This is a genomic window from Arcobacter lacus, assembly GCF_003063295.1.
In the GTDB taxonomy this organism is placed as follows: Bacteria; Campylobacterota; Campylobacteria; order Campylobacterales; family Arcobacteraceae; genus Aliarcobacter; species Aliarcobacter lacus.
The window spans coordinates 1-55,343 of the sequence record NZ_MUXF01000001.1; the positions used below are offsets into that span (position 1 = coordinate 1).

Here is a 55,343-nt window from a genome sequence, read left to right on the forward strand (position 1 = left end):
GGAACTGGAATAACTGCTTTACCTGATAATTTATCTGTTGGTGGAAATTTATACCTTAGTGGAACTGGAATAACTGCTTTACCTGATAATTTATCTGTTGGTGGATATTTAGACCTTGAGGGAACTGGAATAACTACTTTACCTGATAATTTATCTGTTGGTGGAAGTTTAGACCTTAGAGGAACTGGAATAACTAACTATCCTTTAGTACATAATTGTGGTGTAGAAAGAAGAACTATTTATTTAGATTATAACGATAAAAATATTATTTGTTTAGGTTGTTTTAGAGGCACACAAGACCAAGCAATACAAGCAATAAGTGAAAAATATAAATACAACCATGATGAAAGAGATAAGTACATTCAAAATGTAAAAAATTGTTTTGATTTATGGGAAGAAATAAAAGGAGCAAAAGATGAAAATTAGAGTCTATCTTGATAGTGGTCGGTTTATGCTATTAAATATAACTAAGTTTGAAATGCTCAAAGATTTAGCAGATAAATATAATCGATGGGAGTATTGCTAATGGAAAATATATTAATTGGTGCAGTTATGTTGATTGTAGCCTATGGTTATATATTTTTTAGAACAGTAAGGAGTAAAAGAAATGAGTAAAAATGAAAGTCTTGATATTGACCTCTTAAAGAAAGAGGAACAAGAAAAATTTACAAAAGAAGATGAAGATAATCTTGATGAGTTTGTCGGAATGTTACAAGATGCTCTTCATTTTGGTAATAAAAATCTTGATGAAGAATTAGTGTATATCTCAATTGAAAAAGTATTTAAAGAATATTTTGATGGTGTAGATATAGAGATAAAAAGAAACTATATAAAAAGACTTTTAAAGGTTGAATAATGAGTAGTCCAAGAGATGTTATTGATGTTGAAATCCCCTCTTTTAAACCAAAAATCAAAGAGGGAATATTCTTTGATATGCCAAATAAAGAATATCACGAGATAGATGGATTAAGTTCTACACAATTTCAAGATTTAGATTTAAGTGTAGCTATTTATGACAATAGACATTTGTTCAAATATGATTGTGAAGCTTTTAAAATAGGAACTTTAAATCATACTGCTTTATTAGAACCACATTTATTAGATGAATATATTGAAACTACAACTAAAACATTAGAAAGTGTAGCAACAGAAAAAATCAAAAAAGATAATCCTAATAAAGAAGTTGTTCCACTTGGAAGTATAGCTTTAGCAAAAGAGAGAGCATATAAAGTTAATTTGGTTTATGGACCATATATTGAACAAAGTCTAAAAGAAGTTAGCTTTATTGTATTTGATGAAGCTTTAGGACTTTATAGAAAATGTAGGGCTGATATTTGGTTGCCAAAACTTGGATTAGTTTTAGATTATAAAACATCAAAAGAACATAGACCAGAGTTATTTAGAAGAAATAGTATAAGTCAATATAACTATGATATTCAAAGTGCTTGGTACATAGATACTATAAATATGGTGATTGATAAATTTAATTTGCCATATCCAAAAGTTAGAAATTTTGGTTGGATTGTAAGTCCAAATTATGAACCTTATAAACCTTTTGGTGGTATTGCAATGCCTGATATTGTAGAAAAAGGTCGAGCAAAATATACAGCTTTAGTTGATAAATATATTTCTGTTAAGTTTGAAAATGGAGAAGATGAACTTTTTAAAGCTTGGTTTACAGATGAATATTTAAGAAATATGAATAATTAAAAGGAAAAATATGAGTGCAAATGAATTAGTATCTTTAGAAAAAGAAGAAAAACTTTTAGAACTAGAAGTTAAAAGATTTGAGTTAGAACAAAGACGGGCAACTGCCTTAAGTAAAAGTGCATTTTTCCCAAATGCTTTAAAAAATGATGTTGCAAGTGCAGTTATTATTTATGACTTGGCAAATAGAATGAATATATCTGTTATGGAAGTTGCCCAAAGTATATTTATTATTTACAATAAGCCAAGCTTTGAAACTAAATTTTTAGTTGCAAGATTGAATGACAGTGGAAAAATAAAAGGTAGTTTAAGAACTGTTATAGGTGATGATAAAAAAAGTGCTTATTGTGAAGCAACTTGTAGTGTAACAAATGAAATATTAAAAGGTATGACTTATACTTTAGATATTGCAAAAGCAGAAGGATTAATTGATAAACAAGGTAGCAAATGGAAAACAATGCCTGAACTTATGCTTAGATATAGAGCACAATCAAATTTTATAAATGAGTTTTTTCCTGAAATAAAATTTGGTTGCAAAACTAAAGAAGAGATTGAAGATGTGGAAACATTAGATAATTCTAAAATGTCTAATGAAAATAAAATAAACATCAACGATATTAATGCTTTAGCACTTACTCCAAAAGAAGAAAACAAAGATATAACAGTTGATATTGCTCCTATCAATTCACAACCACCAAAAGAACTTTTAAGACAAGAGTTATTAAATCGTGGTGCAACAGATGAAGAAGCAGGAAAGTGGCTTTACAATAAATCAGATGATGTTTACTTACAATATCTAAATGACCCAGCAAGTATTGATAATATTTTGATTGATATGAAAGGGTTTTAATGGAATATGTTTATTGTTTAGGAATATTAGCAGGTAGTTTTTTTATTATAAGATCTGCAAAAGATAAAAAAATAGATTTAGGTGGCATTCTGTTAGTTGGAATTAGTTTGTATTTTTTATTTTAAAAAAGCAAAATATTAATTTTATTAACTATCGGGTGCATAAGCTAAGCCCGATATATTCCTTTAGATTTTAGTTGCTTAAATTAGCTTATATATCTAAAAAAATCTTAGTAGCTTTAGAGCCTTTAGATATTAGTTTAGCAAGATTTGTAAAGTATTCTTTAGCCGATTTGAATATCTTAATAATATCAATGTTAAACAACCAACCAAAAGCCCTTAATTGGGCTTTTTTTATTTTTATAAAGTTCACTAAGTGGATTTTTAGAGATAATTAAATCAAACAACAGAAAGAGAAATATAATGATTTATTCACAAAAGAAAAATTCTCAAGGCAAAAAAAAGGTAATAGTTAATAATAAGTTGCAGTGTAGCTACTGTAAATATTTGCTAGATATAAGTAATTTTCACAGAGATAAAAATTCTGCAACAGGCTATAAAAGCGATTGTAAAGTTTGTGCAAAAAGGCATAAAAGAGAAAAACTAAAGAAAGCTAATACATCTGGAATTGTAGGTATATTTTTAGAGAAATGTGCTTATAAAAGTTGTCAAAAAGATTTCACTACAAAAACTCCTACTAAAGCTTATTGCTCAGCGAAATGTAGAAAAAGAGATTGGTATGAAAAGAATGAACAGCATAAGTGGAAGACAAGATATAAAACAACAATAAGAGAGGGATAAAAAATGAAAGCAGTAATTGAACAACTTAACGATAAAAGTGGCTATATAGTTACTTGTATTGATGTAGAGAGTTTATAGTTAAAAATATTGATGAAGCGATTAAGAAAAAATAGGAGAAGAAAATGAAAACTTGTGAAAATTGTGGATGTAAAGTTTACGGTGGATATTGTGTTAATTGTAATGAGGAACATTTTATAGAAGAGCAATATATAGAGATGCATATGGAAGTACCAGAGTCTATTTATAATAAAAGCAGAAAAGACGATAAAGAAGCTCGTAAAAGGTTAAAAAAATGGACAGAAGCTTAAAAGCATTAGACTTATTAAAAGAGCAATACAATATCTTAAATAATGGCATAGATGGAATTTGGATTAATCCGAAAAAGTTAGATGAAGCAATTAAAGAGTTAGAAGATTTAGAAAATAGAAGTTGTAATAATTGTTTATATTTTTCTAATTCAGGACATGGTTTTGGTTTATGTAATAAAGGAGTTTCAAGCGATTTTAAAATAGGAACTTTTTATTGTAATAAATGGGAGGTTAAAAATGAGTGCAGTTAATTTTGATGTCCTGGACCTACTTCCTAAAATGTTTGAAAAAATGGAAGAAATGCAAACTGAATTAACCGAATTAAGACAGCAGCTAAAACCTAAATTTGATTTAACTAAAAGGGCAGGAGTAAAAGCATTTTTAGATATTTCAGATGGCACACTAAATAACATGATGAAAGATGGAAGATTTAAAGAAAATATACATTATACAAAACAAATTAAGGGTAAAAAGATTATGATTTCATTTGTAGAAAATGGAATTTTAGCCTATAAGAAAGGATTAAAATGACATTTTATAACCGTAACGGTATGCTATACGCACGAATTAATGGGAAAAGAGTATCAACTAAACTAGAATACTCAAAAGAAAATATAAAGCTTTTTAAAAGCTATGCAAAAAATGAAGAGTTCTTTAAAAAATTTGATGTTATGAAGAAGATACCAACTGTGGTAGATTTGTGTAAAGAAGTTCTCGAAGATAAAAAAGATACACTAAAAAGAACTTCTTATACAAATTACTTATCTATGTTGAACAGTAGAATTATACCTTTTTTTAATAAAAGAAAAGTAACTGAAATTAAGCCTTTGGATATTTTAGAATTCTATAAAACATTTACAGATAGAAGTGCATTGGTAATTTGTGAAGCTATTTTAAGACCATCATTTGAAAAAGCTGTTTTAGGTGAAATTATAAATCAAACACCTATGAGAATAAGTAAACCAAAGTTTAAAGATACTGGATATGAAATAAATCCATTTACTAAAGATGAATTACAAAAGATACTAGACTATAATGATGATAGATTATGTAATTTTATAGCCATTTCTTGTTTTACTGGATTGAGAACTGGTGAAATGTTAGGATTAAGATGGTGTGATGTTGATTTAAATAATATGACTATTTCAGTAAAACAACAATTTACTAGATGCTTTTTACAAACTCCAAAAACTAAAAAATCAATGAGTACAATTGAGTTACCTATTGAAGCTTTACCATTCTTTGAAAGACAAAGATATAAAACTGGTTTAAGAGAATATGTTTTTTATTCACCAAAAAATAAAGAACCATGGAAGAGTAGTTATTACATAAATACATTATTCAAAGAAATGCTTAGAAAGTTAGATATTCCAGAAAGAACAATATATCAAACTAGACATACATTTGCTTCAATTAGATTAACTATGGGTGAAAAGTTGGAATGGGTATCATATATGATGAGACATGAGAATACTAGTATAACATTAAAAAAATATTTTAAATACATAAAAGAACTAGATGTAAAAAGAGTAGATTTAAATTTCGATTTGACACAAAAACGACACACTTGCTAAGTGTAAGCCGATTTTATAGTATTGCTTGATTAATTTCTACTTAATTTCTAAAAAACCTACATCCGTGCTTTTAAATAATCTTGGAGTATAAACTGCTTGATTATTCTCTATTTTTGTTGGAATTAAAGATGAATTACCATTAGAAAACAGGTAGTTTATTCCAACTAAAGTTGAATAATCAACCCACTCAAAAGTTATATTTCCACCCATTGTTGCTATTTCATCTTTTAATTTTGAGTCAACATCACCAATAGAATTTGCGATAACAAGATTTTGTCTATCTCTTTCTTGAGTTAATATCATAAGCATTGGATCAAATAAAATTTGAGTTGCTAAAATAGTGCTTGGGCTAATATCATAAACTGTCATTTGAGATAAAATCAAAGAACTTTTAACTAAATCTGTATTTAAAAAAAGTGATGAATTTCTCAATCTTGAATCATTTACTATATTTTTAAAATTTGTTTCATTATTTTTAATCTCTTTTCTTAAAGTAGAATATCCAACAATAAAATCATAACTATTCTTTAATTTAGTTCCTAAGTATGTTTCTTGATAAAATGTAGTGTTTTTTCCATTTGAATAATAACTTAATTTTTTAAGTTGATCATCATAAGAGATAGAACCAAAAATTAAACTATCATTATTTTCTAAACTATCTTTTTTTTCAATCAATGGCAAATAAACTTTAAAATCATCTGTAACAATTTTATTTAAATTATTTAAAGCATTTGGAGTAAATAAAGCTATAACATCCGTAACTCCTTCTTCTTTTAACTTAGAAAAAGCATTATTTATATTCTCATAACTCTCATTTTTACTATCAACTATAACTAAATTATAGTTTGCTTGTTTATATGATAAATATCCAGAAATTGTATTTAAAGAACTTTTTGCATATTTTGAAACTAAAGTTGAAGGATAAACAAAAGCTAATTTAACATTAGCTTTTGCTTCATCAATATTTATATTAATACTTTGTTGTGCAACTACTTCTTCATCAGCTTGAGGTTGTACTGTATTCATACTTCCATTATTGTTATTATCAATAACTTCTTCTTTAATTATAGAATCATTTGAAATAAATTCTTCAACAACAGTTGTTTTATCTTCTTTAACTTTCGTAGGAACACTTTTATTTTGATTTGGCATTTTTAATTGCACAACTTGCTTTTGGTTACAACCTAAAAAAACAAATACAACAAATAATAAAGTCAATAATTGTCTCAATTTAACTCCTCCATAAAACTCTTAATTTTTAACATATCATAATAAGCATCTTTTTTTGAAGAAGGATTTCTCAATAAAAATGTTGGCGAATATGTTGCTATCAATGTAATTGAATTAAAACTCAGCATTTTGCCTCTAATTTGAAAAAAATTATCACCATTTTTCATCAAATGTGAATAAGTTTTTTCACCTAAACAAACTATTAATTTTGGTTTTATTAACTCAATTTGTTTAAGTAAATAATCATTACAGGTATCTAAGCTTAAATTTGTAACTCCATTTAAACTTTTACATTTCACCAAAGTAGTTATATAAACACCTTCTTTTTTAATATTTAATACATTTTCAATCATTTTAGATAATAATTCACCACTATTTCCAACATAAAAAGTTCCTAATTCATCTTCACTTTTTGTTGGTTCATCACAAACAAACATAATTTTTGAATTTTTATTTCCATATCCAAAAAGAACATTTTTACGAACCTTACAAAGTTCACATAAATAACAGTGCTTTACACTATTTTCTAACTCATTTATGTCATTTGGTAATTTAAAATTTTTTATCTCTTTAGAAAAAATTTCAAAGGTTTCGTGATAATTAAATCCAAATGATTTTAAATTATATAAATATCTTAAAACTTGATTCTTAACTGATTTTGTCATATGTGATTCTACAAAAATATTACTTTAGTACAATTTATGTAGTTTAGAAGATTAAATAAGGAGTAAATCCTTATTTAAATTTTAGATACTATTTGTATCTATGAGTAATTCTACCTTTATCTAATGAATAAGGTGTAATTTCTACTTTTACAGTATCGTTAGGTAAAATTTTAATGTAGTGCATTCTCATTTTTCCTGAGATATGACATAAAACTACATGTCCATTATCTAACTCTACTCGAAACATTGCATTAGGCAAAGCTTCTATTACTTTACCATCAACTACGATTACATCATCTTTTGCCACATTTTCCCCTTAATTTTCCGAATTACTTAAAATAACAGCTCTACCATCAATAACAGCAACTGTATGTTCATAATGACTACCTCTTAAACCATCAGCTGAGACAACATCCCAACCATTTTTTAGAATAACAGGATTTCTGTCTTTACAACAAATCATTGGTTCTATACAAAATACCATTCCATTTTTAATTTTTGGTCCAGATTTTGTATCTCCATTTTCTAAATAATTTGGAATTTCTGGCTCTTCATGTGGTTTTTTACCAATACCATGACCACAAAATCTAACTAGTGGTTGATATCCTCGAGCAACAATAAAGTCTTCGATTTTTTTAGATAACTCTTTAAATCTCATGCCTTCTCTTATAATATCAATTGCATAATATAAAGAGTCTTTCGAACAAGCAATTAAAGCTTCATCTTCTTTTGAAATTTTACCAATTGGCATAGTAATAGCACTATCACCATACCAACCATCAACCTCTGTACCAATATCAAGCCCAAGTATATCACCTTCTTTCAAGATAACATCACTTGGTATTCCGTGTATTATAACTTCATTTAAAGAAGTACAAATAGCATTAGGAAAACCATATAAACCTTTAAATGCAGGTCTTGCACCTAAATCTCTTATAAATTTTTCTCCTATTGCATCAACTTCTTTTAAAGTCATTCCTGCTTTTACATTATCTCTTAAATAATTCAAAGTTTTTGCAACAGCAATATTTGCTACACGAAGTTTTTCAATCTCATTTGGTTTTCTCAATGGAATTGCCATTTTAAAGTCCAACTGCACTTAATGTTTGATATTTATTCATATATTGTTGTGCTTCTATTTTTCTCATAGTATCAATTGCAACTTGAACAACGATTAAAACAGAAACTCCTCCAAAATAGAAAGGAACTCCCATAGCTTTTACTATAAGCCAAGGTAAAGTCGAAATTAGTCCCATATAGATTGCACCCCAAAAAGTTAATCTACCTGCAACTTCATTTAAAAAATCTGCTGTACTTGCTCCTGGTCTAACACCTGGAATAAATCCACCTTGTTTTTTTAAATTCTCTGAAATATCTTTTGCATTAAATGTTATTGAAGCATAGAAAAATGCAAAGAAAACAACAAATAAAAACATAAATATATTAAATGTATATGAATTTGGATTAAGATAGTCTGCAATCATAACTAAGTATTTATTTTGACTTCCTTGTAAAACTGTTGCAGGGAACATCAAAATAGCACTTGCAAAAATTGCAGGAATTACTCCACTTAAATTTACTTTAATAGGAATATAATTCATAACTCTTCTTTTTTGATTCTGCATCATAACTTTTCTAGAATATGAAACAGGAACTCTTCTCTCACCTAATTCAACATAAATAATAGCTCCAACTGTTGCTAAAATAACAACTAAAATTCCGATTACTGTTAAGAAGTTCATTTGACCATTATTAACTAAGTCAACTGTACCACCAATAGCACTAGGAATTGCTGAAACGATACCAGCAAAGATAATTAATGAAATACCATTTCCTATACCTTTTTGAGTGATTTGTTCACCAATCCACATTAAAAGCATAGTTCCAGTTAACATTGAAATTGCAGAAACTGCAATAAAAGTATTCATATCAATAGAAATTGCACCTTGTCCACCTTGTCCAGTTAATGAATTAAGACCAACAGAAACACCAATTGATTGAATTAATGTAATTACTATAGTTGTATATCTGATGATTTGCATATATTTTTGCATACCATCTCTTTCTTTTTTCATTTTACCAAGTGTTGGGAAAGTTGCTGCTAGAAGTTCCATAATAATAGAAGCAGTAATGTAAGGCATAATTCCTAGTGAAATAATACTTAGTCTTGAAACTGCATTTCCACTAAACATATTTACAAGACCTAATGCATTATGTGCATTTGAGTCAAAAAATTCTTTAACTACATCTATATTAACTCCAGGTACTGGCACGTATGCCAGTAATCTGTAAAGAAAAATAAAGCCTAATGTAATAAGAATCTTATTTATTAGATCTTTACTCATAATTATTTTCCAGTAGTTGTAACGTTTTCGTCTTTAATCTTAGCTACTAAATTTTTTGCAGTTGTTCCAATTAATTTAACTTTTTCAACAGATTTAGATAATTTATACACAGATTTAATTGAATCTAATGTAATTTCATCTAAAGTTGAAATTTGAGTTATTCTATCAACATTAATTGAATAAGGTTTTACTGTTCTTGAAGTAAATCCGATTTTTGGAAGTCTTCTAGCTAATGGCTGTTGACCACCTTCAAATCCTCTTTTTACATTATAACCAGATCTTGCTTTTTGACCTTTGTTACCTTTTCCAGCAGTTTTACCTGTACCGCTTCCTTGACCTCTACCAATTCTTTTTACATTTTTTGTGCTACCAGGAGCTGGTTGTAAGTTTTCTAATACCATATCTTATCCTTTTATCTTAGCTAATGCTTCAACAGTAGCTTGTACAAGGTTGTTAGGATTATTTGAACCTAAAGATTTCGCAATAATATCTTTAACACCTGAAAGCTCAAGAACAGGTCTTGCAGCTCCTCCAGCGATTAGCCCAGTACCCTCAGATGCTGGTTTTAATAAGATTTTACTTGCATTATATTTATGCTCAATATCATGTGCTATTGTAGTTCCTTTAATAGAAACAGTAACTAAGCTTTTAAATGCATCATCTAACGCTTTTTTAATTGCATCAGGAACCTCTTTTGCTTTACCTGTTCCAAATCCTACTGTACCGTTTTTATCACCAACAACAACTAAAGCTGTAAATCTGAATCTTCTTCCACCTTTTACAACTTTTGTTACTCTACCGATCTTAACGATTGCTTCTTGAAAGTCTTCTCTATTTACTGCCATCATTAACCCTTATAATTTAATACCATTTGCTCTTAATCCGTCAGCAAATGCTGCTACAACACCATGATAAAGATAACCGTTTCTATCATAAACTACTGATTCAATACCAGCAGATTTTAGATTTTCAGCAAGTTGTGCTGCAACTTTTCCAGCATTTTCTTTATTTACATTTAAACCCATAGTTTTAGAGCTAACTGCTGTTAAAGTTACACCTTCAACATCATTAATAGCTTGTGCACTAACGTATTTGTTAGATTTAAAAATTGATACTCTTGGTTTTTCAGCAGTACCAAAGATGTTACTTCTAACTCTTTTTTTTCTTTTGATTCTTAAAGCAACTTTTTTTGCTAAATCTTTTTCTCTACTCATAGTTACACCTTACTTCTTAGAAGTTTTTCCGGCTTTTCTGATGATTTTTTCATCAGTATACTTAACACCTTTACCTTTGTAAGGTTCTGGTTTTCTAAAGCCTCTAATAATTGCAGCAGCCTGACCAACTTGTTGTTTGTCCGCACCTTTTACACTAACTATATTTTTTTCAACAGTAATTTCTAATCCTTTTGGGATTTCATAGTTGATTGGGTGTGAGTAACCTAATGCTAACTCTAAAACATCACCTTTTAATGTTGCTCTATACCCAACTCCGTTGATTTCTAAAGATTTAGTGAATCCTTCATGTAAACCATTAATTGCATTTGCAGTTAAAGCTCTATAAGTTCCCCAAAATGCAGAAGACTCTTTTGTATCACCATTTCTAGTTAATACAACTTGTCCATTTGCAATTTCAATACCAACTCTTCCATGAGTTTCAACAGTAGAAACGTTGTTTCCTTTTTTTACACTAATTAGTGTTCCATTTACTGTTACTTCAATTCCTGCTGGAATTGTGATAGGTTTTTTACCAATTCTTGACATTACACTCTCCTACCATACAGTACAAAGTACTTCACCACCAACATTAGCTGCATATGCTTCATCATTAGCAATAACACCTTTGTTAGTTGAAACGATAATAGTACCGTACCCATTTTTAAAGTTTTTAATTTCAGAAGCACTTTTATAAACTCTTCTTCCTGGTTTAGAAACTCTTGTTATTTCATTAATTACTGATTTCTCATTATCATCATATTTTAATTCAACTTGAATTGTTTTTTTATTGTTTTGACCGTCAATAACTTTGAATCCAGCAATATACTCTTTTTGTAATAAAACGTTTAAAACACCTACTACAGTATTTGAGTGTAATAATGTTGCAACTTCTAATCTTCTCATTGCAGCATTTCTAATTCTAGTTAAAGCATCTGCGATTATATCATTCATCATAGCTTATATCTCCTACCAACTAGCTTTTCTAACACCAGGTAATAAACCTTCGTTAGCCATTTTTCTTAAACAAACTCTACATAAACCAAAATCTCTGTAAACAGAGTGAGGTCTTCCACAAACAGAACATCTTGTGTATGCTCTTACAGCAAACTTAGGTGTTCTTTGTTGTTTAGCGATCATAGATTTCTTTGCCATTACGCTCTTCCTTTTGTAAATGGAATTCCTACTAATTCTAATAATCTGTATGCTTCAGCATCATTAGTTGCACTAGTAGCAATTGAAATATTCATACCGTGTGTTTTAATGATGTTATCATAAACTACTTCAGGGAACATTAATTGCTCATCTAGTCCAAAGTTAAAGTTTCCTCTACCATCAAATCCATTTTTATTAAGACCTCTAAAGTCTTTAACTCTTGGTAATGCAACATTGCATAGTTTATCTAAGAAATGATACATTTGTTCACCTCTTAAAGTAACTTTAACACCTACAGGCATACCTTCTCTTACTTTAAATCCAGCTACTGATTTTTTAGCAATAACTTTAACCGCTTTTTGACCAGCAATTAAAGAGATTGTATCTTCAATATTTTGAATTAATTTAGAATCTTTCATAGCTTCACCAGCACCAACAGAGATAACAACTTTCTCTACTTTTGCTGTTAAAGTTTTGTTTTTTGGAAATTCAGTTTCTAAAACTGGTTTAATTTCTGATTTATATTTTTCAAATAATCTTGATGCCATATTAGTTACCCTCTACTTTTGCTACATTTGAAATATCAATTGGCATTTCTTTGTTTACAAACCCACCTTCTGGATTTTTTTCTTGATCAGGTTTAACTGTTTTTTTAGCAACTTTGCAATCTTTTACAATTACTTTTTTTTCTTTTGGTAATACTTTTAAAACTTCTCCAGTTTTACCTTTATCATCACCAGCGATGATTTTTACAGTATCACCTTTTTTAATTTTTAATTTAATTGCCATTATAATACCTCCGGTGCAAGTGAAACGATTTTCATGAAACCTGAATATCTTACTTCCCTAGCAACTGGTCCAAAAATTCTTGTTCCAACTGGTTCTCTTTTTGCATCAAGAATAACAGCTGCATTATCATCAAATCTAATTAATGAACCATTTTCTCTTTGAACTTCTTTATGAGTTCTAACAACAACAGCTTTTACAACTTGACCTTTTTTAATTTTTCCAGTTGGTAGAGCTTTTTTAACTGAAGCAACAATTACATCACCAACAGTTGCGTATCTTCTTTTAGAACCACCTAAAACTTTGATACACATAATCTCTTTAGCACCTGTGTTGTCAGCTACATTTAATCTTGTAAAACTTTGAATCATTATTTAACTCCTGTAGCAACTATCGTCTTTAATCTAAAAGATTTAGTTTTTGACAATGGTCTACACTCAATAGCGATAACACTATCACCAACATTTAACTCATTTTTTTCATCGTGAATTAAATATTTTTTAAATCTTTTTACTGTTTTGTGATATTTTGGGTGTAAAACAGATCTTGTAACTAATACAGAAGCAGTTTTATCACCTGATCTTTTTACCACTACACCTTGAATCTCTCTTTTATGTGTCATACTTAGATCCTTAGTTAGCTTTTACAGCAGTTAAAGCTGTTTGAATTTTTGCAATATCTTTTTTTGTTGCTCTTAATTCAGAAGTGTTTGTTAACTGCATAGTTTTTAGCTTAGCTTTTAATTCAAAAAGAAGCACCTTTTTCTCTTTTAATAATACTTGTAATTCATTCAAGTTTTTGTCTTTTAAATCAGTATAGTTCATTTTCGCTATCTCTTGTTACAATTTTAGTTTTGAATGGTAATTTGTGCATAGCTAAAGCTAAAGCTTCTCTTGCTAATTCTTCACCAACACCTGCCATCTCAAAACAAATTCTTCCAGGCTTAATGTTCATAACCCATTTATCAACGCTACCTTTACCTTTACCCATTCTTGTTTCTAATGGTTTAGCAGTAAGTGGTTTGTCTGGGAATACCATAATCCAAACTTTAGCTTGTCTTTTTACTTTTCTTGTCATAGCAATTCTTGACGCTTCAATTTGTCTTGAATCGATTCTTCCATGCTCAACAGCTTTAATTCCGAAATCTCCGTACGCTAAAGAGTTACCTCTATGAGCCATACCTCTATTTCGTCCTTTCATCATTTTTCTAAATTTAGTTCTTTTAGGCATTAACATAATTATTTACCTCTTTTCTTTGCTGGTCTTCTTTTTGGTTTAGAAGTTGTTTCTTCAGCTTTTTCAGTAGGAATACCTTTTGCTAATACTTCACCTTTAAAAATCCAAACTTTAATACCAATACAACCATAAGTTGTATGAGCTTCAGCAAAACCATAATCAATTCTTGCTCTTAAAGTATGTAATGGAACTCTTCCTTCTAAATACCACTCAGTTCTTGCCATTTCAGCACCACCAAGTCTTCCAGAAACAGATACTTTAATACCTTTTGCTCCACCTTTTAATGCATTTTGCATAACTCTTTTCATAGCTCTTCTGAATGCAACTCTTCTTTCTAATTGTTGAGCAACATTTTCAGCAGATAATTGAGCAGAAATTTGTGGTTTTCTTTCTTCTTTGATGTTAACAGCGATTTCTTTACCAACTAATTTTGAAAGTGCATCTTTAAGTTTTTCAACATCTGCACCTTTTTTACCGATAATAATACCAGGTCTAGCAGCAACAACTGTAACTCTTACTTTTTTAGCAGTTCTTTCAACAACAGTTTGAGCAATTCCAGCGTAGTATAACTCTTTTTTTACATACTTTCTGATTTTGTCATCTTCTGCAACGTTTGCAGGCATAGTTTCAAATTTAGGAAACCATCTTGATTCCCAGTTTCTATTAATACCTAATCTTAGTCCAATTGGATTAACTTTTTGACCCATTATTTGTCTCCTTTAGTTGCAGCAGCTACTTCAATCATAATATGTGCAGTTGGTTTATGCTTTGGTGAAGCTGAACCTCTTGCTCTTGGAGTAAATCTTTTTAGAACTGGACCTTTATCAACTCTAGCTGATGTAATAACTGCATCAACTGGATCTAAACCTGCATTTGCAACAGCAGATGCTATAACTTTAGAGATAATTCCAGCAGCTTTATTTGGAGTGAATTGTAAAGATGCAATAGCATACTCTGCATTCATTCCTTGAACTTCTCTTGCAATAAGTCTTGCTTTAATAGGAGAAACTCTAATAAATTTTAATATTGCTTTAGCCATTCTTATGCCTTTCTTTGAACAGAACCTTTATGGCCCTTAAATGTTCTAGTTGGTGCAAACTCACCTAATTTATATCCAACATGGTTCTCTGTAATTAATACAGGAACAAAGTTTCTTCCATTGTGCACATTAAAAGTTATTCCAATCATATCTGGTAATACAGTTGATCTTCTTGACCAAGTTTTAATTGGTTTTTTATCATTAGTACTATTTGCACTAAGAACTTTTTTCATTAGGTGTGCGTCTACAAATGGTCCTTTTTTTATCGATCTTGCCATCTTAAACCCTTACTTCTTTCTTTTTGAAATGATTAGTTTGTCACTAGCTTTTTTCTTTCTAGTTTTATAACCTTTAGTTGGCATACCCCATGGAGTAACAGGATGTCTACCAGAGTTAGTTTTACCTTCCCCTCCACCGTGTGGGTGATCTATAGGGTTCATTGCAGATCCTCTTGTTTGAGGTCTAATACCAAGGTGTCTACTTCTACCAGCTTTACCAACAACCATATTTGTATAATCTTCATTTCCAACTACACCAACTGTAGCCATACAAACACCAAGAATTTTTCTCATTTCACCAGAAGGTAATCTTAAGATAACATATTTGTCTTCTCTACCCATAATTTGAGCATATCCACCAGCAGCTCTAGCAATTTGAGCACCTTTTCCTGGTTTTAATTCAATATTATGAACCATAGTTCCAACAGGAATATTACTTAATTGCATTGCATTTCCAGGTAAAATATCTAATCCTGATTCAGCAGCTTGAACTTTATCACCAATTTTTAATCCAGAAGGTTGAATAATATATCTTTTATCACCATCTAAATATGAAACTAAACAAATTCTGCAGTTTCTATATGGATCATATTCAACAGTTGCTACTGTACCTTCAATACCGAATTTATTTCTTTTAAAATCAATAATTCTGTATAATTTTTTAGCACCTGCTTCTTTGTGTCTTGATGTAATTCTACCGTTATTATTTCTACCAGCTGCTGCTTTTACTCTTACAAGTAAAGATCTAACTGTTGGTTTTGAAGTAATATCAGAAGTATCCATTACAGACATAAATCTTCTTGCAGGAGTTATTGGTCTAAATTTTTTAATTGCCATTTTTTACTCCTTAAGCTGATAGGTTCGCAATAGCTGCGCCCTCTGGTAATGTTACATAGAATTTCTTGAAATCAGCTCTTTTACCAATTTTCCCTCTAAATCTTTTAACTTTACCATCTTGTCTTAAAGAATTAACTTTTGAAGGTGTTACTCCAAAATACTCTTTAAATACTTCTTTTAAACCGCTTTTAGTCATTCTTGGACTAGTTTGAACAACGATTACACCATTTTCTTGAAGCTCAATTGTTTTTTCTGTATATAATATTGCTTTAATATCTGTAATATCTGCCATCTTAAGCCTCTTTTGTTAATGCATCAAGTACTGATTTTTCAATTAGTACTGAGTGGTAAACAGCAATTAAATAAGCGTTAACTTCTTGCTTTTCAACCATATAACAGTTTTTAATATTTCTAAATGCTAAATAAGTTTTTTCATCAATAACATCACATACTATTAATGTATCTCTCTTATTTATTTTACTTAAAACTGCAACTGCTTCTTTTGTTTTACCTGATTCAATTTTTAATGAATCAACAACAAATAACGAACCATTATTAGCTTGTGCATTTAAAGCATATTTTAATGCTAAAGCTTTTTGTTTTTTATTTACTTTTTGGTTATAGTTTCTTTTTGTAGGACCAAATGCTTGTCCTCCACCAACAAATAATGGTGATCTTTTTGAACCCCATCTAGCTGCTCCAGAACCTTTTTGTGCTTTAGGTTTTTTACCACCACCACTTACTTCTGCTCTAGTTTTAGCTCTTGCAGTGTTTGCTCTTAATGAAGCTAAATATGATTTTACATATAAATATAAGTTGTGAGAGTTAATCTCTTCATAACTTGCTGGTAAAACTACTTCACCATTATTTTCAAATTTTTCATTTAATACTATAGCTTTGCTCATTTAGCAACCTTTATTTTTCCTAATGAACCATTTGCACCAGATACTGAACCTTTTAAAACTAAAATTCCTGTTTCAGCATCAAATGAAATAATTTCATTTTTTACAGATACATTTGTATTTCCGTATTGCCCTGGCATTTTTTTACCTGGCTGAACTCTTCCTGGCCATTCGCAGTTACCGATTGAACCAGTTCTTTTACCCATTCTGTGACCATGAGATGCTCTACCACCAGCAAAATTCCATCTTTTAACAGCACCAGAGAAACCTCTACCTTTTGTTTTAAAAGTTGATTTTACTACTTTAGCTTCACCTAATCCAGAAACATCTAAATCACCAGCTTCAGCATTTGCTACAGTAATTGTTGCAAATCTATTAAACTCTTTAGATAAGTTGAATTTTTTTTGTTGACCTTCAATAGCTTTGTTAAATTTTTTACCATTGCTATAAGAAACTAGTGCTACACCTTCAGTTACTTCACATACTTTTGTATCAAGAACTCTTAAAAGTGTAACAGCTGTACTTGGAACAGAAACTGTTCTACTCATACCGATTTTTTGAACTATAAATTCCATCTTGTATTACCCTTTCTTTTATTCTTGACCCATTGATCTAACTTCAACATCAACTTCAGGAGCTAAGTCAAGTTTCATTAATGAATCTACTGTTTCAGGAGTTGCAACTATGATATCAATAATTCTTGAATGAACTCTGATTTCAAATTGTTCTCTTGAATCTTTATTTACGTGAGGACCTTTAATAACTGTGTATCTTCTGATTTTTGTTGGAAGAGGGATTGGACCTCTTAAATCAGCACCAGTTCTTTTTACGGCTTCAACAATTGAAGCAACACTTCTGTCTAAAACTCTATGATCATAAGCTTTAAGCTTTAATCTGATTTTTTCCATTTAATTTCCTTTAAAGAACTCGTTAGATGTGTAAAATTACACCCTAACCACATTTAGTGGACGCGGATTATAACTTAATTTGAGTTAAATGTCAAGTATTATGGGAGTTTGATTGAAAATATAATAAATTTATTTCCTTATAAAAAGGAACAATATATAAAATAGTAGCTAAAAAAGATATATTTTAAGTTTCATTAAAGAGCAATTTACTCTTTAATGTTATTTCCACAATTCATGCAAAAATCTAATACACTTATGGTCTGCTTATTACATATTTTACATTCAATTTTTAACTGATTTTTACAACAAGGACAATAATTCATAAAAATATAATCAACTTTATTTCCACAAATATTACAAATGTTTTTATTATAAGAATCATACATTGATATTTTGTTATTTTTTAATTTTTCATTTTCTTCTTTAAATCTTTTTTGTATTCTAATTATAATAAAAATAAATAATAAGATTGCAATTGCTATAGCAAAATAATAGACAATAAAAGGCACTTCTAAGTTATAAAAAAACATCAAAAGTTTTTCTAAAAATATCTTTGGAATAAATATATTTATCAAACTAAAAATAGAAATTAAAGTTGGTATCATAGTAACAACTAAAATGTTTTTATATATGATGTATAAAACATATTTATCTTTTTTTAAATAGTTTTTCATTAGATAAAAGAAGATTAAAACTAAAGGGATTAAAAATAATAAAATTACAAACTCATATTTAATTGAATAATATTTTTCAACTTTTTTAATATCATTTAATACTGAAGTTTTGTTTGAATTTATGTAAGAACTTAAATCATTTACTAAATTTTCTTCTTTAAATTTATTAGATAAATCATCTTTTTCTTTAATTATTTTTTCTAATTCTAATGATAGATTTTCATATTTTTCTTTGATATTTTGAGCTGTTAAATTACCTTCAACAATAGATTTATCTACTTCTTGATTACTGATTTTTTCAAATAATAAAGTATTATAATTTTCTTTTAAATATGATATTTGATTATTTAATTCATAAGATTTATTTGATAACTCATCGTTTTTCTTTTTTAAACTTTTAATATCTATATTCTTTTTAATTGAATTTATTTTTTCAAATATTAAGCTACATCTACTATCTAATTCCAAATCTTTAATATTTTGATACTTCGAATTATAATTTTGAGCATTGTAAATATAGTTGTTAAAGTCATCTACATTTAAATTGTAAGTAAAAATATCTCTACAATCGTATGGGAATTTTGTCATTGGATTATTTAAAACTCTTGTTTGAAAATCTATTCCTTTATCAAGAATAAATAAAACTAAAATATTTAAAATAATTAAAGACAAAATAGTAAGTTTTGAGAGTTTTTCTTTTCCTTTATAAACAAAATTGTTTGAAAAGAAATTCTTAATTTGATTTTTCAAAATAGTTCCTAATAAATTTTCTTATTATTTTACTATTTTTTCCTTATTTTATACTCGATAAATTTTTATATAAAATTTTAAAAAGATTTATACAAAATATTTAGAAGCGTTATCTTTTAGTTTTTTAAATATTTCATCAAAAGAAGCAGGATAAACTCTAGTTCCACCAATCGTACTTATAAAATTTGTATCACCAATCCATCTTGGTAAAATATGATAATGAACGTGTTGTTCTATTCCAGCACCTGCTGCACGTCCAAGATTCATTCCAATATTACAACCTTCACAAGGCATAACTTCTTTTAAAAGCTTAACAGCCTGTCTTACTCTAATACTTACTTTTAACCAAACATTTTCATCCAAATCTTCGATATTACAAGTATGAAAATAAGGAATAACCATAATATGACCTGGACTATACGGATATTTATTCATAACAACATAACAATATTCATCACTAAATATTACTTGTAGTTTTTCATCCTTTAAGTTTTTTCCAATATGACAAAAAACACAACCTTCTATTTTATCTTCGCTTACATATTCATATCGCCAAGGTGCATAAAGGTGTTCCATTTAAAAAACCTTATATAAAATTTGGTGCATCGTTTGCAAATAAAATTAAATCACCAGTTCTTGTGAGTTCTGCTAAAACTTCTTGCATTTTTGATTTATCTTTTAAAATATAGACTTTATTTTCATTTATATTTGTTTTTAAAAGTTGAGTATTTAAACTTCCAGTCAAAATAACATAATCAAAATTTTCATCTATTGCTTTTGCTAAAAGTATATTTGCTTCGTCAGTTGATTCTACAAGCCCAGGAGTTATGATAACTTTTCTACCTTCATAACTTGAACAGATATTTACAGCTTCAAGCATTCCTTCAAGATTTCCATTAAAAGAGTCATCTACGATAATTTTTCCGTTTGCTTCTATTTTTTGCAACCTATGTTCAACTTGAGGTAAAGTTGTAAGTGCTGCTTTTATCTCTAAAATATCCATTCCTAGATAATGTGCAACTAAAATAACAGCTGTTAAATTTATAGCATTAAAACTTCCTAAAATTGGTGCATAAAAATGTTCAATATTTCCACTAACTTCAACATCAAACCAAATACCATCTAAATTACTTTTTACTATATGTAAACTATTTGGGAATTTTGTGATATTTTGACTATTTGAAATTGGAACTGATTCATGTACAAATCCCATTTTCATATTTGGAGATTTTAAAATCTCCATTTTTGTATTTATGATATTTTCTAAAGTTTTAAAATACTCAATATGTTGTTCTCCTACACTTCCAATAACACAAATTTGAGGTTCTAAAAACATAGTTATTTCTTCAATATCACCTTTTACTCTAGCCCCTGCTTCTGCTATATAAATTTGAGTATCAGCTGGTAAATCTTTATTTACATCAAGAACTATTCCTGCAATAGTATTTACACTTCTTGGTGTTTTATAAACTTTATATTTATTTTTCAAAATATGATAAAGATAATTTTTAATTGAAGTTTTACCAAAAGATGCAGTGATTTCTACTATTTTTAAATCTTTTATACTTTTTACTCTTTTTTTACCTTTGTGCTTAAAAGAGATAAAAAACAGTTTTTCTAATAGTGTAGAAAAAATATAAGCCAAAAGTAATGGAGTAAAAATAAATAAATTTGTACAATTTGGATTAGATAAACAAAGAGAAATTATAGCAAATGCACTCAACAATAAAATCACTAAAAATCTTTTAACTCTTGAAGTTAAAACTAATCCACGATCTAATTTTTTATTCCATAAAACAAAACTTGTCAAAAATACTAGAAAAAAATAAATAGTAAAATAAGGCTCAGGAATGATATAAAATAAAACAATAGGAGAAAGAAAGTATGTGATATGCCATTGCCATTTATGATGTTTAAAGATAACTCTATCTAATTTATAATTGTACCATTGTAGATTAGTTATCAAATACCAACCTAAACTCATTATTAAAACAATGTGTGTGATTATATTAATATATTCCATTTTCTATTCTTTCACAAATATTTTTTGCTTTTTTTATAAAAAAGTAATGATCCCCTTCAAAAGCTTCAAAAGTAGATTTTTTTATCAAATTTGCTATTTTTTGTCCAGATTCTAAAGAAGTTGCTTTATCATCTTTCCCCCAAAAAATAAAAGCCTTATTTGAAAAATCTGAAAAATGAGAAGAAAAATCTTCATTTACAACATTTTTAAAAGTTGCATACATATTTTCACTCATTTTATCTACATCTTTACTTCTAAATCTTTTTGTTATATTTTTTAAACCTAAAAAATTTAAAACTTTTGCAAAAAAGATTTTTAGTTTCACATCAAAAGGTTTTTCCTCTAAAATTCCAGCACTGCTTAAAAGTACAAGATTTTGTGGATTAAGTAAAGTTGCTACTTTTCCACCATAAGAGTGTCCTGCTATAAACTCTTTAGAAGAGTGAAGAAGTTTTAAAAATTCTGAAGTTATATTTACATAATCATTTGTAGTTAAAACATATTCATTTGGACTTTTTCCAAAACCTGGTAAATCAATATAAATATGTCTAAAATCTTTTAGATATCTAGAAAATGCACTTTTCATAATATCTTTATTTGAACCCCAGCCATGAAGAAAGATTATATCCTTTGTTGCACTTGGATTTATAATCTCGTAAGAAATATCAAAAATTTTATTATCAATAACTATATTTTTGATTGCCAAAGTTATTTTCCTTTAGCTGAATGAATTTTATTTACATACTCGTAAGTTATTGGAATATGTTTTTTTCTAGGAAGATTTTTTGCTACTTGATCAAATAAAGATTGAAAATCTTCAAATAAATAGTTTGCCATAGATCCAGGAATTGAGTTGATTTCATTTAAATAAATCTCATCATTAATCACAAAAAAATCACATCTTATGATTGAACCTTCAAACAGTGTATTATAAAGTCTTTTAAATGACTCTTTTATTTCGTTATTTAGCTTCTCACCTAAATCAACCTCTTTTGCTTTTGATGTTCTTGAAAAGTCTAAATATTTTTTATCAAAATCTAAAAATTCAGCTTTTTGTGGCTCTTCAATAATTGAAAATTTAAACTCTCCATTTACTTTTGTTCCAGCTAAGTTATACTCTTTTACTCCACTAATAAAAGGTTCAATTATAATTGCATCATCAAATTCAAAAGCAACATCTAAAGCATATTGAAGTTCTTCTTGAGATTTAACTATTGCTACACCAATTGAACTTCCCAGTTTTACAGGTTTTAAAATAACAGGGAAACTATCTACTTCAATTTTGTCATCTTTTGTAAAATATTTGTAATCTAAAGTATTAACATTAACGCTTTTTGCATAACCTTTTGTCAAAAATTTGTTTGAACTAACAACACAAGCTTCTGTTCTTGGAGCAATAAAAGGAATAGAATAAAAATCTAAAACAGAAGATAAAATACCATCTTCTCCATCTCCACCATGAGAAAGATTTAAAACAACATCAAAATCTATATTTTTATCTTTTGAAAAAACTCCACCTTTTTTATAAAAACCACCTTTTTGAAAATAAACTTTATCAAATTTTTTGTATTCACCACTGCTAAAAAGTTTTGATTTTATAATATTTGTCGGAATATGATACATCTGTCTTGAAGAGTCTAAAAATAAATAGATTAATTCATCTTTTTTTAAAACATCTTTTAATGCAATTGAACTTACTATCGAAATTTCATGTTCAAAACTTATTCCACCAAAAACTACTGCTACTTTCATTAATAAACCTTTTTTATACTATTTTTGTAATTTTTTTAATGCTTCTTTTACTAAATCACTTGTATTTGAGCTAACACAAGTTTTTAATACACTTGATACTAAATCTTTTTTAAATCCTAAAGATTCTAAAGCTAAGGCAGCTTCTAAAGCTGAAGATGAACCACCTGTTTCATCATTTGAATCAATAATAAATCCAGATAATTCTACTAAAATTCTACTAGCACCTTTAGGTCCAATTCCTGGAACTCTTTTGAGCATAGAAACGTCATTTGAACTTACTATTTGTGCAAATGATGTTGGTGTAAAAGTAGAACAAATTGCAAGTGCAACTTTAGGTCCAACACCATTTATTTTGATAACTGTATCGAAAAGTTTTTTTTCATTTGAATCCAAAAAGCCATATAAACTTTGAGCATCTTCTCTTATGATATGCGTTATTTCTAAGTTTACATCATCTGAAACAATCTTTGAACTACAGTTTAATGAAACAAAAACCTCATAAATAACTCCATTTACATTTACATTTAACAGTGTTGGCTCTTTTTTTGTTATTTTTCCTATAAGTCCTACTATCATAAACTATTTTTTCTCTTTGTAAAAATTATAATTTTTATTTAAAATTAATATTTAATAAATAAACTTCATTATATAATAAATACACTTAAATAAAAAGGCTTATACGATGTTTGAAATTATAACTAAAAAGATTAGTAATAAAATCATAGTTGCTCTATTTGCATTGATGTTCATTAGCAGTTCCACTATTGTATATATAACTACATCTAAAGTTACCAAAGATTCTATTGCAAATGCTAAAGAAAATTTAGGGATGCTAAATGCCTCTATGTTTCAAACACTAAGAAATACTATGAATACAGGAGATCCAGCTTTAATTGCTAAGGCTGAAGAAGAAGCTAGACAAATAAAAGGTGTAAAAAATCTAACTGTTGCGAAAAGTCAAGCTTTACTTGAACTATATCCTTCAAATACTCAATTTACTACAGACAAAGAGATTTTAAAAACTTTTGAGACAAAACAGCCAGCGATTATTCAAACTGATGATAAAAATGGTCATGCTTTAAGAATGATTAAACCTATGATTGCATCAAGTGAATGTTTAATGTGTCATGCAAATCAAAATGAAGGTGATGTTATTGGAGTTATGGATTTAACTTTCTCTTTAGATGAAGTAGATGTTTCTATTGGTCGTCTAGTAACTGATATTTCAATAATATCATTAATCTTAGGTTTAATCACTATTGGTCTTATTTTTATAATTGTTAGAAAAGCAACAAATCCTATAGATGATTTAAAAGATGGTTTTTCAAATCTTTTAAATTCAAATGATTCTAATATTAATTTAAACATTAAATCAAATGACGAGATTGGTGATGTTGCAAAACTGTTTAATGCCTATATGGATAAAGTAAGAGATGGTTTAAAACAAGATGAAAAAGTTATTGAAGAAGTTAGCAATGTTATTGAAAAAACATCTAATGGATTCTTCGTTTATAATGTTAATGCAAAGGCTTCAAATCCTCATGTAGAAGACTTAAAAAATAAATTAAATATTATGATAACTACCATAAAAGAGACTTTAGATAAAATAAATGAAACACTAAGACACTATTCTGAATCAAAATATGATTTTATTATGAATGATAGTATTCATGGAAATTTAGGTTCTTTAGTATCTGGTATAAAATTGGTTGGTAATAATACTTCTGAAATTTTAGCTATGATTATGAATGCAGGAAATGCATTAAACCAAAATAGTCAAACTTTAACTGAAGCTTCAAAAAATTTATCTCTTTCATCAAACGAACAGTCTGCATCTTTAGTTGAAACTGCAGCTGCTATTGAAGAGATAACTGCTACAATTCACAATAATACAACTGCTACAGTTGAAATGTCAAAACTTGCACAGAATCTTATTGATTCTGCAAAAAATGGACAAGTTCTAGCAAATCAAACAGCATTATCAATGGATGAAATAAATAAAGAAGTAAGTTCAATAAATGATGCTATTGAAGTAATTGATCAAATTGCATTCCAAACAAATATTCTTTCTCTAAATGCTGCTGTTGAAGCAGCAACTGCAGGTGAAGCAGGAAAAGGATTTGCAGTTGTTGCAGCAGAAGTAAGAAACCTTGCTAATAGAAGTGCAGAAGCTGCTAAACAAATAAAAGATATAGTTGAAAATGCAACAAATAAAGCTAAAGAAGGTAAAAAGATTTCTGATAATATGATTCAAGGATATACTGAATTAAGTGATAATATAGCTACTACTCTTGAAACAATTGATGATGTTTCAAATTCATCAAAAGAGCAAGAAAAAGGTATTGTTCAAATTGGTGATGCAATTACATTATTAGATCAAGTAATACATAGAAATACTGAAATTGCAAAACAAATTTCAACAATTACATCAAATATCAGTTCAATGTCAAATTCGCTTATCACTGTAGCATCAAGAGCATCATTTTTACAAGATTCACTTGACAAAGTTTGTGATATTGATTTAGTTTATGATACAGCTTTATTAAAAGTAGATTTATTAAATACAAAAGATGGAATTTATGGAAAACTTGGAAATTATAATAATTTTAGAGTTGAGAAAAACCAAAATTTAAAAAATTGGTTGAGTAACGTTTCTACATCTAATGATAAAATAAATCCTGAATTTATAGAAGAGTTAAACAATTTAGATGAAAGTTTCCATAAAACACTTCAAGAATTGGTTGAAGTAAATTCAAATAAAAATAAAAATGAACTTTTAAATAATAAAGCTAAACAAGTTGAAGATAAATTGGCTGAAATATTTGAGAACCTAAACAATCTAAAGAAATATCACTGCAAAGATAAATAATCAATAAAAGAAGATTTTCTTCTTTTATTGTTGCATTTGTTTGATTAAAGTTTCCAACTCTTCATCAGACAAAGTATCTTCTGTTTTTTCTATCATTTTCGCACTTGGTGCTAAATTATATTGACTTTTATCAATATCGTTTTTTTCACACACATAATTTACTACTCTTTCAATTTTTTGTCTATGTAAATCTTGATGTTGCAGTAAACCATAAATATTTGAAATCAAATTAGTCATTTTTTCTTTTTTATATAAAGGGATTTCTAATTCATCAATCATACTTCCTATATCTTCAGTATTACTGAAAATTTGTTCTGCATCATTTTCAGACTCTTTTATCACTTCACAAAGTTGTGTTATCAACTCTTCATATTTCATTTTTTCCCTTTATGTGTAATTTAAAAAGTCTAACTTATTTTAACTTAATAAATTAATGAATTATTTCTGCAATTACCTCAGTTGCATAAGAACCTTTTGGAAGGTAAAATTGTAATTCCATCCAATTTTTATCCTCTTTATAGTTGCTTTCTAATTCTTCAGGAAAAATCCAAGCAAATCTTCTTGCTCCATCTTCGCCTACTTTTTCTTCATACTCTTTTTCAATTTCGTATGCTAAACCTTCAGAATTTTTAACTCTTTTCCCACATAAAAGTCCAGTTGGGACTCTATCTCTTTCAAAAAATTTATCTGATTCAGTTTCTAAATCTTCAATTGTAAAGATTTTTCCAAAAGGATAATGAGATAATAAATCACCAGTGATTAGTTTAAAAGGGTGTTTTTGTTTTTTCATTCTTTTTACTACATCTAAAGGAAGATTCAATTTCTCATAGATCTCTTTTGGTTCAAAAGCATCAACCAATTTTGATATTTCTATTCTTTTTGAAAGCCAAGAATTAAATAAAAAACTTTGATAAGCATTTATATACATTTGCTTTAAATTTCTTCTTTTTTCAATTAGTTTTCCATCAATAATATCTTTTCCTTTTTTATAATTATCACCCTCTATTCCAAATCTTTGAAAACCAAAATAGTTTGGAATACCTAAAGTTGCGATTTGCCCTAAAGCTTCTTCTATTTTTCTTTTTTCAACAAGCCCTACTCTTTTAAGTCTAATAAAAAATTTATTCCCTTTTAGATGCCCTATTTTTATCTTATTATTATGATAAGTTGTTTCAAGGATTTTTATATTTTCATGTTGAAAATTTTGCAATTTTTCTTCAAATTTTCTATGAATTGAAATAGATTGAATTGTCATTGCATTTTTATCTTTAAGTCCTGCATATCCAAACTCTCTTGTACTACACTCTAAATATCTTGCTAAGATTTCAATAGCATCCCAAGTAGCTAAATCTTTTTTTCTAAGTTTTAAAATAAGATGTTCACCTTCACCTGAAAATTCATAAAGTGGTATTTCTGTAACCACAAAATCATCTTTACTTTGTTTAAATACCACATCAATTTTAGAGTGATTTAAATATCTTTGTAACTGTTCCAAATAATTATCCTTTGCATTTTAAAAATGGTGATTTTTACAATCTGTTTTATATTTACCTTTTACGGCTTTTGCAAAAAGATTTAATTTTACTTTATATTTTTTTGCAATTTTTTTGATTTTATCTAAATTTTTTTCATTAAATGAAAAAAGTATTTCATACTCTTCTCCTGAAGTTCCTATCTTTTCATCAATCTCATGAAAAAATTCAAATCCAATACTACTAGCTTTTGATAATCTTTCAAGTTCAAAAAATAGTCCATCTGAAATATCTAAAGAAGCTGTAACATAAGAAGAAATTTCATAAAAAAATTCTGGATTTAAAATAGGCTTTATAAATTTTGATTTTTTTGAAATTTTTTCATTTTGAAAAAGTTTTTCTAAATCTTCTTTTGTACTTCCTAATTCCCCTGTATAACAAAGAATATCACCTTTTTTTATTCCATTTCTAAATATTGGATTTTGTGTTTTTGAAATAATTGTAACTGAAATATCAAGCTTTTCATTTGCTATTGTATCACCACCAATTATCTCTATATCAAACTCATTTGCAGCTTTTTTAAAACCTCTTGCTAATTCTTTTAAATCATCTTCACTATATGATTTAGGAATTGCAACACTTAAAAGTGCATATTTAGGTTTTGCATTCATTACAATTGCATCTGAGATATTAACAATCATTGATTTATAAGCAATTTGCTTTAAACTCATCCACTCTTTTTTGAAATGCACATTTTCAAAAAAAGCATCCATCGAGTAAACAAATCCATCAATAAATGCACCATCATCACCAATAAATTTATTATTTGAAAATTGTTTTATAAAATACTCTTCTTTATTCATGCTTGCGATTGTATCCAAATATTATATAAAGATACTCTTTTATTTAACAAAAAATTAACACCTTTTATATATAATTTAGCATTTTAAAACAAAGGAAATTTATGAAAAAAAGTATACTTTTCATGTTTGTTGCTTCATTATTTACAAGCTTAAATGCACATGATATGATGTCTCATTCTACTCATATGGAAGAGACTTCTAAAAAGATTGATGTTAAACAAACTTTAGTTGCAAAAAAAGGTAAAAAGATATTTGAAGAAATGTGTGATAAAAATCAAATTAAAGATTTTAATTCACAAGATGAAGCAAAAGATTTTTTAACAAAAAATTCTATTTGTAAGAATTTAGATGAAGATAAAATAGAAGCTGTAACTCTTTATTTATCAAATCCAATTTTAGCAAATGACAAATCTCAAATTATTGATGTTCCAAAAGATGCTAAATGTCCAGTTTGTGGAATGTATGTTTCAAAATATCCAAAATGGGTAGCAAAAATTTCGGCAAAAGATGAAAACTCTTACTACTTTGATGGGGTAAAAGATATGTTAAAATTTTATTTTAATCCATCAAAATATAGTAAAAATGAAGTTACTATAAATGAAATAACTGTAACAGATTATTATTCTCTTGAATCAATCAATGCAAAAAATGCTTATTTTGTAACAGATTCTAATGTTTATGGTCCGATGGGAAAAGAAATCATTCCTTTTAAAGATGAAAATCAAGCTAAAAAATTTATGCAAGACCACTCTGGAAAAAAAGTTTTAAAATTTGAAGAATTAGATAAAACTATCATAGAATAATTTACATTACAATGCGATTCTTTCGCATTGTTAGTAAAAAATTAATTTTTAATAAAAGAACAACAATAATCAGTTAAATTATGTACTCTAAGTTTAAATTTTGAATTTCCTGGAATTTCAAAAGAAGCAGGAGCATCATATTTTTTCCACTCTTGTGCTGGTAATAGAACTTCTAAAGAACCTACTTGAATATCAATAATCTCTTTATTTACTGTATTTAATTCATACTCACCTGGAAGCATAATTCCTAAAGTTTTTTTAGAACCATCTTCAAATGTGATTGATCTACTTGTAATATTTCCTCCATAAAGAATGTTTGCTGCTTTTGCAATAGAAACACCTTTGAACTGTGCCATATATTCTCCTTAATATCCAATATGTTGTATTTTATCACAAATATTATACTAAATAATTGAAGCAAAAGGGTAACTCTTTTTTGTTATAATTACTAAATTTAAAAAAAGGTGTAAAAATGAGCATTCAAAAAGAGTTAGAAAAGTTAATAAAAGATGAAGTTCTTATAGAAATAGAAGATTATATTGATGATTTATTTGAAGTAATCGCTTCAAAAAAAGATGATGAGAATGTGAAAGAAGAATTAAAACATATGCAAGAAATGAAAAAAGATTTTGAGAATATGTTAGAAGATTTAAAAAATAATGAAATTGACGATGAAGAGTGTCAAGAAATAATAGAAGAAATACAAGAGATGCTAAAAGAAGATTAATGCAAGGTTATGTAATAGATATAAAACCTGTAAAAGACGATGATTTAATAGTAACTATTTTAACAGAAAATGAACTTCTAACAACTTATCGATTTTATGGTGCTAGACACTCAAATATAAATATTGGATATAAAATTGATTTTGAATTAGAAAAAACAAAATCAAGTATTGCAAGACTAAAAGATGTTTTGCAATTAGGTTTTCCTTGGATACTTGATAATGAAAAAATGTATTGCTGGCAAAGATACATAAAACTATTTTATCCTCATTTAAAAGATTTAGAACAAGTTGATAGTTTCTACTTCTATTCTTTAGATAATTTAGTTCATGTTATTTCAAAACAGAATGTATTGAGAGCAATTTGTGAATCTTATATATCTTTGATAGAGTTTGAAGGAAGATTACACAATGATTTTGAGTGTTTATTATGTGAATTACCAATAGATAATGAAGTTTCTTTAATTCGTGGATTTATTCCTGTTCACTCAAAATGTATCTTAAAATCAAGAGTTTTTGAAATTTCTAAAGTTAAAGAGTTATTTGAAGAAAAAAAAAGCATCAACCTAAATGATAATGAAGTAGAATACTTATGGAATATTCTACTTCAAGGCTTATAATATATTTTCCATTCTATCTTTTAATGTTTCAATAGCATTTTTTAAGTTATTTATATCAAGATTATATTTAGTAGCTTTTTCTATTGCTTTTTTAATATTTTCATCACTTAAAGGATTTGTTATATAAGCTGCTGTTTTTATAACTTCCAAAATTTGTGTTTGCTTTTTATATTCAGCATTTACATTTTGAATACTATCAACATTTTCAATCATATTCACTAATTTATCACTTAATTTCCAATGTTTAAATATTTGTGCGGTAATTTGTGAAGTTGTAACTCCTAAAAGATCTTTTTCAACATCTTCAATTAACTCGCCAGCATCTATTTTTACTCTAAATGTTTCAGATAAATTTTCTTGTTTAATATAATCAGCTAAAATAAATTTTCCAGTTTCTTGTAATAAAGCAGGTAATACTATTTCTTCTTTCAGATTTGAATCAACTTTTGAAAGCCATAAATTTGCTAAAATTGAAGCAGTATTTGAAGCTTTCATAAAATCATTTACATTTATACCATAAGGTTCTAAATCCGATTTTAATAAATTTTGTACAGTTCCTGCTATCGCAATAGAAATTGTGAAATTAATTCCAAGTAAACTCACAGCACGAGCTGGTGTTTCAACTCTTGATCTAAACCCAAACATTGCTGAATTTGATATTTTCAATAAAGTAGAAACAATCAAAGCATCTTTTTCAATGATTTTTAATAAATCAACTATTTCTTTATTTGGTTTTTTTCTAAATTCTTCAACTTCTATTATCGTTTTTGGTAATGGAGGTAAAGAATCTATTTTATTTAGAATACTTGAAAACAATTTTAATTCCTATACATTAAATCTAAAGTGCATTACATCACCATCTTGAACAACGTAATCTTTTCCTTCAAGTCTTAATTTACCTGATTCTTTACATTTTGTTTCACCACCAAAAGTTATATAATCTTCATAAGATATAACTTCAGCTTTGATAAATCCTTTTTCAAAATCATTATGAATAACTGCTGCTGCTTGTGGAGCTTTTGTATTTTTTCTAATAGTCCAAGCACGAACTTCTACTTTTCCAGCTGTAAAATATGATTGTAAACCTAATTTATCAAATGCTTTATGAATAATTTGCTCTAAACCTGATTCTTTTACACCTAAATCAGATAAAAATTCACTAGCTTCTTCATCTGAAAGCCCAACAAGTTCTTCTTCTATTTTTGCACAAAGTATAATCACATCAGCATTTACATTTGATGCATGCTCTTTTACCATATCAACATATTTATTTCCACCATCTGCTAATGAATCTTCATCAACATTTGCTCCATAAATTACATCTTTATTTGATAAAAATCTCAACTCTTTATCTAAAGCTTTAAATGCTTCATCTTCAAGTTTTTCAAATGTTTTAACAGGTTGTAATTCACCAATATGAGAATATAACTCTTCTGCAATTACAAGTTGAGAAGCAGCTTCTTTACTACCTTTTGCTTGTTTTTTAAGTCTATCAATTTTCTTTTCTAATTGAGAAATATCAGCATAAATAAGTTCTGTTTCAATAATTTCAATATCTCTTAAAGGATTTACATCACCTTCAACGTGAGTTATGTTTCCATCTTCAAAACATCTTACCATATGTAAGATAACTTCAACTTCTCTAATATTTGATAAAAATTGATTTCCTAATCCTTCACCTTTTGAAGCTCCTCTTACAAGTCCTGCAATATCAACAAAATCAATAGTTGAATGTTGAATTTTATTTGGATTTACAATTTTTGCTAACTCATCAAGTCTCTTATCAGGTACTGGAACAACTGCTTTATTTGGTTCAATAGTACAGAAAGGATAATTTTGAGCCTCTGCATTTTGTGCTTTTGTTAAAGCATTAAAAGTTGTTGATTTACCAACATTTGGAAGTCCTACTATTCCTACACCTAATCCCATATTTATCCTTTTAGCTACTTTAATTTTGGCTGATTATAGCTAAAATTGACAAAAAAAAAGATAAATTTATATTTAATTTATTTTTGTTACTTTTTGTACTCTCATATTCGATTTTCTGCCTTTTTGATTAAATTTTTTTATAATAATGTGTTATACTAAATTGTGATTTTAAAATTAATAAAAAAGGTTAAGTTATGAACAAAATTCTATGGTTTTTTGTTGCTTTACTTGGAGCTGTTTGCTTTGGGTATTTAGCACTACAAAACGGTGAAACTGTTTCAGCTATGTACTTAGTTGTTGCAGCAGTTTGTATCTATATGATTGGATATAGATTTTATGGTAGATTTATTGCCTATAAAGTTTTAGAACTTGATAAAAACAGAGCAACTCCTGCTGTAGTTCAAGATGATGGAAGGGACTTTGTACCTACAAATAAATCTGTTTTATTTGGTCATCACTTTGCTGCTATTGCTGGTGCTGGTCCACTTGTAGGTCCTATTTTAGCAGCTCAAATGGGATATTTACCTTCTATGTTATGGATACTAGTTGGTGGAGTATTTGCAGGAGCTGTTCATGACTTCGTTGTTTTATTTATTTCAACAAGAAGAAATGGAAGATCTTTAGGTGAAATGATAAAAGATGAATTAGGAACATTCACTGGTGGTGTTGCAATGATTGCAATATTTGGTATTATGCTTATTATTATTGCTATTTTAGCAATGGTTGTTGTGAAAGCACTTGCTGAATCACCTTGGGGATTATTTACTATTGCTATGACTATACCTATTGCTATTTTCATGGGAATTTATATGAGATATTTAAGACCAGGAAAAGTTGGAGAAGCTTCAGTTATAGGATTTGTTCTTTTAATTTTAGCAATTCACTACGGAAGTGTTATTGCAGCTGATCCAGTATGGGCAGCTAGATTTACTTTTGATGCTCCAACTTTAGCAATTATTATGATGGCTTATGGATTTATAGCTGCTGTTTTACCTGTATGGTTTTTATTAGCGCCTAGAGATTATCTTTCAACATTCTTAAAAATCGGTGTTATCGTACTTATGGCTATTGCAATTGTTATTGTTGCACCTGAAATTCAAATGCCAAAAACAAACTCTCAATATTTTGATGGTACTGGTCCAGTATTTGCTGGTGCATTATTCCCATTCTTATTTATAACAATTGCTTGTGGAGCTATTAGTGGATTCCATGCTTTAATTTCAAGTGGAACAACTCCAAAAATGCTTGAAAATGAAACTCATGCTCTTCCTGTTGGTTATGGATCAATGCTTATGGAAAGTGCTGTTGCAATTATGGCTTTAATTTGTGCAACTATTTTACATCCAGGTCTTTACTTTGCTGTAAACTCATCAGCTGCATTTATTGGAACTGATATAACACAAGTTGCAACTACAATTTCAAGCTGGGGATTTACAGTTAGTCCTGAAGAAATTATTTCATTAACAACAAATATTGGTGAACAAACAATTTTATCAAGAACAGGTGGAGCTCCAACATTTGCTATTGGAGTTGCATTAGTTTTACATGAGATTTTTGGTGGAGTTGATATGATGGCATTTTGGTATCACTTTGCTATTTTATTTGAAGCTTTATTTATTTTAACTGCAGTTGATGCTGGAACAAGAGCTTGTAGATTTATGGTACAAGATATTTTAGGAAATATTTATAAACCATTAGGAAATATTCATAACTATCCAGCAGGAATACTTGCAACTGCATTAAGTGTTGCAGGATGGGGATATTTCTTATATCAAGGTGCAATCGATCCTAAAGGTGGAATTTATTCACTTTGGCCATTATTTGGAGTAAGTAACCAAATGCTTGCAGGTATGGCTTTACTTTTAGCAACTGCAATTTTAGTAAAAATGGGGAAAGCAAAATATACTTGGGTTACAGTAGTTCCTGCTGTTTTTGTTTTAACTGCTACAATGTATGGTGGAATCCAAAAAGTATTACCATTCAAAGAGGGTGATAGAGTACACAATGCAGTAAGTCACGTTGCAGTTGCACAAATTCAATCTAAAAAAATCCAAGATCTTGAAGCTACACTTTCAACTATGACTGATCAAGCAGAAATTGAAAAAACACAAAAAGCAATCTCAGCAGCAAGTAAAATCAAGTTTTCTAATATAGTAAATGCAATTTTATGTGTATTCTTTATGATTACTACACTTTTTGTTATCATTGCAACTATTGGTATTTGTTTTGGGAAAATAAAAATTCCTCTAAAAGAATCTCCATATGTAAAACTTGATAGTCTTCAAAAGGCTTAAAAGTGTTTGATAAAATAAAAACTTTTTATGAAAAATCCGAAAGGTTTTTTCATCCCCTTGTGGGACTTTCAAGCTATGATAAGTATCTAGAACATATGAAAAGAGTTCATCCTGACAAAGAAGTTTTGAGTCGAGGTGAATTTTTCAAAGAATGTATAGAAAAAAAATATAATAGCGGTGGAATTAATAAGTGTTGTTAGATTTTACTAACTTATAAAAAAAGGAAGAAGTTTTACAGCTTCTTCCTTTTTTAATTTAAGATTATATCTTTTGCTTTTGAGTTTTTGAATTTTTCTTTTTATGTCTGTTTATATACAACATATATCCAGTAACCGTAAACAATATCATAAGTAAACAAGAAATAAACATCAAAGTTTGTCCTATAATACCAAAATATTCTCCAGAATGAAGAGGTAATATACTTTTAAGTAATTGTTCATTTAATCCTAGATTTTCAAATCTATCATGTTTTATCATCTTTTCAGTATTTATATCTACTTCTAAACTATTTGTTTCTCTAAAATGAGTTGCATTTGCATCTAAATAATTAAATTTATATACTGTACCTTTTTGAGGGAAAGTAACACTTGCATTTGAATAAGCTCTTTGCACAAAATTATTAAATAATAAAACAGCTTTTTCATGATTCTCAAAATTTGGTTTAGGTATTTCTCTTACTTGATTATCAGAGTTTTGTCCTCTATCCCATTGAGTTTTTTGTTCATTATTTACCCTATCAGGTCTTTGCCCTTTTTGAGTTTGAACTTCATCTTCATCATTTTCATTTGTAGCTTTTTCAGGTCTATTATTTTGAGATTTTTCACCTTGCATTTTTTGCATATTTTGTTGATTTGGTTGTTGCTGATTTCTAACAGGTTTTTCAACACCTGCTATCTTATATAACATCGTATTATACCAATCATAAGACCAATAAAGTCCAGTTAAAGAAGCTAATAAATAAAAGATTAATACCCACATACCAACTGCACTATGCATAGTTGATAAAAATGCTCTTCCATTATGCTTAAAACTAAAAGTAAAACTTTTGAAAAATGATCTTTTTACTCTTGGCCAATAAATAATTAATCCTGTGATAGATAAAATTATTAAACAGATAGTTGAGATAGCAACAACTTGCTTTCCAATAGCTCTTAAATCACCTTCTAAAGCAAACCATCTATGAAACATTCTTATAAAAGTAAAAAACTCATTTCCTTTTACATCAGGTAGTATCTCACCATCATAAGGATTTACATAATATCTTTTTCCACCTCTTGCATTTTTATCTTTAGATTCAACACTAATAATAGAAGAAGATTCTACATCACTTGAAAATGTTATACCACTTATTTTTGCTTCAGGGAATTTTGTTTGAAAATTATTTAATAATTCTGTTGTTGATAATCTTGCTTTATTTTCAGGTACTGTTATATAAAAACTATCTTGATTTATAAATTTTGTTATCTCTTTTTGAAAAGATAAAATAGCCCCACTTACTCCAATAAGTAACAGGAAAACTCCTGCTACAACTCCTAAAATCCAGTGGATTTTAAACCATAATTTTTTATGCATTTGCTACCTTTTATTTTTTAGTTTCCCAAGTTAGACCTTGACTATTTTCAATAGTATAAGTCATAACATGAGATGTTTTATCATAGGCTTTTCCATCAACTTCACCTTTTGCTTCATCTTCAAATTTTGCTTGAATTAAATATGAACCTTTCCAAGGTGTAGAAATAGTAAACTCCCCATTGTCATCTGTCATAAAAGTTTTTTCCCATCCAGTTGGAGAAACAACTTTGATTTCTGATTTTTTCACTACTTGATTGTTATATACCAATTTAAAAGTATTACTATTTTTTTCAACTGGTACTATATCAAATGTTGTTATAGCCTCAGTAGTTGTTCTACCTGCTTTTATATATGCTATTCTTTTCGTAGTTATACCTGTGTCTCTATTTTTTCTAGGTTCACCTTCTTGAACTACTACTATATCACTTTTTTTAGAAAGAGTATAAGTAATATTATCATTATTTCTTTTAGTCTCTTTTACTAAATCTTTTGGATAAGTAACACCTTCTTTTATTCTCTCAAATTTTTCACCGCTTTCTTTTTGATTGTCAGCAAAATGTCCAAAAAATAACTGTGCTTCATTTTTTTTATCATCCAATTTTAACCAAATTTCATGAGCATTTGCTCCTAAAACTACTACTGATGATAACATCATCATATATACTAATTTTTTCAAGATAAACTCCTTTTTTTATAAAATAAATAAGATTTTAACATACCAATTTTAATGGTTTTTTAACAAATTGAGAATTGTTATTAAAAGATTATTCATAAAAAAAGATAAGTAGAAATTCTACTTATCTTTTCAAACTTTTTTTAATTATTCTTTTAGAATTTCAAATTCATAGCAACGCTATATCTTCTACCATCTAAAATATAATCGTATCCATCGTCAGTTGTAACCTCTTTATTTTGTAGATTATAAACACCTGCTGTAAATTGTAAATTTTTGTCATATTTATAAACTGCACCTAAATCAACAAAAGTATAAGAAGGGTTTTTATCATCAGAATCTGTACTTGTTCCTCCTGTTTTACCTCTATAATTTGCTTGTGTCCACAACAATAATTTAGAAGTTGCATCCCAATCTAATCCAGCATTAAACATGTGTTTTGAAATATCATTTAAAGGATTCCCTTTATTTGCTCCTGATTTTTGCTCACTATCAGTATATGTATAAGAGTGTCTATATTTTAAATTTTCTAAGATATAGTAATCTGTTGTAAGTTCAATACCTTTAATTTCTGCTTCATCAATATTTATAACATTTTTCCAACCATTTGAATTATGTGGCAAATTTGGATTATCTATATAAAATTGACTTCCTGCTGTTTCACTTCCCTCAAGTTTAGATGAACTACTTATTTTATCTTTAAACTCTGTTTGAAAAGCAACTAAACTTCCTGCCAAACCAATATCAGGATTATCATAAGCAAATCCAACTTCATAATTTATACTTTTTTCTGGTTTTATATCAGGATTACCAATCGTACCACCACCTCGAGAAGTTGAACCAAAATCAAGAGCACCTTGTCTTAGAGTGGGAGCCTTATATCCAGTTGTAACTCCACCTTTTAAATTTAAATTATCTGTTAAACTATAAACAGCATAAGCTTTAGGACTAAACTCTCCACCAAAATCTTCATTATCATCATATCTTCCACTTAAAGTTAAAGCCAAATCATCAATTACATTCCAAGTATCTTCAGCAAATAAAGCATATTGATATCTTTCTAATGTTGAAATATCACCACCTGACAAACCATTAGTAGCACCATCTTCAAGTTTTTCTTTTTTATAATTTGCTCCTAATGTTAAAGAATTTGTATCAAAAAAATATGTACCTTGAGAGTTAGCAGTAACAGTTTGATTTTCTATACCATAACCTTTACTTCCTACTCTTGAAGGGTTTTTGTCTTTTTCATATTGTAAATATGAATCAATTAAAAATTTACTCTCTTTAAATTGATGTGTCAAATTATAATTATATTTTTCTAATTTAGAAGTTGAGCCTTCTGTAGTATCTGATATACTTTTTCCAGGAGTTGTTGTTCTTTCTTGAATTCTATAATCATAACCTGCTTTAATAACATTATTCTCATCAGGAGTAAAAATTAATTTTCCACCTAAATTTTTTCTATCAAACTCTGGATCACTTCCCGATTTTGTTGATCCACCACCATTAAAATTACTTTCATCTTGATTTAAGAATGCACCTGTTAATTGTAAAGATAAAAGTTTATCAATAAGTGGTGCATTAATAAATATATTTGTGTTTGTACTATCATCGTTTACTTTGTTAGAAGAATCTGCTTTAATATACTCCACATTTATACTTGCTGTTGCCTTATCAGAATGTTTTTTTGTGATAATGTTAATAACTCCACCCATAGCATCAGAACCATATAAAGATGATGCAGGTCCTCTTATAACTTCAATTCTTTCAATAGCTTCTAATGGTGGTAAGAAATTAATTGGTGCTCCTCCATAACTACCGTTAGGACTAAAAGCGTCATTTCCTTGCATAGGTCTACCATCTATTAGATATAAAGTATATGAAGAACTCATCCCTCTAATCATTACAGATTGATTACTACCTCCTCCAGTAACATAAACACCTGGCACATTCTTAAGTGCATCTGTGATATCCACATATGATTTCTTTTCAATTTCTTCTGCTGTTATAACAGAAATAGTTGCTGCTGCATCTGCAATATTTTGTTCATATCCTGAAGCAGTTGTTACCACTTTTACATCATCTAAAGTTGTAGTTTCATTTGCACTTAAACAATGTGCCCCTGTAACTAATAATACAGCAAGAGATTTTGCAATTTTTATTTTTTTCATTTTAATCCTTGTTATTTTAAAATTTTATTTTATCCATACATAAAATTACGTCTTTATTAAAAATTACCTAATAGTTATTTTAATAATGAATGTTAGAATTATATTTTTCTAAAATGACAACATAATGATATTATGATAATCACTATTAAATAATTAATAAAAAATAAACAATTCATTAATACATTATAAAAAAATTAAAGTAATTTTAGCTAAAATACTGATAATAATTATTATATCTATATTATAGGGGGAAATCTTGTCAAGTAATCTATTTTCAAAAAAACATTTTGATATATTGATTGTTGAAGATGAGCCGATATTGGCTATGGCTATGGAAGTAAGATTAAAAAGACTTGGGTTTGGTATAGCTGGAATAGCTACAACACCTGACAATGCGATTTTACATACAAATAACCATCATCCAGATCTTGCAATCATTGATATAAATTTAAATGCTTCAAAAAATGGCATTGATGTAGCTAGTTATATGTGGAAAAATTTTAATATACCTATTATATTTTTAACTTCATATTACAATGATAAAATTTTAAGTCAAGCTATGGAGGCTGAACCTTATGCGTATTTGATAAAACCTTGTAAAAATGAAGAATTAAAAGTCGCAATTAATACAGTTTTACATAAACATCAATTCTTTTTTAAAAATAAAAATTTAATAAAAACTACTAAAAATAAATTTATTCAAATTGATGAAAATATAAAATTTGATTTAATAAATTTAGAACTTTATGTTAATGAAGAGATTATAAAACTTACAAAAACAGAAAAAAAACTTTTTGAAATACTTGCATCTCAAAATGGCAAAATAGTAAGCTTTGACGCAATTTTTAACTATATTTGGAGAGAAGACGTATATGATTTATCAAAATTGCGTTCTTTAATATATAGAGTTAAAACAAAACTAAATTTCAATCCTTTTGAAAACTTATATGAAGAGGGTTATAGGATAAGAATTTTTGAAAAAACTAACTAAACTTTTTAATTCTTATTCATTTTTAACAAAAATCATTTGTTCTTTGATTTTATTTAGTATATTTTTTATTTTTATTAAAGTTGCATTGACTAGCATAAAAATAGAAAATAGAAAACTAAATGATGAAATTAAATATATAACAAAATCTTTACTTTTAACAAAAGAAGAAATCAAAATAATAGGTAAATCTTTGAGAATGCAAGGAGAACTTGAAGTAGATTTAACAAAAAAAAATATTGAAAATGAAATAAAAAATATTGATTTAAAAGCAGATAAACAAACTTCTAAAGAGCATATAATTGATATCTTACAAAAGAGTATTATCCCAAATTATTGTTCTTACAAAATATCAAATGATATAAAATATATAAAAGAAAATGATTATTTTGAAAAAAATGATATTAATATATTGGAAAATTGGCAAACTGTTAAAATAGGAGATATAAATAAAGCTTTTTACCAAAAAGATTATTTTTTCTATAATTATTTATTAAAAGATTTAAATCTTTTAGTTGAAATTGGTTGTAATAAATCATTTTTAAATCTAAATCATATGGGATTTGAAATGAGTTTAAAAGAACATTTAAAACCTACTTTATTGATGGATTCTAGTTTAGATAGTACAAAAATGGCTGTTTTTTGGATAAATCCAAAAATTATGGAAGATTTAGATTCAGTTCTTTTTGAAGAAAATAAAGAGACTAGAAAAACTAAATACACTATTAGTATGTTGTCAAATGTAGAAAATATTCCAACAGGAAATTTAACTTTAAAAGAAATTTTAAAACAAAAAAATATAAATGAACCTATAATTCATAAAATAAATGAAAAAGAAGTTTTAACTTGGATAATAGATTTAAGTTCAAATAACAACTCAAGAGAACTATTGCTTGCATATAGTATTGATAAAAAACAATTAGAAGAAAAAAATCATTTACAAATACTTTTTTTACTTCCAGAAACACTTTTAGCTATTGGTATTAGCTTTTTATTAATATTATTTTTCTTTAGAAGAATCATAAATAATATAAATACTTTGACTAAAACAGCAATTAAAGTAAATAATGGCGAAAAAAACATCAGAAGTAATGTAAAAGGCGATGATGCGATAGGAATACTTGGTAAATCTTTTGATTGTATGCTTGATAATTTCGAAAATAATATTAAAATTTTGGATGAAAAAGTTATAGAAAGAACAAAAGAAATCACAAAATCTTTGGAAGAAAAAGAAATTTTACTTAAAGAAATTCATCATAGAGTGAAAAATAATCTTGCATTAACAATTAGCTTAATTGAACTACAAGAGGAAGAGATAGAAGATAAAAAAACCAAAAAAGTTTTAGTTGATATTACAGAACGAATCTACACTATGGAACTTTTACATAGAAAACTTTATGAATCTACAAATTTAAACAAAATTCCTTTTGATTCTTATGTTATGGATTTAATAGAAACTATCTCAAAATCTTACGATAAAGAAAAAAATGTGAGAATAAAAGCTTCAATAGAAAATATTGATTTAAATATTGAAACAGCTATGCCTTATGGAATTATTTTAAATGAACTTATAACAAACTCATTTAAATATGCATTTAAAAAGCAAAATGAACCAAAACTTGAAATAACTATTTCAAAACAAAATAATGATGAAATATTACTTATTTTAAAAGACAATGGAGAAGGTTTATCTAAAGACTTTTCTAAACTAAGTAATGAAACGCTAGGGTTAAGGCTTATAAATATGATAGTAAGTTTTCAACTTATGGGAAAAATAACTTATGAATTTGATAATGGTGCTAAGTTTACTATTTTGGGTAAGATTAAAGAATAAAAAAGAGAGTAACTTCTCTCTTTTTTTAAATTAAGAACTCTCTTTTGCATTTTTTAGAAGATTTACATACCAATCATCATTGATATCTTCTGTTTCTAAATCAGCTAGAATTATCTCTAACTCATCATCTTTCATATTTAACTCTTCTATTTTATCATCAGGAATAAAAAGAACTTCTGTACAATAGTCAAACAATTGTTCTTCGCTTTCTACATTTTCCATTCCCCAACCAGATTCAAATTCATCAATTATAAAATATTTTTCAAACTCTTTCATTAGTTAACTGTACCTTTTTTATAAACTAGGTTTTATCATATTTTCTGGTTTTACATAAGAGTCAAACTCTTTTTCACTTAAAATACCAAGACTTATAGCTTCTTGTTTAAGTGTTGTTCCATTTTTATGTGCTGTTTTTGCTATAAGTGCAGCTTTTTCATATCCAATATATGGATTAAGTGCAGTTACAAGCATAAGCGAATCATTCAAGTATTTATTAATATTTGTCATATTTGGTTCTATTCCAACTGCACAATTATCGTTAAATGCTAACATTGTATCACTTAAAAGTCTTATTGATTGTAAAAGATTTAATGCAATTACAGGTTTAAATACATTTAATTCAAAGTTTCCTTGTGATGCAGCTATACTTATAGTTGAATGATTTCCCATAACTTGAACAGCAACCATTGTCATAGCTTCACTTTGAGTTGGGTTTACTTTTCCTGGCATTATTGAACTTCCTGGTTCATTTTCTGGAATATTAAGTTCACCTATTCCACATCTTGGACCTGATGAAAGCCATCTAATATCATTTGCTATTTTCATAAGATTTGAAGCAAGTGCATTTAATGCTCCACTTAAGAATACTTCTCCATCATGAGCTGTTAAAGCATGAAATTTATTTGGATGAGATTTAAAAGCATATTTTGTTTTTGTTAAATCATTTAAAGCATCACAAACCATTGGTGAAAAATCTGGATGAGAATTAAGTCCAGTTCCAACAGCAGTTCCTCCAATAGCAAGTTCAACAATATATTTCATGGCATCATCAACTTGTGCTAAAGCTTTATTTAACATATCAACATATCCAGAAATTTCTTGTCCTAATGTAAGAGGTGTTGCATCTTGAAGATGAGTTCTTCCTATCTTTACAATATTTTCAAACTCTTTTGCTTTTTTTTCTAAAGTAGTTTTTAAAATATTTATTGCAGGAATTAATCTTTTTTGTACATCAAGAACAAAAGCAACTCTCATTGCAGTTGGATAAGTATCATTTGAACTTTGTCCTTTATTTACATCATCATTTGGATGAATAAGTTTTTTTGTTCTAAAATCTTCTCCTAAAATTTCTGTTGCTCTTGAAGATATAACTTCATTTACATTCATATTTGATTGAGTTCCAGAACCTGTTTGCCAAACAACTAAAGGAAATTCACCATCAAGTTTTTTTTCAATGATTTCATCACAAGCTTGGCTAATAACTCTTGTTTTTTCATCATCAAGTCTTTTTAACTTATTATTTACAATTGCACAAGCTTTTTTCAAATATGCAAAACCTTCGATAACTTCTTTTGGCATTTTTTCATCACCAATTGGAAAATTTTCAACACTTCTTTCTGTTTGTGCTTGCCAGTATCTATCTTTAGGTACTTTGATTTCACCCATCGTATCTTTTTCTATTCTGTAATCCATACTTTTCCTTTTTTTGATTTAACTATAAACGAATATTTTTTTGTAAATAAGAAATCATATCTTTATTTACTAAATTTAGTGCATTTTTATCAATTTTTTCATTTTGGCTAAATTTATTTAGTCTATTTAGATAATCTTCAATTTTATTTTCTAAATTTCTATCATTCACCAAAAGGATGATTTTTGCACATGTTCTTTTTATCTCTTTAATTTGTGTTTGAAAATTCTCTAAATCAACCACTATTATTTCTTCTGTTAATTTTGAGAAAAGTTCTAATTTTGTACTTCTTAACCATTTATTTTGTTCAAATTTATTATTAATTTTTGTAGAAACGAAAGTATCCACCAATTTAGTAGCAACTGCACCAACTAAAGCACTTTTTGCAACTGATGTTAAAACTGTAATATTTAGCATAAAAAATCCTTTATAAAATTTTTTTGTCATTATTAGATATAAAAAATTAATTTACTCTTAAAGTGATAATTAAAATCACTACTTTATTAAGAATAATAATGCTAGAATGAAATTTATTGTATAATTTATTTCAAATTAAAAGGTTTTATGAAGTGGAAAACAATCAAGAAATGGCATTTAACATCTTTTTAGATAGTTTTAAAAAAAACGTCTCAAAAGTTGGATTTAAAAATACAATTCAAAAAGATTATATTTTAAAAACTCTATATCTTTCAGAAAAACATTTAACTGCTGAAGATATTTTGCTTGAAATAAAAGAAAAATATAATATGAGTGTTGGAATGGCTACTATTTATAATGCTATAAAATTTTTTCATGAAATGCACCTTGTAAATCTACTAAATATTGGTGATGGAACTATTCGATATGAATTCAATCACGAAATTCATCACGATCATTTAATTTGTACAAACTGCAGTTCAATTATTGAATTTACAGATGAAATTATAGAAGAACAACAAAATATAATTGCTAAAACATATGACTTTTATTTGAAAGAACATATAATGATACTTTATGGAATTTGTGAAAAATGCCAAAAAGTTGATAGTAATTCTTAATTTATAATAAGTTAAATTTAATATTAGAAAAGAAAAAATACGATTTAGAGAAAGGATTATTGTGATACAAACAGAAGATATTATAAAAATTGCTAGTTTTTTTTCTATTATTGCACATACTCCTGGAAGATTAAGAGTAAGAGTTAATCCAAAAATTACTCAAACTTCTGGAAATATAACTTTGAGCGATATAGAAGATTTACCAAATAAAATAGATGGAATAGAAAATATTAAAATAAATAAAATTATTGCATCTGTTACTATTCATTATAACCCAGATATTTTCCAACCAAAACTTTGGGAAGATTTGGTTAAAAATGAAAATATTGAAGAGTTATCAATTTTAATAAATAAACTTGCAAAGGAGGTTATTTGATGAATGAAAATCTTGATGAACAACTTTTAATTAGTGCAAGAGTTGATATAAATAGTCCTATTCCAATTAGAACACAAATTTTAAGAATAGCTGTTTATGATGAATTTAAAGCATATGAAACTTATTCAAAAATTATTGAAAAGTTTGGTTTAGTTCAACCTTTTGTAAATATAAAAGAGGCTGAAGCTATTCATTATTCTGCACTTATTCAATTAATGCAAAAATACAATATTGAAGTTCCTTTTAATAATTGGGCAACTAAAGTAGAAATACCAAATACTTTAATTGAGTGTTGCGAAATGGGAGTTGCAGCAGAGATAAATAATATTGCTATGTACAATAATCTATTATCTTATGCAACTGATACAGACGTAAGAGATGTTATATTTAGACTTCAAGCAGCTTCTTATAATAATCATTTACCAGCATTTAGAAATTGTGTTTTAACTCATTACAATACTAGTGTAAACAATGGTGATTTTTCTCAAACAAATATAATGGAAAAATTAGGAGAATATCAAGTAATACTTGATGATATTATGTCTGGAAATATTGATGAAAGTTCTATTTCACAAATTTTTTCAAAACTAAATATGTCTATGGTTAGTGGAGCAGCTTTTGGTGGTGCAATAATTGCACTTTTAAATAACTATATTTCAAAACAAAATCAAGAAGAGGAGTAAATTATGGCTTTACCATTTCTATTAGGATTGGCTTTAGGTGCTGGTGCTGTTGTAGCTTATAACAAAAGTGATAAATTAAAAGATAAAACTTCAAAAATACTTGAAAAAACAAAAGATGGTCTTGAAGAGGTAAAAGAAAAAATTAATTCTACAAAAGAGACTATCAAAGAAAAATTTGAAAAAAAAGAAGAAAAAGCTGAACAAACAAAGACAAAAAGAAAATATGTAAGAAAACCAAAAGCTAAGGAAACAAAATAATGAAAGATTTAACAATCAACACAGGAACACCTAGAAATGTTTTAGGACATGTAATAAGTGGAGCAATTGCAAGTGCTGTTGTAAGTAGTGCAATTAACTATAAAAAAGTTCAAAGCAAACAAATTTCAAGAAATGATGCGATAAAAGATACAGTAAAAAGAACTTCTCAAGGTGCTATTGCAACTGGAAGTGCTATTGCAACTGCAAATTATATTGGTCAAAATAGTTGGCTTAAAGCAATGACTGCTCTTAGTATTGGAGCTGCTGGAATTTATGCACTAGAAGTAATAGAAGAAAAAATTGAACAAAAATATTTAACAAATCAAAATATAGAAATTGAAGGAGAATAAAATGGCTACAAATCAAAACCAAAATCAATATGATTTAAACATAGATAATACAAGAAATCAAAATGGACAAACAGGAATAAATATAAATCAAAATCCTTATTTAAATCAAAATGTTAACCAAACTACACAACAAACAGTACCAACAAATAATACAACAACACAAAATGGATTTTTCAATGGTGATTTTGTAAAAGGTGCATTAATAGGTGCAGCAGTTACATATTTACTTACTAATAAAAATGCTCAAGAAACAATTTTTAAAGTTTTTGGAAAAGGAAGTGAACTTTTCTCTGCAGGAATGGAAGAGTTAAAAGAAAGATACGAAGACGCAAAAGCACAAATACAAGCACAACAAGAACAGTAAAATGAAAAATAAATTTGAAAAAGTACACCAAACTCCTTCAAGAGTTCGTTATAAATTTGCTTTATTAAAAGAGAAATTTATTGATGAAGATATTTTAAAAAACTATTTTCTTAAAATAGATGGTGTACAAAGTGTTAGAATAAATAAAAAAGCTTTTAGTATTATTTTTGAATTAGATAAAGATATTACAAATTCTTTAGAAAAAATTCTAAACTCTTTATCTGTTGAAGAATTATTAAAATCTTGTGAAAATGAAATGGCAAGTGTTTGCGTATCTTGTGTAAGTAGTGATGAACCATCTATGAATAGTACTATTAGAGCAACTAGTGCATTAGTAGCTGAAAGATTTATTACAAATGATACTTTAAAGGCTGGTGTTACAACAGTAGCTTCTATTCCTTTATTAATTGAAGGTTCAAAAGAGTTATTAAATGAAGGATTAACTTCAAAAGTTTTAGAAAGTGCAGCCGTTGCAATTTCAATATATAGAAAAGACTATTTAGCAGCAAATTCAACAAATGCAATGATTGAGCTTGGTGAATATATAGAAGAAACAACTGTACATAAAAGTGATGATTTATTAAAAGAGTTATCAAAACCAAACGTTGAAGAAGCTTGGGTAGAGAAAAAAATTGATGGCAAAATAACTGAAATTTTAGTAAAAAGTGAAGATATCAAAGTTGGCGATATTGTTGTAGTTGGTGTTGGAAATACAATAGCTGTTGATGGTCATATAGTTGAAGGAAGTGGTAGCGTAAATCAAGTTTCTATGACAGGAGAAGCACAACCAGTTGTTAAATACAGAGGAGATAGAGTAATCTCTGGAACTATTGTTGAAGAAGGAAGATTTAGAATTTGGGCTGAACATGTTGGAGCAAATACAGCAACTCAAAGAATAAAACACTACATAGAAAACTCTTTAAATGAAAAATCATCAGTTCAACTAAAAGCAAATCGTCTTGCTGATAAACTTGTTCCGGTAACATTGGGACTTGCTGGAGTTTCATATATTTTTACAAAAGATTTTGAAAGAGTAGCTTCAATATTGCAAGCTGATTATTCTTGTGCCTTAAAACTTGCAACTCCAGTTGCTTTTAAGTCAACTATTTCAAAAGCTGGTCATAATGGAATTATGATAAAAGGTGCAAAATCTATTGAAGCTTTAAGTAGCGCTGATACTTTTGTATTTGATAAAACTGGAACTTTAACTGGTGGAGAGCTTGAAGTAATAAGTGTAGAATCATATAATCCCAAATGGACGGAAGATGAAATACTAAATCTTACTGCTTCAACAGAAGAACACTATTTTCATCCAGTAGCGGAAGCTGTTGTAAAAGCAGCAAAACAAAGAGGCTTTGTACATATGCATCATGAAGAAGTTGAATTTATAGTTGCACATGGAGTAAAAACTGAAGTTAATGGGAAATCTGTAATTATTGGAAGTCGTCATTTTTTAGAAGATGATGAAAAAATTGATTTTAGTGAACATAAAGCTAATATTGAGAACTCATTAAAAGATGGAAAAACTTTACTTTATGTTGGTTATGATGGAAAATTATTAGGAACTATTGGACTTTCTGATGAGTTAAGATCTAATGCTAAAGAATCTATTTCAAGACTAAAAAAACTTGGTGTAAAAGAGATAATTATGCTAACTGGTGATACAAAAGAAAAAGCACATAGAATTGCAAAAGAGTTAGGAATAGACGAAGTAAGAGCAGAACTTTTACCTCAAGACAAAGCAAGCATAGTAAAAGAATTTATGCTTAAAGGTAAAAAAGTTGCATTTGTAGGAGATGGAATAAATGATGCTCCTGCTTTAATTTCAGCTCATGTTGGTATTTCTATGAGTAGAGGTGCAGATATAGCAAAAGCAACTGCTGATATTAGTTTATTAAAAGATGATATAGCAGCAGTTGTTGAAGCAAAAGAGTATGCAAATAAAACAATGAATTTGATAAATAACAATTTCAATGCAACAGTTGGTATAAACTCTGCTATTTTAGCAGGAGCAACATTTGGAGTGTTTTCTCCAATAGTTACAGCAGTACTTCACAATGGTACAACAATTGGTTTATTGTTAAATTCAATAAAAGGTGTAAATATTAAATAAAAATTCCAATAATAGTTATCAGTTCTATTTAAGTTTTTCTTGATAGAATTTCGATAATTATTATCAAAGGAATTATTATGCCAATATTATTACCAATTGCAACTGCTTTAACAGCAATTTTAACAATTAAAACAGTAAATAAAACTATAAAAACAGTAGAAAGAAGAAAAAAAAGGAACCAAAGATATGAAATTTGATTTAGAAATGCAAAAAGAAGTTGCTAAAATAGGAATGACTGCAACGCTAGGTGCAACAGTTGTAACTTCTATGTTTATGAAAAATAGTCTTGCTAAAAAAACTCATATTGTTGCTGGTGTTGCATTATGTGGTTTTGCTTTATGGCATCATATGCTTTATCAACCTAAAACATCTAAAAAATTTAAAAAATCAAAAGAAGAAAATCTACAATTAAATTAATGTTTTTAAATTCATTTTAAGTTTCTTTATATTACGATACTAATTATCATTAATATAAAGGATTTAAAATGTCTAATAACTTTCTCTTAGACAAAAATATAAACAAACAGATTGTTTCAAATATATTTTCATCATTAATTACAGGTGAAAAATGGGTTATGTTGATTGAAATGTTTAGATTAAAAATTTTAGACATAAATGCTAGAGATTGTAAAGGAAGAAATGCTTTATATTGGGCAATTTTAAAAAATAAAACAGATGTAATCAAAGAATTAATAGAATTAGATATAAGTACAGAAGTATCTCCAAACTTCTTAGCAATGAATTTTGCAGTTTATAATGACAATATAAAAGTTATGAAATGTTTAAAGAATTGTGGTTTGAATATCAATGTAATTGATGATATTAATTCTACTCCATTAATTTATGCAATTTTATATAACAAACAAAATAGTATAAAGTATTTAATTGAAAATGGTGCAAACTTAGAACACGAAGATTTTTTGGGGAATAGCCCATCAAATTTATTAAAAAGTTTAAATAAATAGATATCTAAAAGATATCTATTTTATTCATATCTTAAAGCATCTATTGGATTTAATCTTGCTGCTTTTCTCGCAGGGAAATAACCAAAAACAATACCTATCAAAGTTGAAAATACAAAAGATATTATAATAATTTGATTATTTAATATAAAAGGTAATTGCATCATATTTACAATTGCATAACCTACACCTAAACCTAAAAATATTCCTATTATTCCACCCCAAGTAGATAAAACCACTGCTTCTACTAAAAATTGTAATAAAACTTCACTTTCCATAGCTCCAATTGCAAGTCTAGTTCCTATTTCTCTTGTTCTTTCAGTTACAGAAACCAACATAATATTCATAATACCTATTCCACCAACTAATAAAGAAATTGCTGCTATTGAACCCAAAAGATATGTTAACATATTTGTAGTTGAAGTCATAGTATCTAATATATCTTTCATATCTCTAATATGAAAATTATCTGGTTCACCTATTTTTACAGCACGTCTTTCTTGCATTAAAGATGTAATTTCTGTTTTTGCATTTTCTATATATCTCTCTTCTGTTATTGAAATAATAATAGAAGATATATCTTTATCGCCTTTGATTTTTCTTTGATACATTTTTAAAGGAACTATAACTATTTCATCTTGATCATTTCCAAAAGCTGCAGCTCCTTTTGAAGCTAAAACACCAATAACACTACAAGTCATATTTTTTAGTCTGATACTTGCACCTATTGGATTTTCATCCCCAAAAAGTTGATTTACAATCGTTGTTCCTATAATACAAGAAGATTTTCCACTACTTAATTCGCTATCATCAAAATTTCTACCATCTGTTATTGCCCAATCTTTAATTATAAAATAATCATTGCTAGTTCCAATAACAGAAGAACTATGGCTTTTATTTCCATAAACTATATTTATTTTTGTTGAATTTTCAGCTGCAACAGCTTTAATATTTTGTATCTCATTTTTAATTGCAGTTATATCTTCATTTTGAAAAGATTTTGAACTATTATCTTCTCTTGGAGCTCCTCTTCTTTCTTGCCCGACTCTTAAAGTTAGCATATTAGTTCCAAGTTTAGTAATACTATCTTTTACACTAGCTGTTGTTCCATCACCAATCATAACCATTGCAATAACTGAAGCAACTCCAATTACAATTCCTAAAATTGTAAGAATCGAACGTAAAATATTTCTTCTTATTTCTTTGATTGCTATTAAAAAGGCATTTGATAACATTATTTATATCCTTTTTTTAAACTATCTTCTATGTGCCCATCTCTAAAATATATTATTCTATCTGCATAAGAAGCCATTTCTTCTTCATGCGTCACCATAATAACTGTAATACCAGATTCTTTATTTAATTGTTTTAATAAATTCATAATCTCTATACTTTTTATACTATCAAGATTTCCAGTTGGTTCATCTGCAAGTAAAACTAAAGGATTTGTTACTATTGCTCTTGCTATAGCAACACGTTGTTGTTGACCACCTGAAAGTTCTGCTGGAGTATTTTTTATAACACTTCCAAGTCCTACTTTATCTAAAGCTTCCGTGGCTAAAATTTCTCTTTCTTTTGCTGGAATTTTTCTATAAATTAAAGGTAATTCAACATTTTCTAAAGCAGAAGTTCTACCTAAAAGATTAAACCCTTGAAAAACAAAACCCAAATAATTTCTTCTTAACAAAGCCATTTGATTTCTATTTAGTTTTTCTACATTTATTCCATTAAATAGATACTCTCCACTAGTTGGTTTATCTAAACAACCTATCATATTCATAGAGGTAGATTTTCCACTTCCACTAGCTCCCATTATTGCTACAAATTCACCTTTATATATTTTTAAATCCACTCCATTTAAAGCATGAGTTTGAGTATCACCAGAACCATAAGTTTTTATAATCTTTTTAAACTCTATGATAACTTTTCTATTTTCCATCATCACTCTTTTGTGAAATTATTACCTCATCATCTACTTTTAGTTGCTCAGATTCTATTGATGTTAATTTTCCATCACTATCCAAAACTTTAACCATAACTCTTTTTGGTTGATTATTTTCTAAAATAAATATAGGAGATAACTCTTTTTTAGTTAAATCTCTTGCAACATTTGCAGGTCTATTCATATTTGGTCCAACTAAATTTACACCACCATTTTTTTGCTCTTGCATCTTTGGCTTGAATCTTAATGCACCATTTGGAATAAGAAGTTTATTTTTACTCTCTTTTGTAATAATTTTTGCAGTTGCTGTCATACCTGGTTTTAAAAGTAAATCTTCATTATCAACAGAAACAACAGTTTCATAAGTTACAACTCCATTTGTATCAACTGGATTAAGTCTTACTTGTTTAACTTTTCCATTAAATGTTCTATTTGCATATGCATCAACTGTAAATGTTACAGGTAAATCTTTTTTTATATCAGCAACATCAGCTTCATCTATACTTACAATCAAATCCATATTTGTCAAATCTTTTGCTATTGTAAATAGTTTTGGAGCAGACATAGTTGCTGCTAAAGTTTGTCCAACTTCAACTTCTCTATTTAATACAATTCCATCAATTGAAGATTTAACTGAAGCTTTTTCAAGATTTTGTTTATCTGTTTTTAAATTTGATTGAGATTGAAGAACTTTTGCTTTTGCAGCTTCTAAAGACTCTATTGCAGCTTCATAAGAAAATCTTGTATCATCTAGTTCATTTTTTGAAGGATATTTTCCTCCAGAATTTTTATACATATTTAATGTTCTATCATAAAGTGTTTTTTTATTATTTAATGTTACTTGGCTCTCTTTTTGATTTGCAACTGCTATTGCTAAAGCTGCTGTTGAACTATCAACTTGTGATTGAAGTTTAACTGTATCGATTTTTGCTAAAATTTGTCCAGCTTTTACTTCATCATTAAAATCAACAAAAATTTCTTTTAAAGTTCCTGAAACTTCAATTCCTATTTCAACACTATTTGTTGGATTTAAATTTCCTGTTGTACTTACAACTACACTTAAATCACCTTGTGTCACTTTTTTTGTTGTATATTCAACTTTATTTGATTTATCACTTCCATTAAATATAAAAAATAAAACTATTACTATAAATGAAACAATAGCAATTGCTATATAAATAAGCTTTTTATTTACTCTTTTTTTAGTACTAAAAGATTCTAACTCTTCTAATAAATCTTTATTTTGCATTTTATGTTACCCTTTTATTTTAAAATATAATTTTGAATATTGTAATTTTATGTTAATGTCATTTATCATTAAATCATATTCATTTATCTGTTTTGTATTTCTTAGAATATCTAAATCATAAACTGAAGTCATTCCCGCTTCATTTGATATTTTATTTGCAGCAATTAAATCATCATATAATCTAATATTTTCAGCAATTGTTTTATTTTGTTTTTCATAAGTATCAATTTCATTCAAAATTTGCTCATAATCATAAGCTACTTCATTTTTTAAATCATTTACACTACTTTTTTGTTTTAAATAGTTTAATTTTGCTTCTTGAAGTTTATTTGATTTATTATAATCATATAAAGGCATACTTAAAGTCAAACTAGCACTTGATTGAGCATCATCTTTGTTGGTATCTCTTATCATAATATTTTCTTTTTCATCTGAATTACTATAACTTGCTTTTGTAGATAATGCAACTTTTGGTAAATAGTTTGTTTTTATTTTTTTATAATTTGTATTTAACATTTCAACTTTTGAATCTTCTTGTAAAATATCTAAGTTTTGATTTATAAAATCCTCTTTTGAGACATTATTAAAATCCAATATTTCAATCTCATCATATTTTAAATCTGTATATTTTGATAATTCAAACTCTTTATCTTTTAAAGAGTTTTCTAAAGCTATATTACTTTTTATTTGAGTATTTTTACTCATAACTGCATTATTTAACTCCACAATATCAGTTTTACCAGCTTCATATTGTATTTTTTTTATAATTAGCTCTATATCTTTATTTTCAAGTTGATATTTACCTTGAATGATTTGAAATTTCAATTTAGATATTTCTAATAAAGTATCATATATAGATTGTAAGATTTGAGAATTTTGATTTTCCCAAGATAATAAATCGTATTTTAATTTATCTTTTGCATATTGAATTGTGAACTCTATTCCACCAGATTCATAAATACTTTGTGTAAATCCTATTGATGCAGATTTTCCAAATTTATTACTTTTATTTTTATCACTTTCATCTGAAAAAGAGTGAGTTTGAGATAGCCCTGAACTAAAATCTATCGAACCTATCCAATCATTTTTCAAGCTTTCATAACTTGACTCTATATATTGTTTTTCAAGCTCTCTTGATTCTTTTTTATCTTTTTGCAAAAGGTCTAAATTATCTGCAAAAGATAAACTAAAAAAAAGAGAACATACTATGATTTTACGCAAATTGTTTTCCTTGTATTTTAATTAGTGAAGATTTACTGGTGAAATTTTACATAATCTCTTTTAATGATTATTTAACAAATTTTTAATTTTTTCTTACAATTAAGATAATTATTATCACTATAGTAGTATAATAACACAAATTTTTTTAAGGACGCATATGGAAAATATTGAAACGTTACAACATTTAGTTGATTATGGAGTTATCGTTCTACTTGTAATTATGAGTTTTATAGCTGTTTTATTTTTTGTTGAAAGAATCATTTTTTATAGAAATATAGATATAAAATCTTATAAAAACAAAAAACACTTAGACATTGCATTAACAAAACACTTAACAATTATTGGAACTATTGCTTCTAATTCACCATATATTGGTTTACTTGGAACTGTTTTAGCAATTATGCTTACGTTTATGAATATGGGAAATGGTGACATAGAAGCTGCAAAAATTATGGAATCTTTAGCATTAGCATTAAAAGCAACTGCTGTTGGTCTTGTTGTTGCAATTATTTCTATGGTATTTTATAATATATTAAGTAGATATGTAGAAGTTACGGAGAGTTTATATGAAGCTGAAGAAATATGATTCAATAAATGTTATTCCATTCATTGATGTATTACTTGTACTTTTAGCTATAGTTTTATTAACTTCAACTTTTATTACAAGAGGTATTATTCCAATTTCATTACCAAATGCTTCAAATGCAGATAATTTAAAACCTGATAAAGAGGTAATACTTGTAATTCAAGAAGATGGTCAATTAATGATTGAAGATAGAGTTGCTACTTTAGAAAGTATTGAAAGTGAAATTTTACAAAAAACTAAAGAGACACCAATTCACATAAACACAGATAAAAATACGAGATTCGAATCATTCGTACAAGTACTTGATATGCTAAAAAAGAATCAATATTCTAATGTATCAATAGTAACAAAAAAGTGATAAGAAGATGAAAAGATATTTAAACTCTTTTTTTATTACAAGTGGTATTTATTCTATTGCAGCTTTTTTTCTATTATTTGTATTTGCTGATATTTTTGTTACACCACCAGCAAAAGAGGAAGTAGTTACAAAAATATCATTAAATAGTGTATCAATCGTTGAGCCTCAGCCAGTTAGTGAACCAGAACCAACACCGCCAGAGCCTGAACCTGAGCCAATAGTAGAAAAACCAACTCCAATAAAAAAGAAACATGATAAACCAAAAAAAGAACATAAAGAACATCATAAGAAACATCATGAAAAGCCTAT

At 27.5% G+C, this 55,343-nt stretch carries 76 protein-coding genes (1 of these 76 running past the window's edge); 29 read left to right on the plus strand and 47 right to left on the minus strand.

Going from position 1 to position 55,343, the window contains the following annotated elements; genetic code table 11:
* The 9 genes from B0175_RS11210 to B0175_RS00050 form a co-directional block, all read left to right on the plus strand.
* Positions 1-426 (plus strand): leucine-rich repeat domain-containing protein (locus B0175_RS11210; RefSeq protein ID WP_210004191.1); only part of this gene is annotated, 426 nt, incomplete at its 5' end.
* 181 nt (positions 427-607) lie between these two features.
* The gene (locus B0175_RS00010) at positions 608-856 is read left to right on the plus strand and encodes a hypothetical protein (RefSeq protein WP_108526713.1); all 249 of its coding nucleotides are present in this window, start codon (positions 608-610) and stop codon (positions 854-856) included.
* Positions 856-1,710: a PD-(D/E)XK nuclease-like domain-containing protein gene (locus tag B0175_RS00015; protein WP_108526714.1), complete on the plus strand. Its 855-nt coding sequence runs from the start codon at positions 856-858 to the stop codon at positions 1,708-1,710. Before B0175_RS00010 ends, B0175_RS00015 begins: the two co-directional genes overlap by 1 nt.
* Positions 1,711-1,720: 10 nt before the next feature.
* Complete coding sequence (locus B0175_RS00020) at positions 1,721-2,557, plus strand: hypothetical protein (RefSeq protein ID WP_108526715.1); 837 nt, start codon at positions 1,721-1,723, stop codon at positions 2,555-2,557.
* A 422-nt stretch (positions 2,558-2,979) separates the two neighbouring features.
* On the plus strand, positions 2,980-3,357 hold the full coding sequence (locus tag B0175_RS00030; RefSeq protein WP_108526717.1) for a hypothetical protein: 378 nt from the start codon (positions 2,980-2,982) through the stop codon (positions 3,355-3,357).
* Positions 3,358-3,479: 122 nt separating this feature from the next.
* Positions 3,480-3,665: a hypothetical protein gene (locus B0175_RS00035; protein WP_108526718.1), complete on the plus strand. Its 186-nt coding sequence runs from the start codon at positions 3,480-3,482 to the stop codon at positions 3,663-3,665.
* Entirely contained in the window at positions 3,650-3,916 is a 267-nt protein-coding gene (locus B0175_RS00040; protein ID WP_108526719.1) for a hypothetical protein, read from the plus strand. The genes B0175_RS00035 and B0175_RS00040 overlap by 16 nt, the downstream gene beginning before the upstream one ends.
* Positions 3,903-4,196 carry a hypothetical protein gene (locus B0175_RS00045; RefSeq protein ID WP_108526720.1) on the plus strand — a complete coding sequence of 98 codons (294 nt, stop codon included), beginning with the start codon at positions 3,903-3,905 and terminating at the stop codon, positions 4,194-4,196. Before B0175_RS00040 ends, B0175_RS00045 begins: the two co-directional genes overlap by 14 nt.
* Positions 4,193-5,239 carry a tyrosine-type recombinase/integrase gene (locus tag B0175_RS00050; protein ID WP_108526721.1) on the plus strand — a complete coding sequence of 349 codons (1,047 nt, stop codon included), beginning with the start codon at positions 4,193-4,195 and terminating at the stop codon, positions 5,237-5,239. The genes B0175_RS00045 and B0175_RS00050 overlap by 4 nt, the downstream gene beginning before the upstream one ends.
* Before the next feature lie 36 nt (positions 5,240-5,275).
* On the opposite strand, the gene B0175_RS00055 is transcribed toward B0175_RS00050, so the two are convergent.
* The 31 genes from B0175_RS00055 to ruvA form a co-directional block, all read right to left on the minus strand.
* Complete coding sequence (locus B0175_RS00055; protein ID WP_108526722.1) at positions 5,276-6,469, minus strand: hypothetical protein; 1,194 nt, start codon at positions 6,467-6,469, stop codon at positions 5,276-5,278.
* Positions 6,466-7,134: a uracil-DNA glycosylase gene (locus B0175_RS00060; RefSeq protein ID WP_108526723.1), complete on the minus strand. Its 669-nt coding sequence runs from the start codon at positions 7,132-7,134 to the stop codon at positions 6,466-6,468. The genes B0175_RS00055 and B0175_RS00060 overlap by 4 nt, the downstream gene beginning before the upstream one ends.
* Before the next feature lie 88 nt (positions 7,135-7,222).
* Complete coding sequence (gene infA, locus B0175_RS00065; protein ID WP_004510841.1) at positions 7,223-7,441, minus strand: translation initiation factor IF-1; 219 nt, start codon at positions 7,439-7,441, stop codon at positions 7,223-7,225.
* A gap of 9 nt (positions 7,442-7,450) precedes the next feature.
* Positions 7,451-8,215 carry a type I methionyl aminopeptidase gene (map, locus tag B0175_RS00070; protein WP_108526724.1) on the minus strand — a complete coding sequence of 255 codons (765 nt, stop codon included), beginning with the start codon at positions 8,213-8,215 and terminating at the stop codon, positions 7,451-7,453.
* Between the two features lies 1 nt (position 8,216).
* Positions 8,217-9,479 (minus strand): preprotein translocase subunit SecY, encoded by a 1,263-nt coding sequence (gene secY / locus B0175_RS00075; RefSeq protein ID WP_108526725.1) that lies wholly within the window; start codon positions 9,477-9,479, stop codon positions 8,217-8,219.
* Positions 9,480-9,481: 2 nt separating this feature from the next.
* Positions 9,482-9,880: a 50S ribosomal protein L15 gene (rplO, locus tag B0175_RS00080; RefSeq protein WP_108526726.1), complete on the minus strand. Its 399-nt coding sequence runs from the start codon at positions 9,878-9,880 to the stop codon at positions 9,482-9,484.
* A gap of 3 nt (positions 9,881-9,883) precedes the next feature.
* Positions 9,884-10,324: a 30S ribosomal protein S5 gene (rpsE, locus tag B0175_RS00085; RefSeq protein WP_014473702.1), complete on the minus strand. Its 441-nt coding sequence runs from the start codon at positions 10,322-10,324 to the stop codon at positions 9,884-9,886.
* 9 nt (positions 10,325-10,333) lie between these two features.
* Entirely contained in the window at positions 10,334-10,693 is a 360-nt protein-coding gene (rplR, locus tag B0175_RS00090) for a 50S ribosomal protein L18 (protein WP_108526727.1), read from the minus strand.
* Between the two features lie 9 nt (positions 10,694-10,702).
* Positions 10,703-11,239 carry a 50S ribosomal protein L6 gene (gene rplF, locus B0175_RS00095; protein WP_108526728.1) on the minus strand — a complete coding sequence of 179 codons (537 nt, stop codon included), beginning with the start codon at positions 11,237-11,239 and terminating at the stop codon, positions 10,703-10,705.
* Positions 11,240-11,248: 9 nt separating this feature from the next.
* Positions 11,249-11,647: a 30S ribosomal protein S8 gene (gene rpsH, locus B0175_RS00100; protein WP_004510834.1), complete on the minus strand. Its 399-nt coding sequence runs from the start codon at positions 11,645-11,647 to the stop codon at positions 11,249-11,251.
* Positions 11,648-11,659: 12 nt separating this feature from the next.
* Positions 11,660-11,845 (minus strand): type Z 30S ribosomal protein S14, encoded by a 186-nt coding sequence (locus B0175_RS00105; protein ID WP_004510833.1) that lies wholly within the window; start codon positions 11,843-11,845, stop codon positions 11,660-11,662.
* Positions 11,845-12,393: a 50S ribosomal protein L5 gene (gene rplE, locus B0175_RS00110; RefSeq protein ID WP_046995195.1), complete on the minus strand. Its 549-nt coding sequence runs from the start codon at positions 12,391-12,393 to the stop codon at positions 11,845-11,847. The genes B0175_RS00105 and rplE overlap by 1 nt, the downstream gene beginning before the upstream one ends.
* Before the next feature lies 1 nt (position 12,394).
* Positions 12,395-12,634: a 50S ribosomal protein L24 gene (rplX, locus tag B0175_RS00115; protein ID WP_108526729.1), complete on the minus strand. Its 240-nt coding sequence runs from the start codon at positions 12,632-12,634 to the stop codon at positions 12,395-12,397.
* A complete protein-coding gene (gene rplN / locus B0175_RS00120) occupies positions 12,634-13,002 on the minus strand; it encodes a 50S ribosomal protein L14 (RefSeq protein WP_004510830.1) in 369 nt (122 codons plus the stop codon). The genes rplX and rplN overlap by 1 nt, the downstream gene beginning before the upstream one ends.
* Positions 13,002-13,253, minus strand: coding sequence for a 30S ribosomal protein S17 (rpsQ, locus tag B0175_RS00125; RefSeq protein WP_004510829.1), 252 nt, complete (start codon positions 13,251-13,253; stop codon positions 13,002-13,004). Before rpsQ ends, rplN begins: the two co-directional genes overlap by 1 nt.
* Before the next feature lie 10 nt (positions 13,254-13,263).
* Positions 13,264-13,455, minus strand: coding sequence for a 50S ribosomal protein L29 (rpmC, locus tag B0175_RS00130; protein ID WP_004510828.1), 192 nt, complete (start codon positions 13,453-13,455; stop codon positions 13,264-13,266).
* On the minus strand, positions 13,442-13,867 hold the full coding sequence (gene rplP / locus B0175_RS00135) for a 50S ribosomal protein L16 (RefSeq protein WP_004510827.1): 426 nt from the start codon (positions 13,865-13,867) through the stop codon (positions 13,442-13,444). The genes rpmC and rplP overlap by 14 nt, the downstream gene beginning before the upstream one ends.
* A gap of 2 nt (positions 13,868-13,869) precedes the next feature.
* The gene (gene rpsC / locus B0175_RS00140; RefSeq protein ID WP_004510826.1) at positions 13,870-14,574 is read right to left on the minus strand and encodes a 30S ribosomal protein S3; all 705 of its coding nucleotides are present in this window, start codon (positions 14,572-14,574) and stop codon (positions 13,870-13,872) included.
* Positions 14,574-14,906 carry a 50S ribosomal protein L22 gene (rplV, locus tag B0175_RS00145; RefSeq protein WP_004510825.1) on the minus strand — a complete coding sequence of 111 codons (333 nt, stop codon included), beginning with the start codon at positions 14,904-14,906 and terminating at the stop codon, positions 14,574-14,576. The genes rpsC and rplV overlap by 1 nt, the downstream gene beginning before the upstream one ends.
* A gap of 2 nt (positions 14,907-14,908) precedes the next feature.
* On the minus strand, positions 14,909-15,184 hold the full coding sequence (gene rpsS / locus B0175_RS00150; RefSeq protein WP_020847614.1) for a 30S ribosomal protein S19: 276 nt from the start codon (positions 15,182-15,184) through the stop codon (positions 14,909-14,911).
* A 9-nt stretch (positions 15,185-15,193) separates the two neighbouring features.
* Positions 15,194-16,021, minus strand: a complete 828-nt coding sequence (gene rplB / locus B0175_RS00155) for a 50S ribosomal protein L2 (protein WP_108526730.1) — start codon at positions 16,019-16,021, stop codon at positions 15,194-15,196.
* A gap of 10 nt (positions 16,022-16,031) precedes the next feature.
* Entirely contained in the window at positions 16,032-16,313 is a 282-nt protein-coding gene (locus B0175_RS00160; protein WP_108526731.1) for a 50S ribosomal protein L23, read from the minus strand.
* A gap of 1 nt (position 16,314) precedes the next feature.
* The gene (gene rplD / locus B0175_RS00165) at positions 16,315-16,926 is read right to left on the minus strand and encodes a 50S ribosomal protein L4 (protein ID WP_004510821.1); all 612 of its coding nucleotides are present in this window, start codon (positions 16,924-16,926) and stop codon (positions 16,315-16,317) included.
* Positions 16,923-17,498: a 50S ribosomal protein L3 gene (rplC, locus tag B0175_RS00170; RefSeq protein ID WP_004510820.1), complete on the minus strand. Its 576-nt coding sequence runs from the start codon at positions 17,496-17,498 to the stop codon at positions 16,923-16,925. The genes rplD and rplC overlap by 4 nt, the downstream gene beginning before the upstream one ends.
* A gap of 18 nt (positions 17,499-17,516) precedes the next feature.
* Positions 17,517-17,831 (minus strand): 30S ribosomal protein S10, encoded by a 315-nt coding sequence (rpsJ, locus tag B0175_RS00175; RefSeq protein ID WP_004510819.1) that lies wholly within the window; start codon positions 17,829-17,831, stop codon positions 17,517-17,519.
* 206 nt (positions 17,832-18,037) lie between these two features.
* On the minus strand, positions 18,038-19,255 hold the full coding sequence (locus tag B0175_RS00180) for an ABC transporter permease (protein WP_108526732.1): 1,218 nt from the start codon (positions 19,253-19,255) through the stop codon (positions 18,038-18,040).
* An 87-nt stretch (positions 19,256-19,342) separates the two neighbouring features.
* Positions 19,343-19,831: an HIT family protein gene (locus tag B0175_RS00185; RefSeq protein WP_108526733.1), complete on the minus strand. Its 489-nt coding sequence runs from the start codon at positions 19,829-19,831 to the stop codon at positions 19,343-19,345.
* A gap of 10 nt (positions 19,832-19,841) precedes the next feature.
* A complete protein-coding gene (locus tag B0175_RS00190; RefSeq protein ID WP_108526734.1) occupies positions 19,842-21,278 on the minus strand; it encodes a Mur ligase family protein in 1,437 nt (478 codons plus the stop codon).
* Positions 21,265-21,984, minus strand: a complete 720-nt coding sequence (locus B0175_RS00195; RefSeq protein ID WP_004510814.1) for an alpha/beta fold hydrolase — start codon at positions 21,982-21,984, stop codon at positions 21,265-21,267. Before B0175_RS00195 ends, B0175_RS00190 begins: the two co-directional genes overlap by 14 nt.
* Before the next feature lie 2 nt (positions 21,985-21,986).
* Positions 21,987-23,030 carry a D-alanine--D-alanine ligase gene (locus B0175_RS00200; RefSeq protein WP_108526735.1) on the minus strand — a complete coding sequence of 348 codons (1,044 nt, stop codon included), beginning with the start codon at positions 23,028-23,030 and terminating at the stop codon, positions 21,987-21,989.
* 18 nt (positions 23,031-23,048) lie between these two features.
* Positions 23,049-23,606 carry a Holliday junction branch migration protein RuvA gene (gene ruvA, locus B0175_RS00205; protein ID WP_108526736.1) on the minus strand — a complete coding sequence of 186 codons (558 nt, stop codon included), beginning with the start codon at positions 23,604-23,606 and terminating at the stop codon, positions 23,049-23,051.
* 106 nt (positions 23,607-23,712) lie between these two features.
* Here ruvA and B0175_RS00210 point away from each other — a divergent pair, with 106 nt between their 5' ends.
* Complete coding sequence (locus B0175_RS00210) at positions 23,713-25,899, plus strand: methyl-accepting chemotaxis protein (protein WP_108526737.1); 2,187 nt, start codon at positions 23,713-23,715, stop codon at positions 25,897-25,899.
* Between the two features lie 24 nt (positions 25,900-25,923).
* Here B0175_RS00210 and B0175_RS00215 read toward each other — a convergent pair whose 3' ends face one another.
* Genes B0175_RS00215 through B0175_RS00225 form a run of 3 tightly spaced genes read right to left on the minus strand, consistent with a single transcriptional unit; the run spans position 25,924 to position 28,234 of the window.
* Positions 25,924-26,277 carry a hypothetical protein gene (locus tag B0175_RS00215; protein ID WP_108526738.1) on the minus strand — a complete coding sequence of 118 codons (354 nt, stop codon included), beginning with the start codon at positions 26,275-26,277 and terminating at the stop codon, positions 25,924-25,926.
* Positions 26,278-26,329: 52 nt separating this feature from the next.
* On the minus strand, positions 26,330-27,394 hold the full coding sequence (gene truD / locus B0175_RS00220) for a tRNA pseudouridine(13) synthase TruD (protein WP_108526739.1): 1,065 nt from the start codon (positions 27,392-27,394) through the stop codon (positions 26,330-26,332).
* A gap of 18 nt (positions 27,395-27,412) precedes the next feature.
* A complete protein-coding gene (locus B0175_RS00225; protein WP_108526740.1) occupies positions 27,413-28,234 on the minus strand; it encodes a thiamine-phosphate kinase in 822 nt (273 codons plus the stop codon).
* A gap of 101 nt (positions 28,235-28,335) precedes the next feature.
* Between B0175_RS00225 and B0175_RS00230 the strand changes: the two genes are divergently transcribed.
* Positions 28,336-29,037, plus strand: coding sequence for a nitrous oxide reductase accessory protein NosL (locus B0175_RS00230; RefSeq protein WP_108526741.1), 702 nt, complete (start codon positions 28,336-28,338; stop codon positions 29,035-29,037).
* 41 nt (positions 29,038-29,078) lie between these two features.
* Here the strand turns inward: B0175_RS00230 and ppnP are convergent, their stop codons facing one another.
* On the minus strand, positions 29,079-29,393 hold the full coding sequence (gene ppnP / locus B0175_RS00235; protein WP_108526742.1) for a pyrimidine/purine nucleoside phosphorylase: 315 nt from the start codon (positions 29,391-29,393) through the stop codon (positions 29,079-29,081).
* Positions 29,394-29,509: 116 nt separating this feature from the next.
* Here ppnP and B0175_RS00240 point away from each other — a divergent pair, with 116 nt between their 5' ends.
* Complete coding sequence (locus tag B0175_RS00240) at positions 29,510-29,764, plus strand: hypothetical protein (protein ID WP_108526743.1); 255 nt, start codon at positions 29,510-29,512, stop codon at positions 29,762-29,764.
* On the plus strand, positions 29,764-30,381 hold the full coding sequence (gene recO / locus B0175_RS00245; RefSeq protein ID WP_108526744.1) for a recombination protein RecO: 618 nt from the start codon (positions 29,764-29,766) through the stop codon (positions 30,379-30,381). Before B0175_RS00240 ends, recO begins: the two co-directional genes overlap by 1 nt.
* On the opposite strand, the gene B0175_RS00250 is transcribed toward recO, so the two are convergent.
* A complete protein-coding gene (locus tag B0175_RS00250; protein ID WP_108526745.1) occupies positions 30,376-31,197 on the minus strand; it encodes an HDOD domain-containing protein in 822 nt (273 codons plus the stop codon). The genes recO and B0175_RS00250 overlap by 6 nt on opposite strands.
* A 9-nt stretch (positions 31,198-31,206) precedes the next feature.
* The gene (ychF, locus tag B0175_RS00255; RefSeq protein WP_108526746.1) at positions 31,207-32,310 is read right to left on the minus strand and encodes a redox-regulated ATPase YchF; all 1,104 of its coding nucleotides are present in this window, start codon (positions 32,308-32,310) and stop codon (positions 31,207-31,209) included.
* A 194-nt stretch (positions 32,311-32,504) separates the two neighbouring features.
* Between ychF and B0175_RS00260 the strand changes: the two genes are divergently transcribed.
* A complete protein-coding gene (locus B0175_RS00260) occupies positions 32,505-34,604 on the plus strand; it encodes a carbon starvation CstA family protein (protein WP_108526747.1) in 2,100 nt (699 codons plus the stop codon).
* Positions 34,605-34,606: 2 nt separating this feature from the next.
* Entirely contained in the window at positions 34,607-34,804 is a 198-nt protein-coding gene (gene kcuS / locus B0175_RS00265; RefSeq protein ID WP_108526748.1) for a KCU-star family selenoprotein, read from the plus strand.
* A gap of 61 nt (positions 34,805-34,865) precedes the next feature.
* Here the strand turns inward: kcuS and B0175_RS00270 are convergent, their stop codons facing one another.
* The 3 genes from B0175_RS00270 to B0175_RS00280 form a co-directional block, all read right to left on the minus strand.
* A complete protein-coding gene (locus B0175_RS00270) occupies positions 34,866-36,176 on the minus strand; it encodes a PepSY-associated TM helix domain-containing protein (RefSeq protein WP_108526749.1) in 1,311 nt (436 codons plus the stop codon).
* Positions 36,177-36,186: 10 nt separating this feature from the next.
* Positions 36,187-36,852 carry a DUF4198 domain-containing protein gene (locus B0175_RS00275; RefSeq protein WP_108526750.1) on the minus strand — a complete coding sequence of 222 codons (666 nt, stop codon included), beginning with the start codon at positions 36,850-36,852 and terminating at the stop codon, positions 36,187-36,189.
* Positions 36,853-37,004: 152 nt separating this feature from the next.
* A complete protein-coding gene (locus B0175_RS00280; protein WP_108526751.1) occupies positions 37,005-39,023 on the minus strand; it encodes a TonB-dependent receptor domain-containing protein in 2,019 nt (672 codons plus the stop codon).
* Positions 39,024-39,279: 256 nt separating this feature from the next.
* On the opposite strand from B0175_RS00280, the gene B0175_RS00285 reads away from it, so the two are divergent.
* Together B0175_RS00285 and B0175_RS00290 are read left to right on the plus strand one after the other, a co-directional pair.
* On the plus strand, positions 39,280-40,014 hold the full coding sequence (locus tag B0175_RS00285) for a response regulator (protein ID WP_108526752.1): 735 nt from the start codon (positions 39,280-39,282) through the stop codon (positions 40,012-40,014).
* Positions 39,998-41,845: a histidine kinase dimerization/phosphoacceptor domain -containing protein gene (locus B0175_RS00290; protein ID WP_108526753.1), complete on the plus strand. Its 1,848-nt coding sequence runs from the start codon at positions 39,998-40,000 to the stop codon at positions 41,843-41,845. Before B0175_RS00285 ends, B0175_RS00290 begins: the two co-directional genes overlap by 17 nt.
* 30 nt (positions 41,846-41,875) lie before the next feature.
* Here B0175_RS00290 and B0175_RS00295 read toward each other — a convergent pair whose 3' ends face one another.
* Genes B0175_RS00295 through B0175_RS00305 form a run of 3 tightly spaced genes read right to left on the minus strand, consistent with a single transcriptional unit; the run spans position 41,876 to position 43,952 of the window.
* Entirely contained in the window at positions 41,876-42,121 is a 246-nt protein-coding gene (locus B0175_RS00295; protein ID WP_108526754.1) for a hypothetical protein, read from the minus strand.
* A gap of 18 nt (positions 42,122-42,139) precedes the next feature.
* Positions 42,140-43,537 (minus strand): class II fumarate hydratase, encoded by a 1,398-nt coding sequence (gene fumC / locus B0175_RS00300; protein ID WP_108526755.1) that lies wholly within the window; start codon positions 43,535-43,537, stop codon positions 42,140-42,142.
* A gap of 22 nt (positions 43,538-43,559) precedes the next feature.
* The gene (locus tag B0175_RS00305; protein ID WP_004510786.1) at positions 43,560-43,952 is read right to left on the minus strand and encodes a hypothetical protein; all 393 of its coding nucleotides are present in this window, start codon (positions 43,950-43,952) and stop codon (positions 43,560-43,562) included.
* A 152-nt stretch (positions 43,953-44,104) separates the two neighbouring features.
* Here B0175_RS00305 and B0175_RS00310 point away from each other — a divergent pair, with 152 nt between their 5' ends.
* The 9 genes from B0175_RS00310 to B0175_RS00350 all read left to right on the plus strand — a co-directional run bounded on the left by B0175_RS00310 (position 44,105) and on the right by B0175_RS00350 (position 49,681).
* The gene (locus B0175_RS00310) at positions 44,105-44,572 is read left to right on the plus strand and encodes a Fur family transcriptional regulator (RefSeq protein ID WP_108526756.1); all 468 of its coding nucleotides are present in this window, start codon (positions 44,105-44,107) and stop codon (positions 44,570-44,572) included.
* Positions 44,573-44,633: 61 nt separating this feature from the next.
* Entirely contained in the window at positions 44,634-44,948 is a 315-nt protein-coding gene (locus tag B0175_RS00315; RefSeq protein ID WP_014468411.1) for a hypothetical protein, read from the plus strand.
* Complete coding sequence (locus B0175_RS00320; protein WP_108526757.1) at positions 44,948-45,631, plus strand: ferritin-like domain-containing protein; 684 nt, start codon at positions 44,948-44,950, stop codon at positions 45,629-45,631. The genes B0175_RS00315 and B0175_RS00320 overlap by 1 nt, the downstream gene beginning before the upstream one ends.
* Positions 45,632-45,634: 3 nt before the next feature.
* Positions 45,635-45,889 (plus strand): hypothetical protein, encoded by a 255-nt coding sequence (locus tag B0175_RS00325; protein WP_108526758.1) that lies wholly within the window; start codon positions 45,635-45,637, stop codon positions 45,887-45,889.
* Positions 45,889-46,239: a hypothetical protein gene (locus tag B0175_RS00330; protein ID WP_108526759.1), complete on the plus strand. Its 351-nt coding sequence runs from the start codon at positions 45,889-45,891 to the stop codon at positions 46,237-46,239. The genes B0175_RS00325 and B0175_RS00330 overlap by 1 nt, the downstream gene beginning before the upstream one ends.
* A 1-nt stretch (position 46,240) precedes the next feature.
* Positions 46,241-46,603: a YtxH domain-containing protein gene (locus B0175_RS00335; protein WP_108526760.1), complete on the plus strand. Its 363-nt coding sequence runs from the start codon at positions 46,241-46,243 to the stop codon at positions 46,601-46,603.
* Position 46,604: 1 nt separating this feature from the next.
* Entirely contained in the window at positions 46,605-48,716 is a 2,112-nt protein-coding gene (locus B0175_RS00340) for a heavy metal translocating P-type ATPase (protein ID WP_108526761.1), read from the plus strand.
* A gap of 186 nt (positions 48,717-48,902) precedes the next feature.
* The gene (locus B0175_RS00345; RefSeq protein WP_108526762.1) at positions 48,903-49,133 is read left to right on the plus strand and encodes a hypothetical protein; all 231 of its coding nucleotides are present in this window, start codon (positions 48,903-48,905) and stop codon (positions 49,131-49,133) included.
* Between the two features lie 68 nt (positions 49,134-49,201).
* Positions 49,202-49,681: an ankyrin repeat domain-containing protein gene (locus B0175_RS00350; RefSeq protein WP_108526763.1), complete on the plus strand. Its 480-nt coding sequence runs from the start codon at positions 49,202-49,204 to the stop codon at positions 49,679-49,681.
* Positions 49,682-49,701: 20 nt separating this feature from the next.
* Here B0175_RS00350 and B0175_RS00355 read toward each other — a convergent pair whose 3' ends face one another.
* The 4 genes from B0175_RS00355 to B0175_RS00370 are packed head-to-tail and all read right to left on the minus strand — an operon-like array spanning position 49,702 to position 54,090.
* Entirely contained in the window at positions 49,702-50,913 is a 1,212-nt protein-coding gene (locus B0175_RS00355) for an ABC transporter permease (protein WP_108526764.1), read from the minus strand.
* Positions 50,913-51,617, minus strand: coding sequence for an ABC transporter ATP-binding protein (locus tag B0175_RS00360; RefSeq protein WP_228156043.1), 705 nt, complete (start codon positions 51,615-51,617; stop codon positions 50,913-50,915). Before B0175_RS00360 ends, B0175_RS00355 begins: the two co-directional genes overlap by 1 nt.
* Complete coding sequence (locus tag B0175_RS00365; protein WP_108526766.1) at positions 51,607-52,869, minus strand: efflux RND transporter periplasmic adaptor subunit; 1,263 nt, start codon at positions 52,867-52,869, stop codon at positions 51,607-51,609. The genes B0175_RS00360 and B0175_RS00365 overlap by 11 nt, the downstream gene beginning before the upstream one ends.
* Before the next feature lie 6 nt (positions 52,870-52,875).
* Positions 52,876-54,090, minus strand: coding sequence for a TolC family protein (locus tag B0175_RS00370; protein ID WP_108526767.1), 1,215 nt, complete (start codon positions 54,088-54,090; stop codon positions 52,876-52,878).
* 157 nt (positions 54,091-54,247) lie between these two features.
* Here B0175_RS00370 and exbB point away from each other — a divergent pair, with 157 nt between their 5' ends.
* The 3 genes in view from exbB to B0175_RS00385 are tightly spaced (at most 7 nt apart) and all read left to right on the plus strand, a layout consistent with a single transcriptional unit that may run on beyond the window.
* Entirely contained in the window at positions 54,248-54,676 is a 429-nt protein-coding gene (gene exbB, locus B0175_RS00375; protein ID WP_108526768.1) for a TonB-system energizer ExbB, read from the plus strand.
* Positions 54,657-55,034, plus strand: coding sequence for a TonB system transport protein ExbD (gene exbD / locus B0175_RS00380; protein WP_108526769.1), 378 nt, complete (start codon positions 54,657-54,659; stop codon positions 55,032-55,034). The genes exbB and exbD overlap by 20 nt, the downstream gene beginning before the upstream one ends.
* A gap of 7 nt (positions 55,035-55,041) precedes the next feature.
* A protein-coding gene (locus B0175_RS00385) for an energy transducer TonB (RefSeq protein WP_108526770.1) crosses the window boundary here: on the plus strand, positions 55,042-55,343 show its beginning. Its footprint extends 394 nt past the window's final position; the window shows 302 of its 696 coding nt (coding positions 1-302); its start codon is at positions 55,042-55,044; its stop codon lies beyond the right edge, outside the window.

What these genes read in the sequence shown, in the direction of transcription:
- B0175_RS00010 (WP_108526713.1), top strand. Translation starts at nt 608, where the DNA reads ATGAGTAAAAATGAAAGTCTTGATATTGACCTCTTAAAGAAAGAGGAA.
- B0175_RS00015 (WP_108526714.1), top strand. Translation starts at nt 856, where the DNA reads ATGAGTAGTCCAAGAGATGTTATTGATGTTGAAATCCCCTCTTTTAAA.
- B0175_RS00020 (WP_108526715.1), top strand. Translation starts at nt 1,721, where the DNA reads ATGAGTGCAAATGAATTAGTATCTTTAGAAAAAGAAGAAAAACTTTTA.
- B0175_RS00030 (WP_108526717.1), top strand. Translation starts at nt 2,980, where the DNA reads ATGATTTATTCACAAAAGAAAAATTCTCAAGGCAAAAAAAAGGTAATA.
- B0175_RS00035 (WP_108526718.1), top strand. Translation starts at nt 3,480, where the DNA reads ATGAAAACTTGTGAAAATTGTGGATGTAAAGTTTACGGTGGATATTGT.
- B0175_RS00040 (WP_108526719.1), top strand. Translation starts at nt 3,650, where the DNA reads ATGGACAGAAGCTTAAAAGCATTAGACTTATTAAAAGAGCAATACAAT.
- B0175_RS00045 (WP_108526720.1), top strand. Translation starts at nt 3,903, where the DNA reads ATGAGTGCAGTTAATTTTGATGTCCTGGACCTACTTCCTAAAATGTTT.
- B0175_RS00050 (WP_108526721.1), top strand. Translation starts at nt 4,193, where the DNA reads ATGACATTTTATAACCGTAACGGTATGCTATACGCACGAATTAATGGG.
- B0175_RS00060 (WP_108526723.1), bottom strand. Translation starts at nt 7,134, where the DNA reads ATGACAAAATCAGTTAAGAATCAAGTTTTAAGATATTTATATAATTTA.
- map (WP_108526724.1), bottom strand. Translation starts at nt 8,215, where the DNA reads ATGGCAATTCCATTGAGAAAACCAAATGAGATTGAAAAACTTCGTGTA.
- secY (WP_108526725.1), bottom strand. Translation starts at nt 9,479, where the DNA reads ATGAGTAAAGATCTAATAAATAAGATTCTTATTACATTAGGCTTTATT.
- rplO (WP_108526726.1), bottom strand. Translation starts at nt 9,880, where the DNA reads ATGGTATTAGAAAACTTACAACCAGCTCCTGGTAGCACAAAAAATGTA.
- rpsE (WP_014473702.1), bottom strand. Translation starts at nt 10,324, where the DNA reads ATGGCAGTAAATAGAGAAGACTTTCAAGAAGCAATCGTTAAGATCGGT.
- rplR (WP_108526727.1), bottom strand. Translation starts at nt 10,693, where the DNA reads ATGAGTAGAGAAAAAGATTTAGCAAAAAAAGTTGCTTTAAGAATCAAA.
- rplF (WP_108526728.1), bottom strand. Translation starts at nt 11,239, where the DNA reads ATGTCAAGAATTGGTAAAAAACCTATCACAATTCCAGCAGGAATTGAA.
- rpsH (WP_004510834.1), bottom strand. Translation starts at nt 11,647, where the DNA reads ATGATGAATGATATAATCGCAGATGCTTTAACTAGAATTAGAAATGCT.
- B0175_RS00105 (WP_004510833.1), bottom strand. Translation starts at nt 11,845, where the DNA reads ATGGCAAAGAAATCTATGATCGCTAAACAACAAAGAACACCTAAGTTT.
- rplE (WP_046995195.1), bottom strand. Translation starts at nt 12,393, where the DNA reads ATGGCATCAAGATTATTTGAAAAATATAAATCAGAAATTAAACCAGTT.
- rplX (WP_108526729.1), bottom strand. Translation starts at nt 12,634, where the DNA reads ATGGCAATTAAATTAAAAATTAAAAAAGGTGATACTGTAAAAATCATC.
- rplN (WP_004510830.1), bottom strand. Translation starts at nt 13,002, where the DNA reads ATGATTCAAAGTTTTACAAGATTAAATGTAGCTGACAACACAGGTGCT.
- rpsQ (WP_004510829.1), bottom strand. Translation starts at nt 13,253, where the DNA reads ATGACACATAAAAGAGAGATTCAAGGTGTAGTGGTAAAAAGATCAGGT.
- rpmC (WP_004510828.1), bottom strand. Translation starts at nt 13,455, where the DNA reads ATGAACTATACTGATTTAAAAGACAAAAACTTGAATGAATTACAAGTA.
- rplP (WP_004510827.1), bottom strand. Translation starts at nt 13,867, where the DNA reads ATGTTAATGCCTAAAAGAACTAAATTTAGAAAAATGATGAAAGGACGA.
- rpsC (WP_004510826.1), bottom strand. Translation starts at nt 14,574, where the DNA reads ATGGGTCAAAAAGTTAATCCAATTGGACTAAGATTAGGTATTAATAGA.
- rplV (WP_004510825.1), bottom strand. Translation starts at nt 14,906, where the DNA reads ATGGCTAAAGCAATATTAAAATTTATTAGAGTTTCTCCTATTAAAGCA.
- rpsS (WP_020847614.1), bottom strand. Translation starts at nt 15,184, where the DNA reads ATGGCAAGATCGATAAAAAAAGGACCATTTGTAGACGCACACCTAATG.
- rplB (WP_108526730.1), bottom strand. Translation starts at nt 16,021, where the DNA reads ATGGCAATTAAAAAATTTAGACCAATAACTCCTGCAAGAAGATTTATG.
- B0175_RS00160 (WP_108526731.1), bottom strand. Translation starts at nt 16,313, where the DNA reads ATGGCAGATATTACAGATATTAAAGCAATATTATATACAGAAAAAACA.
- rplD (WP_004510821.1), bottom strand. Translation starts at nt 16,926, where the DNA reads ATGAGCAAAGCTATAGTATTAAATGAAAAATTTGAAAATAATGGTGAA.
- rplC (WP_004510820.1), bottom strand. Translation starts at nt 17,498, where the DNA reads ATGGAATTTATAGTTCAAAAAATCGGTATGAGTAGAACAGTTTCTGTT.
- rpsJ (WP_004510819.1), bottom strand. Translation starts at nt 17,831, where the DNA reads ATGGAAAAAATCAGATTAAAGCTTAAAGCTTATGATCATAGAGTTTTA.
- B0175_RS00185 (WP_108526733.1), bottom strand. Translation starts at nt 19,831, where the DNA reads ATGGAACACCTTTATGCACCTTGGCGATATGAATATGTAAGCGAAGAT.
- B0175_RS00190 (WP_108526734.1), bottom strand. Translation starts at nt 21,278, where the DNA reads ATGGAATATATTAATATAATCACACACATTGTTTTAATAATGAGTTTA.
- B0175_RS00200 (WP_108526735.1), bottom strand. Translation starts at nt 23,030, where the DNA reads ATGAAAGTAGCAGTAGTTTTTGGTGGAATAAGTTTTGAACATGAAATT.
- ruvA (WP_108526736.1), bottom strand. Translation starts at nt 23,606, where the DNA reads ATGATAGTAGGACTTATAGGAAAAATAACAAAAAAAGAGCCAACACTG.
- B0175_RS00210 (WP_108526737.1), top strand. Translation starts at nt 23,713, where the DNA reads ATGTTTGAAATTATAACTAAAAAGATTAGTAATAAAATCATAGTTGCT.
- B0175_RS00215 (WP_108526738.1), bottom strand. Translation starts at nt 26,277, where the DNA reads ATGAAATATGAAGAGTTGATAACACAACTTTGTGAAGTGATAAAAGAG.
- B0175_RS00225 (WP_108526740.1), bottom strand. Translation starts at nt 28,234, where the DNA reads ATGAATAAAGAAGAGTATTTTATAAAACAATTTTCAAATAATAAATTT.
- B0175_RS00230 (WP_108526741.1), top strand. Translation starts at nt 28,336, where the DNA reads ATGAAAAAAAGTATACTTTTCATGTTTGTTGCTTCATTATTTACAAGC.
- ppnP (WP_108526742.1), bottom strand. Translation starts at nt 29,393, where the DNA reads ATGGCACAGTTCAAAGGTGTTTCTATTGCAAAAGCAGCAAACATTCTT.
- B0175_RS00240 (WP_108526743.1), top strand. Translation starts at nt 29,510, where the DNA reads ATGAGCATTCAAAAAGAGTTAGAAAAGTTAATAAAAGATGAAGTTCTT.
- recO (WP_108526744.1), top strand. Translation starts at nt 29,764, where the DNA reads ATGCAAGGTTATGTAATAGATATAAAACCTGTAAAAGACGATGATTTA.
- ychF (WP_108526746.1), bottom strand. Translation starts at nt 32,310, where the DNA reads ATGGGATTAGGTGTAGGAATAGTAGGACTTCCAAATGTTGGTAAATCA.
- B0175_RS00260 (WP_108526747.1), top strand. Translation starts at nt 32,505, where the DNA reads ATGAACAAAATTCTATGGTTTTTTGTTGCTTTACTTGGAGCTGTTTGC.
- B0175_RS00270 (WP_108526749.1), bottom strand. Translation starts at nt 36,176, where the DNA reads ATGCATAAAAAATTATGGTTTAAAATCCACTGGATTTTAGGAGTTGTA.
- B0175_RS00280 (WP_108526751.1), bottom strand. Translation starts at nt 39,023, where the DNA reads ATGAAAAAAATAAAAATTGCAAAATCTCTTGCTGTATTATTAGTTACA.
- B0175_RS00295 (WP_108526754.1), bottom strand. Translation starts at nt 42,121, where the DNA reads ATGAAAGAGTTTGAAAAATATTTTATAATTGATGAATTTGAATCTGGT.
- fumC (WP_108526755.1), bottom strand. Translation starts at nt 43,537, where the DNA reads ATGGATTACAGAATAGAAAAAGATACGATGGGTGAAATCAAAGTACCT.
- B0175_RS00305 (WP_004510786.1), bottom strand. Translation starts at nt 43,952, where the DNA reads ATGCTAAATATTACAGTTTTAACATCAGTTGCAAAAAGTGCTTTAGTT.
- B0175_RS00320 (WP_108526757.1), top strand. Translation starts at nt 44,948, where the DNA reads ATGAATGAAAATCTTGATGAACAACTTTTAATTAGTGCAAGAGTTGAT.
- B0175_RS00325 (WP_108526758.1), top strand. Translation starts at nt 45,635, where the DNA reads ATGGCTTTACCATTTCTATTAGGATTGGCTTTAGGTGCTGGTGCTGTT.
- B0175_RS00330 (WP_108526759.1), top strand. Translation starts at nt 45,889, where the DNA reads ATGAAAGATTTAACAATCAACACAGGAACACCTAGAAATGTTTTAGGA.
- B0175_RS00335 (WP_108526760.1), top strand. Translation starts at nt 46,241, where the DNA reads ATGGCTACAAATCAAAACCAAAATCAATATGATTTAAACATAGATAAT.
- B0175_RS00340 (WP_108526761.1), top strand. Translation starts at nt 46,605, where the DNA reads ATGAAAAATAAATTTGAAAAAGTACACCAAACTCCTTCAAGAGTTCGT.
- B0175_RS00345 (WP_108526762.1), top strand. Translation starts at nt 48,903, where the DNA reads ATGAAATTTGATTTAGAAATGCAAAAAGAAGTTGCTAAAATAGGAATG.
- B0175_RS00350 (WP_108526763.1), top strand. Translation starts at nt 49,202, where the DNA reads ATGTCTAATAACTTTCTCTTAGACAAAAATATAAACAAACAGATTGTT.
- B0175_RS00355 (WP_108526764.1), bottom strand. Translation starts at nt 50,913, where the DNA reads ATGTTATCAAATGCCTTTTTAATAGCAATCAAAGAAATAAGAAGAAAT.
- B0175_RS00360 (WP_228156043.1), bottom strand. Translation starts at nt 51,617, where the DNA reads ATGGAAAATAGAAAAGTTATCATAGAGTTTAAAAAGATTATAAAAACT.
- B0175_RS00365 (WP_108526766.1), bottom strand. Translation starts at nt 52,869, where the DNA reads ATGCAAAATAAAGATTTATTAGAAGAGTTAGAATCTTTTAGTACTAAA.
- exbB (WP_108526768.1), top strand. Translation starts at nt 54,248, where the DNA reads ATGGAAAATATTGAAACGTTACAACATTTAGTTGATTATGGAGTTATC.
- exbD (WP_108526769.1), top strand. Translation starts at nt 54,657, where the DNA reads ATGAAGCTGAAGAAATATGATTCAATAAATGTTATTCCATTCATTGAT.